At 46.7% G+C, this 57,671-nt stretch carries 52 protein-coding genes (1 of these 52 running past the window's edge); 27 read left to right on the forward strand and 25 right to left on the reverse strand.

Annotated features, from left to right (window positions below):
• Positions 1-362 precede the first annotated feature (362 nt).
• The 7 genes from GC130_RS16365 (at position 363) to GC130_RS16395 (ending at position 8,554) form a co-directional block, all read left to right on the forward strand.
• Positions 363-1,103 (forward strand): alpha/beta hydrolase, encoded by a 741-nt coding sequence (locus tag GC130_RS16365; RefSeq protein ID WP_151999416.1) that lies wholly within the window; start codon positions 363-365, stop codon positions 1,101-1,103.
• Between the two features lie 383 nt (positions 1,104-1,486).
• Positions 1,487-3,055, forward strand: coding sequence for a M81 family metallopeptidase (locus GC130_RS16370; protein WP_151999417.1), 1,569 nt, complete (start codon positions 1,487-1,489; stop codon positions 3,053-3,055).
• 378 nt (positions 3,056-3,433) lie between these two features.
• Entirely contained in the window at positions 3,434-4,342 is a 909-nt protein-coding gene (locus GC130_RS16375) for a hypothetical protein (protein WP_151999418.1), read from the forward strand.
• A 171-nt stretch (positions 4,343-4,513) separates the two neighbouring features.
• Positions 4,514-5,782: a DUF4249 domain-containing protein gene (locus tag GC130_RS16380; protein ID WP_151999419.1), complete on the forward strand. Its 1,269-nt coding sequence runs from the start codon at positions 4,514-4,516 to the stop codon at positions 5,780-5,782.
• Positions 5,783-5,870: 88 nt separating this feature from the next.
• Positions 5,871-6,548 (forward strand): M15 family metallopeptidase, encoded by a 678-nt coding sequence (locus GC130_RS16385; protein WP_151999420.1) that lies wholly within the window; start codon positions 5,871-5,873, stop codon positions 6,546-6,548.
• Positions 6,549-6,745: 197 nt separating this feature from the next.
• Positions 6,746-7,072 (forward strand): hypothetical protein, encoded by a 327-nt coding sequence (locus GC130_RS16390; RefSeq protein WP_151999421.1) that lies wholly within the window; start codon positions 6,746-6,748, stop codon positions 7,070-7,072.
• A gap of 165 nt (positions 7,073-7,237) precedes the next feature.
• The gene (locus GC130_RS16395; RefSeq protein WP_151999422.1) at positions 7,238-8,554 is read left to right on the forward strand and encodes a hypothetical protein; all 1,317 of its coding nucleotides are present in this window, start codon (positions 7,238-7,240) and stop codon (positions 8,552-8,554) included.
• A 156-nt stretch (positions 8,555-8,710) separates the two neighbouring features.
• Here GC130_RS16395 and GC130_RS16400 read toward each other — a convergent pair whose 3' ends face one another.
• Positions 8,711-9,391: a TVP38/TMEM64 family protein gene (locus GC130_RS16400; RefSeq protein ID WP_151999423.1), complete on the reverse strand. Its 681-nt coding sequence runs from the start codon at positions 9,389-9,391 to the stop codon at positions 8,711-8,713.
• A gap of 70 nt (positions 9,392-9,461) precedes the next feature.
• Between GC130_RS16400 and GC130_RS16405 the strand changes: the two genes are divergently transcribed.
• Positions 9,462-10,601: a cystathionine gamma-synthase gene (locus GC130_RS16405; RefSeq protein WP_151999424.1), complete on the forward strand. Its 1,140-nt coding sequence runs from the start codon at positions 9,462-9,464 to the stop codon at positions 10,599-10,601.
• Between the two features lie 47 nt (positions 10,602-10,648).
• On the opposite strand, the gene GC130_RS16410 is transcribed toward GC130_RS16405, so the two are convergent.
• From GC130_RS16410 to GC130_RS16425, 4 genes are all read right to left on the reverse strand, one after another.
• Positions 10,649-11,221, reverse strand: coding sequence for a Uma2 family endonuclease (locus GC130_RS16410; protein WP_151999425.1), 573 nt, complete (start codon positions 11,219-11,221; stop codon positions 10,649-10,651).
• Positions 11,222-11,296: 75 nt separating this feature from the next.
• The gene (arsC, locus tag GC130_RS16415; RefSeq protein ID WP_151999426.1) at positions 11,297-11,641 is read right to left on the reverse strand and encodes an arsenate reductase (glutaredoxin); all 345 of its coding nucleotides are present in this window, start codon (positions 11,639-11,641) and stop codon (positions 11,297-11,299) included.
• Positions 11,642-11,648: 7 nt separating this feature from the next.
• Positions 11,649-12,185 carry an ATP-dependent protease subunit HslV gene (gene hslV, locus GC130_RS16420; protein ID WP_151999427.1) on the reverse strand — a complete coding sequence of 179 codons (537 nt, stop codon included), beginning with the start codon at positions 12,183-12,185 and terminating at the stop codon, positions 11,649-11,651.
• Between the two features lie 125 nt (positions 12,186-12,310).
• Positions 12,311-13,966 carry a pyruvate dehydrogenase complex dihydrolipoamide acetyltransferase gene (locus GC130_RS16425; protein WP_151999428.1) on the reverse strand — a complete coding sequence of 552 codons (1,656 nt, stop codon included), beginning with the start codon at positions 13,964-13,966 and terminating at the stop codon, positions 12,311-12,313.
• 266 nt (positions 13,967-14,232) lie between these two features.
• Here GC130_RS16425 and GC130_RS16430 point away from each other — a divergent pair, with 266 nt between their 5' ends.
• The 6 genes from GC130_RS16430 to GC130_RS16455 all read left to right on the forward strand — a co-directional run bounded on the left by GC130_RS16430 (position 14,233) and on the right by GC130_RS16455 (position 21,449).
• Positions 14,233-15,228, forward strand: coding sequence for a YheT family hydrolase (locus GC130_RS16430; protein WP_151999429.1), 996 nt, complete (start codon positions 14,233-14,235; stop codon positions 15,226-15,228).
• A gap of 71 nt (positions 15,229-15,299) precedes the next feature.
• Positions 15,300-15,998, forward strand: a complete 699-nt coding sequence (locus GC130_RS16435) for an SOS response-associated peptidase (RefSeq protein ID WP_151999430.1) — start codon at positions 15,300-15,302, stop codon at positions 15,996-15,998.
• 110 nt (positions 15,999-16,108) lie between these two features.
• Positions 16,109-18,157: an OmpA family protein gene (locus tag GC130_RS16440; protein WP_151999431.1), complete on the forward strand. Its 2,049-nt coding sequence runs from the start codon at positions 16,109-16,111 to the stop codon at positions 18,155-18,157.
• A gap of 52 nt (positions 18,158-18,209) precedes the next feature.
• Positions 18,210-19,217: a 3-oxoacyl-ACP synthase III family protein gene (locus tag GC130_RS16445; RefSeq protein WP_151999432.1), complete on the forward strand. Its 1,008-nt coding sequence runs from the start codon at positions 18,210-18,212 to the stop codon at positions 19,215-19,217.
• Positions 19,211-19,816, forward strand: coding sequence for a hypothetical protein (locus GC130_RS16450; RefSeq protein WP_151999433.1), 606 nt, complete (start codon positions 19,211-19,213; stop codon positions 19,814-19,816). Before GC130_RS16445 ends, GC130_RS16450 begins: the two co-directional genes overlap by 7 nt.
• A gap of 145 nt (positions 19,817-19,961) precedes the next feature.
• Entirely contained in the window at positions 19,962-21,449 is a 1,488-nt protein-coding gene (locus GC130_RS16455; RefSeq protein WP_193217884.1) for a toxin-antitoxin system YwqK family antitoxin, read from the forward strand.
• Here the strand turns inward: GC130_RS16455 and GC130_RS16460 are convergent.
• The 4 genes from GC130_RS16460 to GC130_RS16475 all read right to left on the reverse strand — a co-directional run bounded on the left by GC130_RS16460 (position 21,430) and on the right by GC130_RS16475 (position 28,675).
• Positions 21,430-22,560 (reverse strand): DUF4249 domain-containing protein, encoded by a 1,131-nt coding sequence (locus GC130_RS16460; RefSeq protein WP_151999435.1) that lies wholly within the window; start codon positions 22,558-22,560, stop codon positions 21,430-21,432. The two genes, GC130_RS16455 and GC130_RS16460, sit on opposite strands and share 20 nt — an antisense overlap.
• Positions 22,560-24,965, reverse strand: a complete 2,406-nt coding sequence (locus tag GC130_RS16465) for a TonB-dependent receptor (protein ID WP_151999436.1) — start codon at positions 24,963-24,965, stop codon at positions 22,560-22,562. Before GC130_RS16465 ends, GC130_RS16460 begins: the two co-directional genes overlap by 1 nt.
• A 198-nt stretch (positions 24,966-25,163) precedes the next feature.
• Entirely contained in the window at positions 25,164-26,255 is a 1,092-nt protein-coding gene (locus GC130_RS16470) for a DUF4249 domain-containing protein (RefSeq protein WP_151999437.1), read from the reverse strand.
• A 5-nt stretch (positions 26,256-26,260) separates the two neighbouring features.
• On the reverse strand, positions 26,261-28,675 hold the full coding sequence (locus GC130_RS16475; RefSeq protein ID WP_151999438.1) for a TonB-dependent receptor: 2,415 nt from the start codon (positions 28,673-28,675) through the stop codon (positions 26,261-26,263).
• Positions 28,676-28,870: 195 nt separating this feature from the next.
• Here GC130_RS16475 and GC130_RS16480 point away from each other — a divergent pair, with 195 nt between their 5' ends.
• The gene (locus tag GC130_RS16480; RefSeq protein WP_151999439.1) at positions 28,871-29,044 is read left to right on the forward strand and encodes a Lacal_2735 family protein; all 174 of its coding nucleotides are present in this window, start codon (positions 28,871-28,873) and stop codon (positions 29,042-29,044) included.
• A 1-nt stretch (position 29,045) separates the two neighbouring features.
• On the opposite strand, the gene GC130_RS16485 is transcribed toward GC130_RS16480, so the two are convergent.
• The 3 genes from GC130_RS16485 to GC130_RS16495 form a co-directional block, all read right to left on the reverse strand.
• Positions 29,046-30,113, reverse strand: a complete 1,068-nt coding sequence (locus GC130_RS16485) for a DUF6340 family protein (RefSeq protein ID WP_151999440.1) — start codon at positions 30,111-30,113, stop codon at positions 29,046-29,048.
• 66 nt (positions 30,114-30,179) lie between these two features.
• Positions 30,180-30,959, reverse strand: coding sequence for an alpha/beta fold hydrolase (locus tag GC130_RS16490; RefSeq protein WP_151999441.1), 780 nt, complete (start codon positions 30,957-30,959; stop codon positions 30,180-30,182).
• Between the two features lie 99 nt (positions 30,960-31,058).
• A complete protein-coding gene (locus GC130_RS16495) occupies positions 31,059-33,218 on the reverse strand; it encodes a glutamine synthetase III (protein ID WP_151999442.1) in 2,160 nt (719 codons plus the stop codon).
• A 172-nt stretch (positions 33,219-33,390) separates the two neighbouring features.
• Here GC130_RS16495 and GC130_RS16500 point away from each other — a divergent pair, with 172 nt between their 5' ends.
• The gene (locus GC130_RS16500; RefSeq protein WP_151999443.1) at positions 33,391-34,107 is read left to right on the forward strand and encodes a 16S rRNA (uracil(1498)-N(3))-methyltransferase; all 717 of its coding nucleotides are present in this window, start codon (positions 33,391-33,393) and stop codon (positions 34,105-34,107) included.
• 59 nt (positions 34,108-34,166) lie between these two features.
• On the opposite strand, the gene GC130_RS16505 is transcribed toward GC130_RS16500, so the two are convergent.
• From GC130_RS16505 to GC130_RS16520, 4 genes are all read right to left on the reverse strand, one after another.
• A complete protein-coding gene (locus GC130_RS16505; protein WP_151999444.1) occupies positions 34,167-35,219 on the reverse strand; it encodes an outer membrane beta-barrel protein in 1,053 nt (350 codons plus the stop codon).
• A 108-nt stretch (positions 35,220-35,327) separates the two neighbouring features.
• Entirely contained in the window at positions 35,328-36,614 is a 1,287-nt protein-coding gene (locus tag GC130_RS16510) for an ammonium transporter (protein ID WP_151999547.1), read from the reverse strand.
• A gap of 739 nt (positions 36,615-37,353) precedes the next feature.
• Entirely contained in the window at positions 37,354-38,364 is a 1,011-nt protein-coding gene (locus tag GC130_RS16515) for a glutamine synthetase beta-grasp domain-containing protein (RefSeq protein WP_151999445.1), read from the reverse strand.
• Positions 38,365-38,710: 346 nt separating this feature from the next.
• Positions 38,711-40,423 (reverse strand): hypothetical protein, encoded by a 1,713-nt coding sequence (locus GC130_RS16520; protein WP_151999446.1) that lies wholly within the window; start codon positions 40,421-40,423, stop codon positions 38,711-38,713.
• 246 nt (positions 40,424-40,669) lie between these two features.
• Here GC130_RS16520 and GC130_RS16525 point away from each other — a divergent pair, with 246 nt between their 5' ends.
• Entirely contained in the window at positions 40,670-41,449 is a 780-nt protein-coding gene (locus GC130_RS16525) for an NIPSNAP family protein (RefSeq protein ID WP_151999447.1), read from the forward strand.
• Positions 41,450-41,489: 40 nt separating this feature from the next.
• On the opposite strand, the gene GC130_RS16530 is transcribed toward GC130_RS16525, so the two are convergent.
• The gene (locus tag GC130_RS16530; protein ID WP_151999448.1) at positions 41,490-42,296 is read right to left on the reverse strand and encodes a lipopolysaccharide assembly protein LapB; all 807 of its coding nucleotides are present in this window, start codon (positions 42,294-42,296) and stop codon (positions 41,490-41,492) included.
• A gap of 64 nt (positions 42,297-42,360) precedes the next feature.
• Here GC130_RS16530 and GC130_RS16535 point away from each other — a divergent pair, with 64 nt between their 5' ends.
• The 3 genes from GC130_RS16535 to GC130_RS16545 are packed head-to-tail and all read left to right on the forward strand — an operon-like array spanning position 42,361 to position 43,834.
• Positions 42,361-42,849, forward strand: a complete 489-nt coding sequence (locus tag GC130_RS16535) for a cupin domain-containing protein (RefSeq protein ID WP_151999449.1) — start codon at positions 42,361-42,363, stop codon at positions 42,847-42,849.
• Between the two features lie 47 nt (positions 42,850-42,896).
• The gene (locus GC130_RS16540) at positions 42,897-43,334 is read left to right on the forward strand and encodes a MarR family winged helix-turn-helix transcriptional regulator (RefSeq protein ID WP_151999450.1); all 438 of its coding nucleotides are present in this window, start codon (positions 42,897-42,899) and stop codon (positions 43,332-43,334) included.
• Complete coding sequence (locus tag GC130_RS16545) at positions 43,331-43,834, forward strand: GNAT family N-acetyltransferase (protein WP_151999451.1); 504 nt, start codon at positions 43,331-43,333, stop codon at positions 43,832-43,834. Before GC130_RS16540 ends, GC130_RS16545 begins: the two co-directional genes overlap by 4 nt.
• Before the next feature lie 5 nt (positions 43,835-43,839).
• On the opposite strand, the gene GC130_RS16550 is transcribed toward GC130_RS16545, so the two are convergent.
• From GC130_RS16550 to GC130_RS16565, 4 genes are all read right to left on the reverse strand, one after another.
• Positions 43,840-44,859, reverse strand: a complete 1,020-nt coding sequence (locus GC130_RS16550; protein ID WP_151999452.1) for a DUF3500 domain-containing protein — start codon at positions 44,857-44,859, stop codon at positions 43,840-43,842.
• Positions 44,860-44,930: 71 nt separating this feature from the next.
• Entirely contained in the window at positions 44,931-45,353 is a 423-nt protein-coding gene (locus GC130_RS16555) for a PIN domain-containing protein (protein ID WP_151999453.1), read from the reverse strand.
• Positions 45,350-45,610 (reverse strand): DUF6364 family protein, encoded by a 261-nt coding sequence (locus tag GC130_RS16560; RefSeq protein WP_151999454.1) that lies wholly within the window; start codon positions 45,608-45,610, stop codon positions 45,350-45,352. The genes GC130_RS16555 and GC130_RS16560 overlap by 4 nt, the downstream gene beginning before the upstream one ends.
• Before the next feature lie 74 nt (positions 45,611-45,684).
• Complete coding sequence (locus GC130_RS16565; RefSeq protein WP_151999455.1) at positions 45,685-47,988, reverse strand: Tex family protein; 2,304 nt, start codon at positions 47,986-47,988, stop codon at positions 45,685-45,687.
• 175 nt (positions 47,989-48,163) lie between these two features.
• Between GC130_RS16565 and GC130_RS16570 the strand changes: the two genes are divergently transcribed.
• Positions 48,164-48,739, forward strand: coding sequence for a TlpA disulfide reductase family protein (locus GC130_RS16570; RefSeq protein WP_151999456.1), 576 nt, complete (start codon positions 48,164-48,166; stop codon positions 48,737-48,739).
• Here GC130_RS16570 and GC130_RS16575 read toward each other — a convergent pair.
• Complete coding sequence (locus GC130_RS16575) at positions 48,734-49,870, reverse strand: glycerate kinase (protein ID WP_151999457.1); 1,137 nt, start codon at positions 49,868-49,870, stop codon at positions 48,734-48,736. The two genes, GC130_RS16570 and GC130_RS16575, sit on opposite strands and share 6 nt — an antisense overlap.
• The gene (locus GC130_RS16580) at positions 49,871-50,392 is read right to left on the reverse strand and encodes a histidine phosphatase family protein (RefSeq protein WP_151999458.1); all 522 of its coding nucleotides are present in this window, start codon (positions 50,390-50,392) and stop codon (positions 49,871-49,873) included. It lies immediately after the preceding gene.
• 151 nt (positions 50,393-50,543) lie between these two features.
• Between GC130_RS16580 and topA the strand changes: the two genes are divergently transcribed.
• Together topA and GC130_RS16590 are read left to right on the forward strand one after the other, a co-directional pair.
• Positions 50,544-52,862: a type I DNA topoisomerase gene (gene topA, locus GC130_RS16585; RefSeq protein WP_151999459.1), complete on the forward strand. Its 2,319-nt coding sequence runs from the start codon at positions 50,544-50,546 to the stop codon at positions 52,860-52,862.
• An 11-nt stretch (positions 52,863-52,873) separates the two neighbouring features.
• Positions 52,874-53,869: a 2-hydroxyacid dehydrogenase gene (locus GC130_RS16590; RefSeq protein WP_151999460.1), complete on the forward strand. Its 996-nt coding sequence runs from the start codon at positions 52,874-52,876 to the stop codon at positions 53,867-53,869.
• Between the two features lie 29 nt (positions 53,870-53,898).
• On the opposite strand, the gene GC130_RS16595 is transcribed toward GC130_RS16590, so the two are convergent.
• On the reverse strand, positions 53,899-54,306 hold the full coding sequence (locus tag GC130_RS16595) for a DUF4174 domain-containing protein (protein ID WP_193217885.1): 408 nt from the start codon (positions 54,304-54,306) through the stop codon (positions 53,899-53,901).
• Between the two features lie 57 nt (positions 54,307-54,363).
• Positions 54,364-54,741 carry a RidA family protein gene (locus GC130_RS16600; RefSeq protein WP_151999462.1) on the reverse strand — a complete coding sequence of 126 codons (378 nt, stop codon included), beginning with the start codon at positions 54,739-54,741 and terminating at the stop codon, positions 54,364-54,366.
• Between the two features lie 82 nt (positions 54,742-54,823).
• Here GC130_RS16600 and GC130_RS16605 point away from each other — a divergent pair, with 82 nt between their 5' ends.
• The 4 genes in view from GC130_RS16605 to GC130_RS16620 are tightly spaced (at most 31 nt apart) and all read left to right on the forward strand, a layout consistent with a single transcriptional unit that may run on beyond the window.
• Complete coding sequence (locus tag GC130_RS16605) at positions 54,824-55,411, forward strand: hypothetical protein (protein WP_151999463.1); 588 nt, start codon at positions 54,824-54,826, stop codon at positions 55,409-55,411.
• A 31-nt stretch (positions 55,412-55,442) separates the two neighbouring features.
• The gene (locus tag GC130_RS16610) at positions 55,443-55,811 is read left to right on the forward strand and encodes a carboxypeptidase regulatory-like domain-containing protein (protein WP_151999464.1); all 369 of its coding nucleotides are present in this window, start codon (positions 55,443-55,445) and stop codon (positions 55,809-55,811) included.
• 5 nt (positions 55,812-55,816) lie between these two features.
• The gene (locus tag GC130_RS16615; protein WP_151999465.1) at positions 55,817-56,374 is read left to right on the forward strand and encodes an NUDIX hydrolase; all 558 of its coding nucleotides are present in this window, start codon (positions 55,817-55,819) and stop codon (positions 56,372-56,374) included.
• Positions 56,375-56,389: 15 nt separating this feature from the next.
• Positions 56,390-57,671, forward strand: partial view of a FlgD immunoglobulin-like domain containing protein gene (locus GC130_RS16620; RefSeq protein ID WP_151999466.1) — the beginning only. Its footprint extends 1,550 nt past the window's final position; 1,282 of the gene's 2,832 nt are visible here — the first part of the coding sequence; it begins with the start codon at positions 56,390-56,392; its stop codon lies off the right edge, out of view.

Below are 57,671 nucleotides of genomic sequence, written 5' to 3' on the forward strand. Positions count from 1 at the left end.
GCAGTTTTTTCATGAAAACCATCCCACTCCAGGGGGTGATTTCTTTGTCAGTAAAGGCCAGTTTTAAGTCCATCTGCCATGTAAGTTAAAATGACACGGAAAATCGTGCAATTGTGGTCGAAAAAAAAACAACTCATAGCATTGATAATCAGTGATTTAAAACCTAAAAACCCTAATGGCGGCCATTAGAAATTAAGCCCTAATGACAATTCTGGGATAAATGCTGTCATAAGTGAACGGGTTGTTCGGCTTTTTAACACTTGTGTGGCCAACTTCCCTCATGGGCAAGATGCCGTTGTTTGTAATTAAGCAGCTCCTGGAAAGACTAATAAGAAAAGCTTAGCCTCTCAAAGGCCCCATGAATGAAAAATCTTAGTAAACGCTCCATTTTCCGCATTGTTTGGTTTAGCCTGGTAGCTATCTTCCTCACCTGGAACTGGTCGACTTTCCAGTCACGAAACCTCCCAGATGGCACCTTAGAAACCAGCCCTGCTATCAACGTTATCAACAGGAACGATGAGATCGTTTTCACACCAACCCATTCGGCCAAGCAGCTGGAAGTGATTTTTTTTCAGGGAGGCCTGACTGATCCTACAGCCTACGGGCCTTTGTGCAGAAAGCTGGCCGAGGGTGGGTTCACAGTTCACCTCATCAAAATGTCGTTTCGGCTGGCACAGTACGACTACCAGAAAATTTCAACCATGTTTGACCTGGCATCAGGCAAATATGTAATCGGCGGACACTCACAAGGAGGCAAAATGGCTGCGCAGTTTGTTTACGAAAACCCTCAGCTCATGACTGGCCTTTTTCTGATGGGCACCTCTCACCCAAGAGACATCGACCTTTCGCCAAGAGCAATACCCACCATGAAATTTTATGCAGAAAATGACGGCCTGGCAAGTGTAGCCGAAGTGATGGAAAATAAGAACAAGCTTCCTGCCAACGCTGAGCTGATCCTGATCGCCGGTGGCAATCATTCGCAATTCGGTCACCTTGGCCAACTGCTTGGCGATGATGCTGCCACCATTTCAAGGAATAAGCAACAGGGCATTCTAACAGAAAACCTGCTGCGGTTTTTGGATGAGTTGGACAGTGGTGGCTGATGGCTTATCACTGAACGGCCTTCTATGACCATACATGAAACTTTGCCCTAACCGTGCTGGAGATTTCAGGCAAAGGCTTTCCAACAAGAGACCCCCAAAGCGCTTACTCAGCAGTGATTTGGTATTAGCGCATCCAGTCTCATCGGGACGCCATATTGGTACCACCACAATCCTACACAACCCAACCGACGAGTCCCGCAGGGACGGCATATCGGTACCAGAAGACATGGAAAAAGCCACAATTCCCGCAGGACACCACGCAATGGCGCCGACGAATCTATTTTTACAAGAAATGACCACACCTCACAATCCCTCTTTGCTTTAAAAGCAAGCCGGCTTACTTTTGACTAGATTCACTTGAACAAAGAACCGAACCCACCGCCATGAAAAGAATTAGCCTTTGTCTCCTCGCAGCCTCCCTCCTCGCCTCCTCCTGCTCCCAGCAAAACAAATCGGACGACACTAAGCCCCTTCCCCGTATCGCCATCGCAGGTCTTGCCATTGAGTCGAGCACCTTCTCCCCTGCACTTACCGACGAAGAAATGTTTCGGGCAAGGGTAGGCAACGACGTTTTTTCTTTCTACTCATTTCTCAATCCGGACTCGCTTTACAGAAAAAGAGCCAACTGGATTCCTACCCTCAGGGCCCACGCCATTCCCGGCGGCGCCGTGACGAGGGAAGCCTACGAATCGTTGGTGGGCAAAACGCTGACCATGCTGAAAGACAGCCTGCCTTACGACGGCCTTTTCTTCGATATCCACGGTGCCATGAGTGTGGTGGGCCTCGACGATCCCGAGGGAGATTTCATCACCAGAGTGCGGGAAGTGGTCGGCTATGAAACAATCATCTCCACGTCGATGGACCTCCATGGCAACGTATCAAAAACGCTGGCCCAAAACGGCGACGTCATCACCTGCTACCGCATGGCACCTCATGAAGATTCGAGGGAATCGGACAAACGGGCGGTGGAAAACCTGCTGGAGAGGATTGAAAGCGGCAAAGGCAAGCCAGCTTATAAAGCATGGATTCCGGTGCCAATTTTGCTGCCAGGCGAAAAAACCAGCACCAGGGTTGATCCCGGCAAAAGCTTGTATGCCAAAGTAGCTCCGGCGGCTGATCAGGAGGGCATTGTGGATGCAGCCATCTGGATTGGCTACGCCTGGGCCGACGAGCCCCGCAACCACGCCGTGGTGATGGTGACCGGCGACGACAAAGCCAAGGTCACCAGCACCGCTGAGTCATTAGCTAATGCCTTCTGGGAGGTAAGAAATGAGTTTGAGTTCATCGCCCCTACAGCGACACTAGAAGAAAGCCTCGACATGGCCATTGTCAGCGACAAACATCCCTTCATGATCAGCGATATGGGCGACAACCCCACAGCAGGTGGCGCAGGTGACGTGACATGGACGCTGGCCCAAATACTCGCCCGGCCAGAGTTCAAGTCAGCAGATGGCCCTTCTTTGATCTACGCCTCCATTCCCGGGCCTGAGTTCGTGGAGAAGGCAGTTGCGGCTGGTGTTGGCGGCAAGGTATCCGGCACCGCAGGGGCAGCGGTTGACGCTCGTTTTTCACCCCCTATTCAGCTCACCGGAACAGTAACCGCCATTGAAACGGGAGACGCCAGTGCGGAGACAGAAGTAGTGGTGAAAATTGGCAGCGTGAGCGTGATAGTGACTAAAAAGCGGAAGCCCTACCACAGGGAAAGCGACTTTACCAACCTGGGGCTCAATCCCCGTGAATCAGACATTGTAGTGGTGAAAATCGGCTATCTGGTGCCGGAGCTTTACGATATGCGGGCCGACTGGATCATGGCGACGACCCCAGGAGGCGTCGATCAGGACCTCGAAAGGCTGGAGTTCAAAAGAATCAACAGGCCAATGTTCCCATTCGATAAGGACATGGAAGCTCCGGATTTGAGTGCACAGCTGATACCGCTGTCGGGGAGTAAGTAATTGAATCAAGGCCGGGGGAGATTGCCGGGAAAGCTGTTGCAGGCTCAAAACGTTTCCCAGAAGAGATGATAGAGCCGAATTATGCCGCCAAAGTAAAGTTGCCTCCATCAACAAGTGCCTCCCGGTTAAAATCTCGCCGAAATCTTGTCATTAAATCACCGTCTTCTGTTCATTCCGGGAGTTTTTTCGGATATTCACGTAAATCATCATTTCTAGTCTGAGCTAAAGATTGCAACCCCTGAGTTCTTGCTTGCTTGGCCAAGCTATTATTACCTTGATGTCTCATTTTTTATCCTTGCGAAACTGCAGCGAGACTTTGATGGGCAGGTTGTGATACAATGCTAGTAGTAGATTAAACTTTCTCTCAAACATTAGACAATGATTTTTTCTCGTTTCACAACAACAATTTTTGTATTGGCCCTTTTTTCATGCAGCCCCAAAACGCACTTCACCGGCTATGTAGAAAAGTCAAAATCAACGGTGCTGTATCCTTTTGAAGCGATCTACGCTGAGGGTGCCTATTCCCTTGCCGGCAACGAGCCCCTTAAAACTTATGATTTCCTCGACTGGGATGATACAGTGCAGCTTAAAGGCGGCACCTTGCTGCTTGCCCACTACTCTGGTAGCTTCTTCGAGTTCCAGGGCGACACGACCATCAACATCGAGCCATTCAATTTAAAAGCAGGTTACGAAAAGCCCGGTTACCACTTTGACAACCATGACGGTGTTTCTGGCGACAGCAGGCCCACACTCCGGCATTTGTTTGAAACAGATCAGCACCACGAAATATACGACGCCAACATACCCTACCTTCAATTTTCGCATCCACAGCCCTTTAATCTAAAAGTCGGCCCAGTGCAGGAAGTGTGCTTGAGGTGGTGGACCCGAAATCCGAACAGCCAGTCGAATGAATACCAGCTCAGTATTTTGAATGAGAATAGCGAGTTGCTTGGCACCAAAATAGTAAAGGGCAATACCTACAAATTGAACGTCAGGCAGTACGCCAAAAGCGGTGAGTCTAATCGTTTTCAATTAACCGTTCGTGAAATGGGTGAAGGGCTTAAGTCGGCGAACAGCATGACGATCATCATCGACAAACCCAACCGGGCGCTGGTTGATGTTTGCGACATAAAAACCGCCATTACCGCATTGGAAACCGCCTATCATCTCGAGTACCAGGGAGACACGTATGGTGCGCTTAGCATGCATGAGCTCGCAGCAAGCCTTTCTGATCAAGCCATCTACAACGAACTGTTGGTAAATTTCAAGAAGAGATATGGGCTTTAATTTTCAGCCGCAGCTACTCGCAACCTGAACCCGGAAATGTAAAACCGCCAGTATGATTCAGTTGAGCTTTCCCTCCCTGCCGGAAAGCTTTGGCTTTTTCCAGAGAAAACTCAGGCATGCCAAACCTTATAATTCACTCGTCAACTACAGCAATTTCCAACAACCATACTGATGGTTTTAGCTTTCAAAGGTGTTATATTGTCCAATCCATTGACTATATTTTTGAAAGCAAAAAAGACATATAAATTAACCTTTGGCATTGTTCTCCGCAAAAGCATTATTTCTATCTCTATTCTATTTCCTGTTATAATAAGCTGTACAGATCCATTTAACCCATCCGTCGATGCAGAAACAGCAGACCTTTTTGTGGTAGATGGTTTTGTCAGTGCTACAGACTCCACCGCCATTGTCACTCTTTCACATTCCAGGCCATTGACCTCCCGTGGCGTTTTCATCCCAGAAAAAAACGCCCGGGTGATGATTGAATCCTCCGAGGGAGAAAGTTTCTCCCTGCAGGAACTGGATTCGGGTAAATATGCGTTGCAAAACATACCCGTTAACAAAACAGCTTCCTACACCCTGCGAGTGCAGACTGCATCCGGTGCAACCTATACCTCCGAACCTGTCACTGTGAGAAGCACTCCTCCCATCGACAGTCTGACTTACGGTCTCTCGAATGACAAGCTGGGGCTAAGTATAAGGCTGAACACTCACGATGACACGGGGAATTCCCGGTACTATAGCTGGGAGTATTCAGAAACCTACGAGTATCGCTCTTATTTCAATTCTGGTTTTACCTTTGAAAACAATCAACCTGAGCAAAGAACTGCTGAAGAGGCAGTCAATATATGCTACCTCACGGTTCCGTCCACCAGAATACTACTGGGCACATCAGCGGCACTTGCCGAAGACGTTATTCAGGGAGAAGAGCTTACTATCATACCAAAATACTCCCCAAAGATATCCGTTCGCTATAGCATATTGATCAAGCAACGAGTACTTAGTGCAAAGGAATATGACTATCTATATCAACTTAGGCAGGTAACCGAGAGGCTAGGGACATTCTTCGATCCTCTGCCAGGTGAGGTGATTGGCAACATAAGCCGGGACGGTGGAAGCTCGGAAATGATCCTCGGAAATTTCAGCGCAGCAGAAGTATATGAAGAACGCTTTTTCATAAACAAGGGTGAATTGCCTCTCGACCTTCAGGCATCCCCAATTACCAAAGGATGTCAATTGGAGTTTACATGCGATATCAGAATACCAAGAACAACCCTCCAGCCTCCCTGCGTCTTTCTCGAAGACATTAGCGACAACGCCATGATAATAGAGGCAGCTTATGATTTAATGGGCAAGCCCTACGCTTATAGCTTTGCACGTGATTATTGTGGAGATTGCAGAACGCAAGGCGGCATCACCACCAGGCCAGATTTTTGGTAAGCACCTCAATGCTCCGCTCTTAATGTTTAAATGAGCTCATGTGAAATTGACCCCCTCAAATCTCGTCTGATCTGTTAACTTTAATACCATGAAAAGACTTTTGCTCCTCCTTCTTTGCGGCTTACTGGTTCAAACTGCTTTCGCCCAGGAAGCCGACCTCTCCCACCCTTCTCCCAAAAACCCTCCGAAAGAAAAAGGCGACTTCAAAAAGACTGATCTCGTGGAGCTTGTTTCGCTGGATCCCAGTATCAAACTCGACATCCGATACGCCACCGACAACAACCTCGTCGGCCGACCGGTTTACACCCAGGCCAGGGCCTTTCTCCAACGACCAGCGGCGGAGGCACTGGCTAAAATCAATGCTTCCTTGAAGGAAAAAGGGTTAGGACTGATGGTATTCGATGGCTACCGTCCCTGGAGTGTGACGAAAATATTCTGGGACATCACACCAGTGGAAGACCGCATCTTTGTAGCCGACCCCAATCAGGGCTCCCGACACAACCGGGGCTGCGCTGTTGACCTGACCCTGTACGACCTTGCCACAGGCCAGGAATTAGAAATGACAGGAGTGTATGATGAAATGACCGAGCGTTCTTACCCCGACTATGCCGGTGGCACCGAAAAGCAGCGCCAAATGAGAGACCTCCTCCGCTCCGCTATGGAAGCAGAAGGCTTTACAGTGTATGAGTACGAGTGGTGGCATTTCGATTTCAACGACTGGCGCAGCTATCGGATCACCAATGTGCCCTTTGAAAAGCTAAAGTAACCTTAGCGGCCGGGATATTGGCGGCCCTGAAATTACCGCTGGCACATACTGTGGCCGGACCTACCATTGATATTTGCTCCTCGTAACATATTCCGTTAATCCATTGTACTTTTTAGCATCGAACGGCTACTTTTACATTGTTCTTTCCGTGCTACCAAAGTGGCACTGAGCAAACGGATGCAATAACTACCAATCAATTGTTAAAGAAACATTTCCTCATCGTGGTTTCTTTGTTCCTGCTGGTATCAACTACGGAATTTCTGTGGATGGAAAGCTTGTATGGAAAAGATGATTTGTTCGGGGTAGAGTCTGAGCTGGGCAATCAGCTGGAGGAAAAGTCAAGCCTTTCGTTGCTCAAACTTAAGCTCTTCGACATGGGCGGGGCCAATATTGGCAATGCACCGCAGCCATTCAATTTTGATATTCCCTTTTTTGTGCCGTCAGAACACCCTGCAAAATCCGTCGAGGTCGCTCCCGATCAAAGGCTTTACCTTCTCTACTGCCAGCTAAGGCATCACTGCTAATCCTCAAGGCCTCTTTGAATAGCATCGGATGCACCTGCCCGTGAGGCAACGCATCTCCGAAGTATTCTTCTACCCCACTACTCACTGTGCGGGTATCGGCAGGCCAGCCGCATCCACAAGTACCATTTCTTATTATTCATTGACTAGCAATTATCATTCAGGAATATGAAAATCCTCAAAGTTTATAGCAGCACACTACTCATCGTTTTAGGTACTTTAAGTTTATCAGCACAAAATCAGCCCGTGTTCTCCAACAACCAGTTGAAGTTCAACATGAATGAAGATGGGAGTCATTACATCCAAATGACTGGCCTGCTGCAAACCTGGTTCAGGGGTACGCAAATGAACCCTGGCACAACCATCAGCGGCTATTCAAAGGATAGCTACACTGACTTAAGCATCAGAAGGCTTCGCTTTCAAACTTACGGACAGCTCACCGACAGGGTGTTTTTCTACGCACAGTTTGGGCAGAACAATTTTAACTTTCACTCCAATAAATATGACGGAGCATTTTTCCACGATGCCATTGGTGAGTTTGCCCTCATCAAACAAAAGCTAAGCATTGGTGGCGGATTGACCGGATGGAGTGGTCTGGCCCGCTATGCCTCTCCGAGTGTGGCCTCCATTTTGACTTTAGACGCTCCCCTCTACCAGCAGGCTACCAACGGCGTCAATGACCAGTTTCTACGCAAGCTTAGTCTGTACGCCAAGGGACAGCTGGGAAAACTAGATTATCGTATAGCCTTGTCGCAGCCCATGACAGTTACCGGGGCTACCTCAGCACCCACAGGCACTCAGTTTACTTTTTCAAACGAGCCACCAAAAAAACAACTACAAGGTTATGTCAAGTACATGTTTCTCGATAGCGAAAGTAACCTAACACCTTACTCGGCAGGCTCCTACCTGGGCAGAAAAAGCGTATTCAACATAGGTGCGGGTGTTATTTTCCAGAAAGATGCCATGTGGGCCCTCAATGGTGCCGGCGCAACAGTTCACAGCAATATGGCACTATATGGCCTCGACGCTTACTACGACAAACCAATATCTGAAACAGCCGCCATCACAGCTTATGCAGCCCTTACCAACTATGACTTTGGAAGCGGCTACATCAGAAACATAGGCGTAAACAATCCGGCCACGGGCTTAAACGCCCCCAACCCTGGCGGCGCAGGCAACGCCTTTCCGATGGTTGGCACCGGCAACACAGTGTACGCTCAACTGGGATACCTGTTTGGTCAGAATATGATCACAGAAGGTGGGCAGCTGCAGCCGTTTGCCGCAGTGCAACTGTCTGGCTACGACCACACAGCCGACAAACTGACCATGTTTGAATTAGGCGGCAATTACTTTATCCATGGTTCGCACAGCAACAAAATAAGTGCTGTATATCAAAACAGACCAGTATTTGTTGCACAAGGTGGAGAAAACATAAAAGACGGTAGCAAAGGCATGTTTGTCTTACAATATCAGGTGAGCTTTTAGCATGGCTTCCTCAATGAGAGTTGGAACAATTTAGGTTAGGTTGGTACAATAAAGAACCATAGGTTGGTTACTTGATTGTCTTATTTTTCAGTTTACAGTTTACAGTTTGATGAGCGGCGGGCCTTTGGTCCGCCGTTGATTTTTCATACTGGCCAGCTAGAGGCCGTCCTTGCTTTGGGAGCGATTTATTGACCGCTTAAAAACCCAGCCCAAGCCAACAAAGCTCACCACAAGTAATCCAATCCATAGCAGCGAGAACAGGCTCCCAGTGGCCAAAGCCTCCATTTGCATGCCTATGGCCACAGCCATCACTGTACGGGGAAGCATACCAATCAACCCGCCCACCAAAAAAGGCTTTATCCGTATACCCGTATAGCCAAGTACTACGTTCATGATAGCAAATGGAAGCACTGGCGAAATGCGACACATAATCACCAGCATAAGGTCGTTCTTTTTTAAGCCGTCCAGCACGGCGGTTGAGCGTGGATAAGCATCAAAAACAGCCTGAACAGCTTTTGCCCCGATTAACTGCGACGTGGCATAACCAAGTAAAGACGCCAGCATATAAGCAGGCACGAGCAACCACAAACTTTCGAAGCCCAAAAAGTAGCCGCTAAGTGCTGCCACAAACGTGGTGGGAGTAAAAGCAAAGGCCATGGTAAAAACAGTCAGCAAAAAGAACCAAGCCCACTCCAACTGCGTTAGGCCAGTGAGCCATTCAGCATGCTGCCAGCTTTGATAACCTGAGATGGTGCTAAAAATAAGTGGCATGGCCGCCATCCAAAGAATAAGCACCAGGGATGCGGGACTGCGGCGAATGATTTCTCGTACAAGCATTTGAAAGAAGCTGACTAAACCTAACTTTGCGGCACAAGTAACCACATAATACCCAAATAATTCATTTTATATGCAATTCGGAACCAAAGCTATTCACGCCGGCGCAGAGCCAGACCCCTCCACAGGAGCCATTATGACTCCCATCTATCAAACCTCCACTTACGTGCAGGAAGCACCGGGCAAAAACAAAGGGTATGAGTACGCCCGCTCTCAGAACCCAACCCGTGAGGCGTTGGAGACAGCCCTTGCAGCGCTGGAAAATGGCAAATTTGGTCTGTGCTTCAGCAGTGGAGTTGCCGCCACCGACGCCGTTATCAAGCTGCTGGCCCCCGGCGATGAGGTGATAGCTGCCAGCGATATGTATGGCGGCACCTACAGGCTGTTTACCAAGGTCTTTGAAAAATTTGGGATCAAGTTTCACTTTGTTGACATGCAGGATGCTGCCAATATCAGCAAATACATCAATGCCAACACAAAGATGATTTGGTTAGAAACGCCTACCAATCCACTGATGAACATCGTGGACATTCAGGCAGTGGCCAACCTGGCCAAAGGTAAAAACATCATTGTGTGCGTGGACAATACCTTTGCTTCTCCGTACCTCCAAAACCCGCTTGACATGGGAGCCGATATTGTGATGCACTCTGCCACCAAATACCTCGGAGGCCATAGCGACGTGATCCACGGCTGTCTGGTCATGAACGACAAAGACCTGAAAGACAAGCTCTACTTTATACAAAAGAGCTGTGGTGCGGTTCCCGGCCCTCAGGATTGCTTCCTGGTGCTGCGTGGCATCAAAACACTGCACGTACGCATGGAACGCCACAGCGAAAACGGTGAGAAGATTGCACATTTCCTGAAGAACCACCCAAAAGTGGGGAAAGTATACTGGCCGGGTTTTGAAGACCACCCTGGTCACGCCATTGCCAAAAAACAAATGCGCAGCTTTGGAGGGATGATCTCCTTTACCTTAAAAGACGAAACAATAGCGGCAGCTAACAAAGTGCTGAGCTCCACTAAACTTTTCTCGCTAGCAGAAAGCCTGGGTGGTGTAGAATCGCTGATCAATCACCCGGCCAGCATGACACATGCGTCTATTCCCCGTGAAGAAAGAATCAAGAATGGACTAAGCGACTCGTTGATCAGGCTGAGTGTGGGCATTGAGGGTGCAGATGATCTGATCGAAGATTTGAGGAAGGCAATTGGATAAAAAATAGAGAACTCTCGATAGTTGATAGTCAACTATCGAGAGTTATTTTAGCTCCAGATATCTTTGAGATTAAACTTAAGTTGCGGGATCACACGACTGGAAACAATGCCGTTTTGCGAAAGAAATAAAGAAGGTTTATCGACGGAACCCAAAGCCTCCGAAAACACTTCCAACGTTTGATTAGCCGGGTCGACGATCCAGTATTCCTTCACTCCCATTTTTAGGTAAGCCTTCTTCTTGGTATACCTGTCAACATAGCTATTTGAAGGAGAAATTATTTCAACAATCAAATCTGGCGCCTTTTCGACACCCTTTTTTGTGACAGCACTAGCGTTTGATTTTGCTATATAGATCAGATCCGGTTGAAAAACATTCCTATCATCCACATACAAATCGATGGGTGAAAAAAAGACCTCTCCTGTGCTGGCTGCAAAGCTATCCAATACCTTGAACAACCTGCGAACGACACGTTGATGTTCGGGTGTTGGGGCGGGACTCTTAAATAATTCTCCATCAATTAACTGGCAAGGCGTAGCGCTTTCACCCAGTAGCTGATAGTCACTGGCAGTCCACTCTTTAGTCCTGTTGATCACTAAACCTTCCATAATGGTGTTTCTCAAACAACTATAAATATATCATTTACAATGAGTCAATAAAAACCAGCGAAGCAGCGGGCCTTCTAACCCAGAAAACACCTAATTCAATATCTTCTCCATCTCTTCCTGTCCCCTGCCTATCACGGCCACGCCATCTCTTACGATGATCGGGCGTTCGATAAGGATAGGGTCGTTGACCATGGCTGAAATCCATTGAGCACTTGTCAGCGTCTTGCCTTCATACTTCTCTTTGAACACAGGCTCCTTTTTACGCACCAGGTCTTCAGCTTTAATCCCAAGTTTCTCGATCAGGCCCCGCAACTCAACTTTGGTTGGGCAATTCTGGAGGTATTCCACAATCCTTACCTCTCCTCCTCTTTCGTGTAATATTTTCAGCGCCTCCCGACTGGCGCCACATCTTGGGTTGTGATATATGGTATGCATGTGTCTTTTATAATTTCTCTACTATCAAATTGTGGTTGGTGTAAATGCAAATGTCAGCAGCAATATTGAGCGCCTCTCTCACTATCTCTTCGGCTGTCAATTGTGGTGCGTGCTTCTTGAGAGCAATAGCAGCCGCCTGAGCGTACATGCTACCCGAGCCTATGGCTGCCACTCCGTTTTCCGGCTCCAGCACGTCGCCAGTGCCTGACACAACAAGGATTTCCTCTTTGCTGGCAGTGATCAGCATAGCCTCCAGTTTCCTGAGGTACCTGTCAGTTCGCCAGTCTTTAGCCAGCTCAATAGCACCCCGCTTCATATTGCCTCCATAAGCATTCAGCTTCTCCTCAAACCTATCGAGCAACGAAAAGGCATCGGCAGTGGAGCCCGCAAAGCCGGTTACCACTTTGCCGTCAAGCAATTTTCTGATCTTCTTAACATTGTTTTTAGCAACGGTGTTGCCCATGGTGGCTTGCCCGTCGGCTCCGATAGCAATTTCCCCGTTATGCTGAACCGCCAGGACGGTCGTTGATCTGATTTTTTCCATTGTGTGTATGATAAAGAGAAACCGCTTTTTAGGTGTGTTTAGTTTCCCTGATTGGTACAATAACCAAAAAAGCCAGCAAGTATGATACCCGCTGGCTTCGATGTGTCAAAAAGACAGTGTTTTATTTAAACCAGCAGTTTGATCGGATCTTCCAGGAACTTCTTCAATGTCTGCAGGAAGGCAGCACCCATGGCGCCGTCCACCGACCTGTGGTCACAGGTAAGGGTCACCTTCATGAGGTTGCCAGGCACAAGCTGACCGTTTTTCACAATAGCTGTTTCCTTAATGCCACCTACTGCCAATATGCAAGAGGCAGGTGCATTCAGGATAGCTGTGAACTCATCCACACCAAACATACCAAGGTTGGAAATACTGAAGGTAGCTCCCTCCCAATCGGTTGGCTGAAGCTTTTTGTTCTTTGCTTTCTGTGCAAAATCTTTGACCTCGGCAGAAATATGAGAAAGAGACTTATTGTCAGCAAAACGAACTACAGGCATTAGAAGCCCATCGGACACTGCCATAGCCACGGCAATGTGAATGTGCTTGTTCATTCTGATCTTATCGCCTCTCCATGACACGTTAACGTCAGGGTGTTGCCTCAGCGCAGCAGCTGTTGCCTTGATAACCATATCGTTGAAGGAAATCTTTACAGGCGAAATGTCATTCAGGCTTCCTCTCGCTTCAATGGCCTTGTCCATGTTAATTTCCATGGTCACATAGAAGTGGGGTGCGGTAAACTTGCTGTCAGACACGCCTTTGGCAATGACTTTACGCATTTGCGTCACGGGCACGTCTTCGAAGCTTTCTTCACCCACTATAGAGGGCAATACCACTTTGGGAGCCTCCTTGCCTGGTGCAGCAGCGGGTGCTGATGGTTGCGCCGAAGGACTGAAGCTTTCCACGTCTTTTCTCACAATTCTGCCGCCATCGCCCGAGCCAGCAATCTGACGAATATCGTATCCTTTATCCTCAGCCATTTTTTTGGCCAGAGGAGAAATTTTTATTCTTCCATTGTCAGACGAATGATCTGCCGTGGCCGCCTGGCTTGGAGCCGCTGGTGCACTTGCAGTACTTGAAGGAGCACTTGCTGCCTGGGGAGCACTTTCCTCAGCCGGAGCCGAACCAGCGCCCGCTTCATGTGCTTTCAGCAAAGTTTTGTAGTCAGCACCTTTTTCTCCAATAATAGCAATAACACCATCCACTGGCACAGAACTACCAGCTTCTACGCCGATATAAAGCAAGGTACCATCTTCATAAGACTCCAATTCCATGGTAGCCTTGTCAGTTTCCACTTCGGCAATAATGTCTCCAGCCTTTACAGTATCTCCTACTTTGCTCAACCATGAGGCAATGACTCCCTCCGTCATGGTGTCACTCATTTTTGGCATTGTTACCACCGTTGCCTTAATGCCTGAAGTATCAATTTTTTCTGCGGGTGCGCTGGCAACTGGTGCCGGGGTGGCACTCTCTGCGGCCTTTTCAGCAGCGCCGTTGCCTGCTCCTCCACTCTTCACATCTTTCAGCAACCCGTCAATATTCTCTCCCTTTTTGCCTATGATGGCAATGATTCCGTCTACAGGGGCGGCTTCTTTCTCCTTTACACCAATATAAAGGAGAGTGCCATCCTCATACGATTCCAGCTCCATTGTTGCCTTGTCGGTTTCTACTTCGGCGAGTATATCACCAGATTTCACTGTATCCCCCACTTTCTTCAGCCATGAAGCGATAACACCCTCTTCCATGGTGTCACTCATTTTTGGCATTCTGATTACTTCAGCCATTCGTTGTCCTTATTTATATCAAAAATAGCGTTATTGAAATTTTAATCACAACTATGCATTATCATGTTGCGACTCGTAAATTTATAAAATTGAGGCTTAGCCATGAACATATTAAATGATATTCGTTGGAAAATGTTTTGGTCGGCTAGCGAATCTACCTCAACATCAATTTACAAACGTGTGCATAGGTTCCCATCTTCCACGATATTAGCAATAACAGCAGCAGTATTCATGATATTTTTGAAAATTTATTGATCCGCCCAGCAATGTCGGTATTTCAGCAGCCCAGCTACAAAGGTTCCCTTCTTTCAATAAATAAACACTTCGAAACGATTTACCCTGCCCTTTTCAGAAAAGTATCCAATCCCCCTGCCGTGCGAAGGGAAAGGCTGGAAATGAAAGACGGTGACTTTCTTGACATTGATTATGCCATACAGCACACAGCAAATCGCAACCACAGGGTAGTAATTATCACTCACGGGTTAGAAGGCGACAGCAGCAGGCCCTATATTAAAGGGATGACCAAGGCCTTTTATGCCCACGGCTGGGACGTAATGGCATGGAACCTACGAGGCTGTAGCGGTGAGCTCAACAGGCTACCGAGGTTCTACAATAGCGGGGCAACCGGGGATCTGGATGCAGTGGTGGCCGAAGCCGTCAGCAGAGGCTACGCCGAAATTTCACTCGTAGGCTTCAGCCTTGGAGGCAACATGACCGTGAAGTTTCTGGGGGAGTCCTACGCTGACCAATATCCGATTGCATCGTCCGTGGCGTTTTCCGTGCCTCTTGACCTGGAGAGTTGCTCCATTGAAATAGATAAATGGCACAACTACCTCTACACCCGAAGATTCCTGAATACGTTGATTAAGAAAGTGGTTCGAAAAGCCGAAATTTTTCCCAAATCGTTCAACATTGAGGGCGTCCGAAAAATAAAAAGCATCTTTCAATTCGATGAAATAATTACCGGCCCCCTGCATGGCTACAAAGGCGCTATTGACTACTACACACGGTGCAGCTCAGCCCCGTTTGTGCCAAAAGTAAGCACACCTTTGCTCGTGGTCAATGCGTTAAACGACACTTTTCTTTCCGACAAGTGCTACGAGGAAAGCACCTTCAGCGCCAACCCAAACACTTTGTTGCTGAAACCCCGGTATGGCGGGCATTGCGGTTTTGCAGAGTTTCAAAACGGCAGCACTTACTGGTCGGAGCAGGTGGCTACTGATTTTTGCCTGCACCCCGAGCGGTGGCTTCAGGGCAAGTAAATGGCTCACAGTCAGCGTTACGGTCGTATTTTTACGGCAAATTAGATAGCTTTGGGAAAACCAATCATCGAATGAGTTCACGCTATACATTGAGTAAGCCACCGGAAGAAGTTGCCAGACGATTTAAAGCCGATGTGACGGACTCATATGAGCCGAGGTTTAACATAGCGCCGACGCAGCTCGCACCGGTTATTACCAGCGACTCACCGAAGGGATTTTCGTTTTTTTATTGGGGTCTCATTTCCAAATGGGCCAACAACAAAAGCATCAGTGAGAGGCTTTACATTACAAGAGCAGAGCAAATTCCCGAGAAAGCAAGCGCAAAAACCGCTCTGATGGAGCGCCGGTGTTTGATACCAGCTGATGGGTTTTACGATTGGAAAAAAGTGAGCAAGAAAGGGCAGGTACCCTACTACTTTTTTGAAAAGCAGCATCAACCTTTTGCAATGGCAGGTCTTTGGGAGGAATTTGAAGACGATGAAGGTGAGCAAATGCATTCGTTTACAGTGATCACCTGTGCTGCCAATCAGCTGGTAACGGAAGCCAGTGACCGGATGCCTGTCATGATTGAAAAGTCTCGTGAAAGCACCTGGCTGAACAAAGCTACGCCATTCCAGGAGCTGGTGAGCATGTTAACTCCCTTTCCGGCACTGCAAATGCAACGCCATCCTGTGTCATCAAGAGTTAATAATATAAAGTATGATGCACCTGATTTGATCTTACCGGCGGCGCCTTCGGATCAGTTCGGCAACTATACACTCTTTGACTAATTAACGATTTATCATTATCCTGAGACAATTTGTATCTTGAACAAGTTCGTATTCATAGCGTTTTGAAGAAGTATCAACCAACCCGATTTCTACTGTATTTGTATACCAGCATGAAAAATTCGATCTATTTACGCTTTACTTCACTAGCCCTCCTTGCAGTGGGTGTCCTGCTTCCTAATGCAGGTTCCTCACAGGGCAAGCACAGCACGTATGTGCGAGCGGAGGATTCCTTTTATGACGAGGAGTTGGAGACCGCCTTTCTGTTATTCAACGAATACCTGGCCGGATCACCCGACGACAGAAAGGCTCAATACTATGCCGAAATTTGCTCACTACTCACCTACTACCCCGCCAAACCACTGGATAAATTTCTTCAGTTCGAAGCGACCCTGGGTACCAGCGATAAATTTTTCTATTACTGGGCGGGAAGAATCTATGCAGCACGGTACGACTATGGTGCGGCCATAGAAGCCTGGCAGAAATTCCTCGACCTGAAGGCCTACAAAAGCAAAGTGATTACCGACGAAGCAAAGGCGTTTATTGACGATGCTATTGTTAAAAAATCCTTTATTGAGCTTCCGTCCACCTATTCAGTGCACCATTTGCCGGCACCTATAAATACGCTCAATTCTGAAGAGAACCCTATCTTGTTTGACAACGAAAGTAAGCTGATGCTTGCGAGCATAGGCAACGATGAGAGTGTCCGCCGAAGAAAGCAAAGGTCAACTATTTACTTTTTTGAGCGGCAGGGGAAAAACAAATGGTCGCCACCAGTAAGCTACCCGGCTTTCAAAGAAATGAAAGGCAACATCGTCAACCTTCAGCTTTTCGACAACGAAACCAAGCTTCTGCTCTACTACGAAGACAAGAAGGGTGACCTGTATCAATCGGAAAAAGTGAATGGTGTTTGGCAAAAGCCCAAGCCTTTAGATCAGATAGACCGAACAGGGATGCAGGTCAGCGGCTTTTTTACTTCCAATGGAGAGGTGCTTGTTTATACGGCAGAATCAAAAAAGCCCGACAAAGACATCGACCTTTATATGGTGACGAGGCAGGATGAAGGCCAATGGTCAGCCCCCACTGAGCTACAGGAGCTCAACTCTCCGTTTGACGAAGACAGCCCTTACATCACACCAGACGGTTCCACCATCTACTTTAGCTCTAGAGGCCACTCAAGTGTTGGCGGCTTCGACATATTCAAATCGGTACGAAACCCTACCACCGGCAGGTGGGGAACTCCGGAGAACATGGGCTATCCCATTAACACACCTGGTGATGAAATTTTCTTCAAGTTCAACAAAGACGGGAAAACTGGTTTCTTTAGTTCGGATAGGGCCGGCACAGTTGGCTTTCTCGATGCTTACCTGTTCGTAGAAGAAATCAAAATTCCGATGAAGGGCAGGGTAATCGCCAGCTCTACAAAGCAGCCTCTGGCAGGGGTGCTGGTGAAAGTAACGCCCGACAACCAGTACCTCAACACACTTTCTGCTGAAAGCAATCAGGATGGGGAGTTTGAGGTCTTGCTTACATCTGGATTTGACCAGGCATTCGACCTGACCTACATGGGGCTGCATGTTAAAACAGAAAGTATTTCAGTGGATCAGACAAGCCCCACGGACACGGTCAACAAAGTTTTTGACGTCGACTTAACCGAAACAATCCTTGCTCAGCAAACGCATCAACAGGGATTCCAGCAAGGCAAATCAACCATTCCAACCAAAACGACTACAAAAGTTGCCAGTGCAAGCGCCGAAACCACAGCTCCCGTTTCGGAATACACAGAGCTGAGTGACCTGGGAAAGAAATTCAGCAAAGGCAACAAGGCCATTTTGAGCAATATATACTTTGAGCCGGGATCCGATTATATCAGCTCTGCTTATACGCCCGAGCTTTTCGCACTGTTCAAGGTGATGAGCGAAAACCCTGAACTGAGAATTGAGATTGGCGGACACACCGACGCTTTGGAGGAAAAGACCAGCTCACAGAATTTATCGAAACTCAGGGCAAGGGCAGTGGGCAGTTACCTGATGCAAAGAAGAATATCGGAGGATAGAATTAAGGAAGTAGGCTATGGAGCCACGCAACCCCTGGCATCGAATGACAATGAAAAAGAAGGACGTGAGCTAAACCGCCGCATCGAAGTCCTTGTTATTGAATAGAACTTAAATTGTTTCGTTTATTATTCTTGTATAAATAAAACTCAACACCCAAATGAGAGCAAGCAAGATAGCAGGCATTGGCCACTATGTGCCCGACAATGTAGTGACCAACAAAGACCTTGAAAAGCTAATAGAAACCACTGATGAATGGATTCAGGAAAGAACCGGCATTAAAGAGCGCCGGTTTGTAGACCCAAAGTCGGATGAAGCCCCATCAACCATGGGTACCAAGGCTGCCCGGATTGCCATCAAAAACGCCGGTATCACGCCCGACGACATTGACTTCATCATTTTTGCTACCCTCAGCCCCGACTACTACTTCCCAGGCCCGGGCGTGATGGTGCAGGAGCAGCTTGGCATCAAAGAAATTGGTGCGCTGGATGTCCGAAATCAGTGTTCAGGGTTTGTTTACGCCGTATCGATTGCAGATCAATTTATTAAAACAGGAATGTACAACAACATCCTGGTAATAGGCTCCGAGCTCCATAGCAGCGGCCTCGACATGACCACCAGAGGGCGTGGTGTCTCAGTTATTTTCGGCGACGGCGCAGGTGCAGTGGTGATGCAGGCAGCCGACAAGCCCGGTCAGGGCATCCTGTCCACTCACCTTCATTCCGAAGGCAAACATGCGAAGGAGCTGGCGCTAATAGGCCCAAGTACCAAGCACTGGGTGGACAAGCTAATCGTCGAAAACGACCCCGAAGACATTAGCTACTACCCCTACATGAATGGCAACTTTGTGTTCAAGCACGCTGTAACTCGCTTTGAAGAGGTGATCAATGAAGCCCTGGATAAGAATGGCTTTAAGAGCACAGACATCAACCTTTTGATCCCGCACCAGGCCAACCTGCGCATCAGCCAATTCATTCAAAAGAAAATGGGCCTGTCCAACGATCAGGTATTCAACAACATCATGAAATATGGTAATACTACAGCTGCGTCCATTCCCATTGCGATGAGTGAAGCGTGGCAGGAAGGAAAAATAAAGGAAGGCGACTTAGTGTGCCTCGCTGCTTTTGGTAGCGGGTTTACCTGGGCATCTGCACTCATCAGATGGTAGAAGACGGGTTCTCTAAGGAAGAAATTGAGTTAATGGGCGACGGTGAACTACTGCTGCTCAAGCGCAAGGTGATTTCGAAGATGGCTGACCGATTCTCCAGGATTGAGGGTATATTCAGGCAAATAATGCGCAGTGAAAATGATCTTCATTTACCACCAGACACCTTACTAAAAGCAGGAAAGGTATCCAGAGGAGAAAACTATAAAGGCCTCCCCTATATCGTGCTGGACTACCCAAGGCTTATGACCCGCCACGACGTGCTCAATATCCGACTGTTATTCTGGTGGGGGCATTACTTTACCTTGTCGCTTCATTTGGGAGGCGAGTTTTGGAAGGAGAGAAAGGCAAATATTTTAAGGAACATTGGGGCACTTACTCTGGAAAATATTCGTTTCCAAATCGATGGTTCACCCTGGGAAAACGACATTTTCTCTGATAATTTTCACGAGTTAAACTCCTCAGACAGCGTGCAAACACTTTCAATTGAAAAATCCACCTTTTTGCGGCTCAGCCACTATTTACCTCTCAATGAGACACAAAATCTCGATGAATTCGCTACCAAAGGTTTTAAAAAATTTATGTCTATTTTAAAGGATTGAATAATCTAGCATTGTTTTTGAATGCCAAAGTAATCGGACAATAATCAAACCCCGGATGAATAAGCCCGCTAGCTATTTGTTTACATACTCTCTAAGCATTTTTTGTCTATCCAGCTTTTTGCTTCCCGGATTAAAGGCCCAAACGATGTCTTTTCCGGATACAATTGCTACGTACAAAGGCGAATTACAGAATGGTAAAAAAGAAGGTCTATGGCTTTTTTACAGGAGCAACAACCAACTGCTGGCGGAAGGTTTTTACAAAAACGATAAGAAGGACAGCCTTTGGTTTTTCTACAACGCAGATGGCCGTCGCAACCAAATGGAGAGCTACAAAGGTGGCATTCTCAACGGCATTTATGCCAGTATCTATTCAAATGGAGAAATCAAAGAAAGAGGCCGGTATAAAGATAGCCTGAGAACTGGTGAATGGGAAGGGTTCTACCGATTTGGGCTGAAGCTTTACGAGGGCAAATACAATGAGGGCAAAAGAGAAGGTCTTTGGAAAGAGTACTATGAAACAGGTAACCTGAAGTCGGCAGTGTTTTATGAGAATGATAAACTGGATGGTGAGGCTGAATTTTACGACGAATACGGCCAATTACAGTCCAAAGTAAACTATAAGGAAAACACGCTTCACGGCCCTGTCACCGAGTTCTATCCCGACGGCAGCGTGGCACTTGAGGGACTCTTCAAGATAGGAAAGAAAGACAGTGTTTGGATAGAATATGATCCTTTCAAATTGGTTTTAGCGAAGGAGAAATATAAAAACGGCTCACTGGACGGAAAACAATCGTACTACTATCCAAGCGGAAAACTGGAGAAGACCGAGGAATATGAGTTAGGCACAGCAACTGGCAACTGGCATCAATATTATGAGAATGGTCAGCTCAAACTGAACGTCAACTATAAGAACGGGCTAAAAGAAGGCATATATCAGGAGTTTTTCGCCCGGGGCAAAAAGAGCGTTGAAGGCAAATATGCCTATGACCTGAAGACCGGTACCTGGACAAGCTTCTTTGAAAATAGCAACCTCTATTCTATTGGCGATTATCTGCGTGATCAGAAAACTGGCTTGTGGAAATACTTTTACGAGGCTGGCCCAATCGAAACAGAAGGCAAGTACAAAAATGGTATGAGAGACGGGCAGTGGGTCAGCTACTATATTACGGGAGAAATATCTGCTATTGGTAGTTACAGGCTTGATCTGGAAGATGGTATCTGGGGTAGGTTTTACCAGAATGAACAACTGATACAGGATGAGAACTGGGACAACGGCCGACTGCTGGCTGTCAGTGAATACTTTACCCCAAAAGGCGAAGTTCTGCCAGGCGGCACCCTAAAAGACGGCTACGGGTCAAGGATAACCTACTATGACGACGGCACCCTTAAGCTGGAAAGCTATTACAAAAACGGCTTCACTGCTGACATTTGGAAGTACTATCACCCTAATGGAAAGCTGGCTTCTGAGGGGCAGTTGCTCAACTCCCAAAAACAAGGCGCATGGAAATACTACTATGACAACGGAGCAGTGGAGTCAGAGGGAAAATACCTCAATGATGAGCGCACAGGCCTCTGGAAGTTTTACAACCGTAAGGGTAGAATAACAGACCAGATCAATTATTCGAAAGAATAACTGGATAATAGGTTGGGGCATCGTCCCAATGGGCCGGCGTAACTCCCGTTCTCACACCTGTTACTTCTTCACATTCCAGACAGCCAAATCTCATATCAAGAACGATATCCGGAACTAGTTTTCTATATGGGTGGTCTGAAATGCCGCTTCTACTGAAATAAGCAGATTTGGTTTTCAACCCGGAAGCACCAAAAAAACCTAAAACTCGCTCATCTGGATCACTGACATTGTGTAAGTTTCCCCTTATTGTTATCGGAGGTTTGTCAAACACTCCACCTGAATTGGTCGTCAGTTGCTTCACTTTCTGCCAGTATTCATGGGCGGCCTTGCTTAAAGAATATTGTTCGGCCTCGACGAAGTACGGCAATCGATTATCATAAGGGAAAGTTAGTAGAGGCACTCTTGCAATCGTATTTCCATCAAACAGCTTATCTGATCGAATGTTGATACGGCCAGGGCAATTATGGATATCAAAGCATTTCTGGCAACAATAAGTCCCATAAGTTATGTAGCCTGCATCTGGCTTCCCAACCGTATATATCCTGCAGAAGTCAAGCCGTTCATAATTGTTCCACCGCCACAGATAGTAGTTCTCTTCATCTTTCGGATCTTTGGTCTCGACGAAAACATCGAACTCACCCTGCAAAAACTCGCCGGAAATATCCCGGTACTCAGCGTATATGGTGTCGATGGGTGGAACGGCTGGCAGCAGCTCCGGCACAGACTCATAAACCTTACCATCCGATAGCTCTATTCGTACCGAATAACTCCGTCCTACTTCTCCTCGTATGCCATCAGCTTTCGTCTCATAAGTGCCTCCCTTCGTATAGCTCAGCTGCTCTTCACTACCCAGATCGTCTTTGATGTAGACCTTTGCATCGTAGATAGTGAAATCACTCTTGGCGTTGCCCGAGGTGTAGGTGGTGCTGTAGCTAAGTTTTACTCTATAAGGCCCGGGCTGGTCAGTAATAAGTCCCTCTACCGTCAACTTTGGTGTCTCGTCGGTGAGCTCGGGGTCAAACGGGGTGATGCAAGTGGTGAGAACGAAGAGGCACAGAGCTAATACCCTGGTCGACTTACTTCTATCTAATATCCAATCGCCTGCCCTCATCAAAAGGTGAAATTATAAGTAATTGAAGGGAAGACAGAGCCAAAAATAGACAGCTTGTAAACGTCGGCATGAGCGTAGTAAAGCTGATTGTTAGGCTTAAAGAAAACCGAATACGCATTTTTCCTTGCGTAAACATTGTAAATGGAAAACACCCAGCTCCCCTTCCACTTTGCTTGCCTGCTTGGTTTATCGTCTATTGTCATAGCCAAGTCCAGCCTGTGATAATCGGGAATACGGAACTGGTTACGGTTTTCATAATAAGGTACATACGCTCCATGGTAGTAGTACTTATCCAGCGGATAGGTCGTCGGTCGGCCCGAACTATAGGTGAAATTCGCTGAAAAGCTCACCCTGGTGCTTTGCTTAAATATCGCCGATAAATTCAATATGTGTGGCTTATTGAAGTTGGCTGGATAGTAGTTTCCATTACTGATTTGCTCTTCCTCAAACTCGGTCTTTGTTCTTATTCTTGCCTGTGAATAAGTATAGCTTAGCCAACCGGTCAGCCTTCCCATATTTTTCTTTGCCTGAACCTCTACGCCATAGGCAAATCCATTCCCGTGAATAATGGCAGTTTCCAAGGCTGGGTTCAACAGCAGGTCGGCTCCGTCTTTGTAGTCGCTCAAATTCTGTGTGTATTTGTAAAAAGCCTCACCTGATAGCTCATACATATTGTCTCTGAGGTTCTTGAAATAGCCGACTGACACCTGATCGGCAATGATGGGTTTTGAGTAGGTGTTGCTCAGTTGCCACCTGTCGATGGGCATCGAAGCAGTGGTATTGGAAATAATCTGCAAATATTGCCGCATTCTATTGTAGCCAAACTTGATCGACGCAGTGGGATTAAGGCTGTACTTTAATGACAACCGGGGCTCTGCCCCACCATAGCTGTTGATCTTTTCTCTCTTTGAATAGTGCGTGGTGTCCACCATCGACTCATGCGTAAGAGGCACACCTTGCTGATAAGAATAGACATCCCGGTCACCCGTGTTCTGAAAATAGGAATACCTGAGCCCAGCCATCACTGTCAGCTTTGCGTTGACGATCAGCTCATCACTTGCAAAGCCAGCCAGTTCCAGGCCATGCTCATTTTGCAGCAGATGCGCATTGATGTTTGATTCGCTGCTGGTAGGTTGCAAGTGACCAGGCTCGAGAATGTACTGTGTCCCAGCTGCGCCGAACATAATGGTATGACTACCTTTCAGCCAGCTAAAGTTGGCCTTTGCTTTTCGATACTTTATCGCCGAAGGCAATTCAAAGCCCACCGCCGGAACGAGGCTGGAAATAGAGGCATTATAATCACTATAAACCGCCACAACGTTAGCGATGAGGTCGGGAGAAAAAGCGTGATCCCACCTAACGGTGGCATTGGTTGTTTCCCAGTCGTATTGAGACGAAGTGGCGTTCACTTCTAATGCGGAAAGGGAATCCGAAGCAAGCTTGAACTTATCCACCGACCGGTAGAGCGACAACTGTAGCTTACTGTCCTCATTGGTTTGATACAGTACTTTTGCAGTGATGTCATAAAAATTAGCCCTGGTGTCCCGAATCGACTTGTTGGGAGCTAATTTGAGCAGATAGTCGGGAAATGATGCCCTACCCCCAACCAAAAGGCTTAGCTTTTTACTGAGCGGCCCTTCCACCAGGAGCCGGTTGGCAATCAACCCAACGCCACCTTGCACTTTCATTTGCTCAGTCTCTGGCGTTCTTATTTTTATATCAAGCACAGAAGAAGCTCTTCCCCCATGTTGAGCAGGTATCGCCCCTCTGTAGAAGGAAATGTCTCTTACCACATCAGGATTGAAAACAGAAAAGAGCCCCATTAAATGAGAGCTGTTGAACACCGGCGCATCGTCGAGTAATATCAGGTTTTGGTCAACATTCCCTCCTCTCACGTTAATACCTGTCGTTCCCTCCCCTACCGTCGTAACACCCGGCAACATTAGCAGGCTCTTCATCACATCCACTTCACCCATGAAGGTCGGCATCTTCTCAATGGCTTTCATGGACATCTTACTCACGCCAAGCTCCACACTCGAAATATTGTGATCTTCTGCCTGGCCACTTACGCTCACTTCCTGAAGTAGTTGAGACGACTCATCCAGGTCAATGCTGATGGTCATAGCACGATAAACAGGCACATTGCGCCTCTTGCTTTCAAACCCAACAGAGGAAAACTCCAAAGCATGCACGCCCTGGGGCAGGAACATGATAAAATACCCTATTGAGTCTGTTACTACACCAGTGGAAAGGTTAGTCACGTAGACGTTTACTCCTTCAAGGGGGGCGCCTGAAACGCTATTTTTGACAGTACCGCTAAAGGGGAAGTTTTGGGCAACTGATAGAAAGGACGTCAACACCGACAATAAGACACAAGCCAAAAGCGCCTTCGGGAGGTTTCTCATTTTTATTGCATAAAATAGTAGATCCCTATTCAAAAATAAATAACAACTCTATTTCAAAACCCCCTATAATTTGAGAATAAAGAAGTCGGTCAGGAGTTATTGCTCTGTTTGAAGATAGTAATTATCTGCAATGAATAAGTAAAAAAATAACTCAAATCGAATACCACAGCTCTGCAATAGCTGATGAGCTCAATCGCTTTAGTACGTCGGCGCATCGTCCCATTCCGACGGCTTTCTTTCCGTTCTGTAGATGGACTCCTCGCACTCCTGGCAGCCCCGTGTGTCGATATTATATAGGGGTGTTGAGCTATAAGGGAACGAAGGAATATTGTCTCGCCTGAAGTACACCGCCTTCACCTTGACAGAAGACGCTCCAAAATACCCCAGCACCTGCTCATCCGGATCGTTCACGTTGAAAAGATTTCCATTGACAGTCACAGGTGGTTTGTCGAAAACACCGCCGGCATTATTGATCAGGTCGCTGGCTGTTTTCCAAAACTTATAGGCAGATTCCGTCAATGAATATTGCTCAGCCTGCAAATAGTAAGGCTCCCGACTGTCATACTCGAACGACATCAAAGGCACTCTGCTGATCCTGCCGCCATTCACCAGGGCATCCGATCCAATATTGACACATCCTGCGCAAGCTTCTATTTCGAAACACTCACTACAGCAGTACCTCGCATACCAGGTAGGTGGCGATGGAAAATTTTGAACATACGTGAGACAGTAGTCAAGCTTGTTGTAATGCTTCCACTTCCACAGGTAATAGTTCTCCTCTTCTACGGGGTCGTTGGCATCCAGGTAAACATCAAATTCACCCTGCACAAATTCGCCCGTCACATCCCTGTACTCGGCGTATAGTGTGTCTATTTCAGGCGCATAGGGCATCAGCTCGGGGTATGATTGATAGGCTTTGCCGTTGGAAAGCTCAACTCTAAGCGTGTAGAATCTACCCGCAACTCCTTGTATACCATACGCCGCAGTCACATAGGTACCTGCGTTGCCACTATAAACCAACTCCTCCTCGTTGCCTTCGCTGTCACTGATAAAAACCTTAGCGTCTCTTATCGTGTTCTCACTTTTTTTATCACCACTGGTGTACGAAGTACTGTAACTCAGCTTGATCACATAAGGCCCTGCCAGGTCTGTCACCGTTCCTTCCACGCTCAGCTTTGGGCTTTCGTTGGTCAAATCTGGACTAAATGGTGTGATGCAAGAACCCAGTAAAGTCAAGGAAAATATGTAAGCAGCTTGCAGAATACGCTTTATAGTCATTTGGTTCTTCATGGCTATCAAAAGGAGAAATTATACGTGATGGAAGGGAAAATGGTGCCAAAAATGGAGAGCTTGTAGGCGTTCGCCTGATTCACAGAGGCCTGATTATTGGGCTTAAAAAAGACTGAATAGGCATTCTTACGGGCGTAAACATTGTAAATAGAGAATGTCCAGCTGCCCTTCCACTTCGTTTGCTTGGCAGGGTCAGGCCCAACCGTCATCGCCAGGTCGAGTCTGTGATAGTCAGGTATTTTGTACTGATTCCTGCTCACATAGTTGGGGATGAAAAGTCCGTAGACATAGTATTTGTCGTCCGGATATGTAACCGGCCGACCTGTGCTATAAGTGAAGTTGGCAGAAAAATTCACCCTGGCACTCTCCTTCCAGGTAGCAGACATATTCAAAATGTGAGGTTTGTTGAAATTGGTGGGGTAGTACTCCCCTCCACTTATTTCTTCTTCCTCAAATTCACCTTTCACCTGCTGACGTGCCTGCGAATAAGTATAGCTTAGCCAGCCAGTAAGACGGCCTAAGTTTTTCTTCGTCTGAAATTCAACTCCATAAGCATAGCCGCTGCCGTGAAGGATGGCAGTTTCAAGCGCCTGATTGAGCAGCAACTCGGCCCCGTCCTTGTAGTCACTTACATTTTGAGTTGTTTTGTAAAACACCTCAGTTGATATCTCGTACTCATTGCTGTTAATATTCTTGAAATAGCCTACCGACAATTGATCAGCAATGATTGGTTGAGAATAAGTGTTGCTTAGCTGCCACCTATCGATAGGCAATGCCGCCGTTGTGTTCGATACCAACTGCAAATACTGTCGCATTTTGTTGTAGCCAAGCTTTATCGAACTGCTTGGGTTCAGGCTGTATTTAAAAGAAAACCTGGGCTCTGCCCCATGGTAGCTAGCCACCTTTTCACCTCTGCTGAAAAAAGTCGTATCTGTAATTGTTTTGAGTGAAAATGGCTGGGTTGGGTCGTAAGAGTACACGTTTCTCTCACCCATGTTTTGGAAGTACGAATACCTAAGCCCAAGCATCAAAGTAATTTTGTCATTAAACACGATTTCATCACTTACGAAGCCCGCCAGCTCCAGTCCGTTTTCCTGCTGTAGCAGCAACTCATTGACACTCGACTGGTCGCTGTTAGGGTCAAGATGACCCGGGTCAATTATGTACTTGGTGGCAGCCGCTCCAAACATCACCGAATGTCCGCCGGAGCTAAACCAACTAAAGTCTGATTTGAGCTTGCGGTACTTTACAGCCGAGGTAAGGTCGAATCCGTTGGTAGGTTCGGGGCTCGATATGATCGCATTGTAGTCGCTGTACACCCCAACGATATTGGCAATGAAGTTGTCCGTAAAGGCATGGTCCCAGCGAACGGTGGCGTTGGCTGTTTCCCATGCAAATTGAGAAGACGAAGCGTTTATTTCCACGGCCGACAGGGAATCGGACGCCAGCTTGAATCCGTCGTGGGCCCTGTAGAACGACACCTGTAGTTTGTTGTTGTTATTCAGCTTGTACAACAGCTTGCCCGTAACATCATAAAAATTGGCCCTGGTGTCCTGAATAGATTTGTTGGGTGAGATTTTGAGCAGGTAATCAGAAAATGAAGCTCTTCCACCTATCAGGAAGCTGAGCTTTTCGTTCTTGCCAATAGGCCCCTCCAGCATCAAACGGTTGGAAATAAGTCCTACGCCACCTGCCAACTTGAGCCTTTCCGTTTCCGGATTTCTTATTTTGATATCAAGCACCGACGACACCCGGCTTCCGTACTGCGCAGGAATGGCCCCACGGTAAAAAGTAACGTCTCGCACCATGTCCGGATTAAAAACAGAAAACAAGCCCATCAGGTGGGAGCTATTGAAGACCGGCGCATCATCCAGCAAAATCAGGTTTTGGTCAATATTACCCCCTCGCACATTCAGCCCTGTGGTGCCTTCACCCACCGAACTCACTCCGGGCAACATCAGCAAGCTCTTCATTACATCCACTTCTCCCATGAACGATGGCATTTTTTCGATGGTCTTCATCGACATTTTGCTTACTCCTATTTCTGAGCTGGAAATATTGTGATCCTCGGCCTGTCCGCTTACACTCACCTCTTGCAAAAGCTGCGACGACTCCTCCAGGTTCATGTTAATAATAACTGCCCTGTTGAGTGCAATATTCCTTTTCTTCGATTCGAAGCCCACATAGGTGAATTCCACCGAGTGAACCCCCTGAGGAAGAAACATGGCAAAGTAACCTGTGGAGTCTGTCATGACCCCGGTAGACAAGTTGGTTATGTACACATTGGCCCCTTCAATGGGTTCCCCTGTGACACTGTTTTTAACGTAGCCTTTTAATTGAAAATTCTGTGCCGAGACGTCTGAAAAAGCACAAAAGAGCAGAATAAAAAGAGCCGTGAGAGCCCTTAAAAAGTATCTCATTTAGTTTTCGATGTAGTAAAATCCTGAGGTAAAAATCTAATAACAGCTAAAGGTGTCGAGACCCCGAAAGTAGCGATTAATTTTTTCTCAAAAAAAATGTAGTTACCATTCCTTGGTGACAATATTTTAGCAAAACACCATCACCAAAAACATTATACCGATCATCCTGTTATATGATTTGTAAATCACAAAAGTATGGCATTCGGATTCTTTAGAAAGAAAAGTGAAAAAGAAAAACTGATCGAAAAGCACAGAAAGCTGCTTGAAGAGTCGTTTAAACTCAGCAGTATAAACCGCCGAAAATCGGACGAAAAAGTTGCTGAGGCCGAAGCTCTGATGCGTAAAATAGAAAACTTGCCCGAAAAGTAGATCAGTCCCTGACCCCCTGCTGCTGCAACAGCTGATCGTTGTATATCCTCTGGTTCAGGGTACTATTGTATCCACGGCCCTTCTTGTTCTCGTATTTAGTGTAAGACCTTGACGCCCATTCTTTGGCGCTATCAAAATCTCCCAGCACTTCGTAGGCCACGGCAATATTATAGGCCAGCTTGCCTCCTTCTTTTCGCTTAATACTCTGGCTAAGCCTCCCTCTCCAGGTGTCAATGGCGTTTTGCCATTGTCCCACCTGCGCCTCTCTCGCACCTTGCCTTACTTCAGGTGTCTTCTTCGACTTAGCGTAATAAAACCGACTCAATTGCACCGGCATCGGTGCAATTTTGTAGGCATAGGTAGAACCAGCCGTGCGACTAACCTGCCTGGTGGCTTCCGTCTTTTGAATTAACTGCGACATGGCGTCTTTGACATTGGCACCAGTAGCACTCCAATTATTGGAAGGATTAAAGAGCTGCTGATCTGCAATGGTCTTTTCAAGGGGATCGTAAAGTCGAAAACCAATCTTTGCATTGCCCACGCCCTCGGCATAATACTCGACTACCTTCTCCATTACTTTTTTTCCGTCTTTCTCAACCTCTCGTTCCACATCACGTTTCCCGTTGGTAACGATGAAGTCGGTATCAAAAATTTCAACGGCGATCACAGCATCTGCACCATAGCTCCGACAAAGACGTTCGATCACTCCCCATGAAATCGGATCGGGAAATGCGCCTGTCATGCTGTTGCCCTTCAGCGTTTCGCTGGCTCGTTTCAACTGGAACCTGGGACTCGCCATAAGCTGCTGCTGAAAGGCATTCATCGCTTCTTGAAGGCCCGCCCTATCCTCGCCTGGCATTTCACCTGTGAGTATTCCCTCCACTATCCCAAGCCCTTTCTTTTCAAACTCAGTCCTGTCGACCAATAAAATTGTGTTGACATGAGACGGAAAGGTAATCTCCGCAGGCCTCAACGTATTGATATATACCGATTTGGTACAAGAGCTGGCAGCCAGGCCTATAGGCAACAGAACCGCTAAAAGCCTCAGGGTGTGATTAGTTAGTCTCATAATATTCAAGTCTAAAGAAACGCTTATCAATAAAGATACCAAAAATACTACATTCCCAAATTGACGCTAAGGCAAAGCATTCAGGTAATTGATACCTTTGACTATTTCCTGTGGATGCGACCAGGGGATAAAGTGATTGACCCCTCTTAGCAGTTGAATGTGAATGAGGCTATCGGGCATAAATTTTCCGGGGTAATAGGCATTTCCCATTGGCACAAGCGTGTCCTGATCACCCTGAAGCATATAAACAGGCGTGTGTAAACTCCTCCAGCCATCTGTCATCATCTCCAGCTCTTCCTTAAGGTCGATAATTTCATCATTGGATACCGCCAGACTTATGGGCGTGAAAGTGCGAATAACGAAGTTGCGCAGCAGCGGCCTGAACCACTCATCAGGTTCCAGCGCCGGGTCAATCGAAGGAGCCACAAACAACAACCCCCTTACATTGTCAGGGTAATCCATCGCCATTTGGGCAATGACCGGGCCACCCAGTGAATGGCCAACCAGAATAGCCTTCTTGTCAGGGTATCTCTTCAGTATCTGATACAAAAACTGGCTTTGCTTTTTTAAGGAGGGCTCAGCTCTGCCAAAATTAGAGTGCCCAAACCCCGGCCTGTCGGGCGCAATAATGTGAAAGTTGGCAATAAGAACCGAATCCTTCAGAAAGTCGGCAAAGGCACTCCAGGAACCGGGAGAGCCATGAACAAACATTACCAATGGCTTCGTTTTGTCGCCTGCTTCAGCGTAGTTAACTGTTCTGTCGTCGAAAGAGAACGACACCAGTTCAGGCTTTTGAGAACCTTCGTAATAGTCATCCATTGACTTGGAAGACATACGAAATTCCATACACCCGCCAATAAAATGGGAGACAAGGGCACAGACAACAATCACAAAAAATACCTTCAGAAGAGTTTTCAAAACCACATGGTGTATGAGGCTCCTAACCTATTTCAGAAACAAAAGTTCCCTGTATTTAACGAGTGGCCAGTCCTCGTCATCAACAAACAACTCAAGCTTATCAACCGAGTACCTGATCTTATCAAAATATTTGTGCCTGATGTCATCACAATAGGCAATAGCCCGCTTCCTTGAATCCTCAACCTTATTGATCTTCTTCCTTTCTTCAATCATCTCATTCACATTTTTACGCAGAGCAGAAATGTGTTGGCTGATTTCTTCTATATAGCTGATGATCTCTTTGTTATCCACCCCAAGCTCCTTCAAGCCTTTTGCATTCTGAATGAGCTTATTCTGATAAGCAATGGCCGTTGGAATGATATGGTTCAGAGCCAGGTCTCCCATAACCCTAGAGTCAATCTGGGCCTTTTTGATATAGTTCTCAATCATGATTTCATGACGGGCTTTCACCTCCTTTTCATTCAATATTTTATTGGAGCTGAATAGCTGAGTGGACTTGTCAGAAAGGTAAAAATCCAATGCCCTGGGTGTGTCTCTCACATTGGAAAGACCTCGCTTTTCAGCCTCTTTCACCCAGCTATCTGAATAACCATCGCCCTCAAACCTAATCGATTTCGATTCCTTGATATATTTTCGGAGGATCTCGATAATCGCCAGCCTGCGGTCTTTACCCTTGTTGGTCAGCTTGGTTACTTCCGAATAGAACTTGTTGAGCTGGTCGGCCACAATGAGGTTAAGCACCATCATAGGGTTCGACACATTCGACTCGCTGCCTACTGCCCTGAACTCAAACTTATTGCCGGTGAAAGCAAATGGCGAGGTTCTGTTTCTGTCGGTATTGTCCATGATGATTTCAGGTATCTGATCGATCCCGAGTTTCATATAAAGATTATCACCCTTTTCAATTTTCACATTCCCGTTTTTCTCCAGCTCGTCCAGCACATTACTCAGTGTTTGCCCAATGAAAACTGAAATAATGGCTGGGGGCGCCTCATTAGCCCCTAACCGAAAGTCGTTACCAAATGAAGCAATGCTGGCCCTGAGCAAATCAGCATGCTCGTACACCGCTTTGATGGACACCACGAAGAAGGTCAGAAAAAGCAGGTTCTCCCTGGCACTGCTGGTGGGCTGAAGCAGGTTCACGCCAGTGTCGGTCATGAGCGACCAGTTGTTGTGCTTGCCGTTTCCGTTCACACCGGCGAAGGGCTTTTCGTGCAGCAACACTTTTAGGTCGTGCTTGAAAGCCACCCTGTCCATGATGTCCCTCAACAGCTGGTTGTGGTCGGTAGCCACGTTAGCCTCCTCGAACATCGGAGCTGCCTCAAACTGAGAAGGAGCCACCTCGTTGTGCCTGGTGCGAATGGGGATGCCTAACTTGTGAGCCTCTACCTCAAACTCTTTCATGAACTCCTGCACCCTTGTGGGGATGGTGCCAAAGTAATGGTCGTCCAGCTGCTGACCACGAGCCGGATTGTGCCCAAACACTGTTCGGCCACACATCACCAGGTCGGGGCGAGCATTGTACAGCGCTCTGTCCACGACGAAATACTCCTGCTCCCAGCCAAGTGTGGGCGTTACGTTAGCCACTGCCCTGTCGAACAACCGGCAAACTTTGGTGGAGGCTCTGTCAATGGCTTCAATGGCTTTCAGCAGCGGTGCCTTATAGTCAAGTGCCTCCCCGGTAAACGATACAAATATCGTAGGTATGCACAGCGTAGTGTCCCAAATAAAAATGGGGGAGCTAGGATCCCAGGCAGTGTAGCCTCTTGCCTCAAACGTGCTTCTTATCCCCCCACTTGGAAAGGAGGATGCGTCTGGCTCCTGCTGAACAAGGGCGCTTCCTTTGAATTCTTCTATACCTTTGGTGGAATCGAAAAAAGTATCATGTTTTTCGGCAGTGGCGCCCGTTAATGGTTGAAACCAGTGGGTGTAGTGTGTCACGCCCCTGTTCATGGCCCAGGTTTTTACGGCCGCAGCCACTGCGTCAGCCGTTTCTTTATCTACCCGCTTTCCATGCCCTACATGCACTACTTTCTCAAAAATCTCCGGCGCAAGAGCACTTCGCATTTGAGGTCTTCCAAAAGCATTCTGGCCGAAGTAATCGGATATCTTTAACGAAGGAAGCTTGAACTCTACCTTCTTTCTCATGCTAAGGGCCTCCAGTGCCTTAAACCTCAGTCTTGCCATTTTTAAGTGATATTTTAGTATTAAAAAAACCTGTACGAGCGCCCATTTCTGCCAACTTCGAAATTAATCATTTTTTGATCCTGATAAACGTTTTAGTCAAATTACACCGGCCGCACTGAATTCTTTGATGCTTAATTGCAGGCAATGTATTTTGCATTCCCAAGATAACGCTATGCACATTTTCTATCACCCTCAAAAATCCTCAGTGAATGATGTCGTTACACTCGATAAGGAAGAGTCGCAACACTGCCTGAAAGTACTAAGGCACAAAAAAAGTGACCAGGTTTATTTCACCAACGGAATGGGTGAACGTTATTTATGCAGAATTGTGGGTGACCAACCAGGAGCGGCTCAGCTGGAGGTGCTCAGTATTGAAAGCTTTACGAGGCCCTTTCACATTCACATTGCCATAGCACCAACCAAACAGCCCGACAGAATTGAATGGTTTCTGGAAAAAGTGTGCGAGTTGGGCGTGGACGAAATCACCTTCCTAGAATGCGAACATTCAGTACGAACCAAACTGAAGCTGGAGAGAGCAGAGAAAATCACCATCAGCGCTTTGAAGCAATCCAAGAACTTCATCAAAGCAAAACTGAATGGTTTGGTTAAACTGGATGAATTGATACAAACATCGCAAGAGGGCAGGCAAAACTTTGTAGCTATTGCCAACCAGCCCATAGAAAACTATCTGATAGCAAAAGTGAAGAAGCATACCTCCTACCTGATACTGATCGGCCCCGAGGGAGATTTCTCAGCGGCCGAAATAGACCAGGCTATTTCCAGGGGATTTTTGCCCGTAAGCCTGGGAGAGTCGGTACTGAGAACTGAAACAGCCGGCATTGTGGCATGTCACTTATTGCATGTTGCCAACCAAATACCAACGCCTTAAAACGATGAAAGCCCGCTTTCACGGGCTTTCTTTTATTCTTCAATTATCTCGCTTGCAGCTTAGAACGTAAATACTGCTGCCAACACAAAGCTGGAAAGAGAGTTAGCATACTTTACGTCCAACGGATCAGAAAAGTCGGTAATAACAGCATCATCCTCTGAGAAAGAGTCAATCCTGAATTCAGGAATAAATGTAAGTGGCCCAACGCTGTAGTTCGCTGAAAGCGTGGCCGCAAAAACACTCTCATCAGTTGTAAGCACGCCTACGCCCTTGTCTCCAAAGTATTCACCTCTAACGCCCAATTTAAGTGCATCAGAAGCAGCTACCTGAAAATAACCAGCAGCTCCGTAGAAATTGTCGGAGGCAGAAGTTGCGTTAACGCCAATATATACAGCGTCAGACACGTCCATTCCTGCGGTTAAGTCTATTTGGAAAAAGCCGTCCGTAAATACGGTATTCAAATAAGCACTACCAGCGTCGAATGAGTAACCCAGTTGGCCACCACCATAATAGGTGTTGTCAGGGTTAAAATCCGTTGCGTCAGTTGGGTTCATGATAGCTGCTGCCAGGCTAAATCCGCCACCTAAATCAAAGTCGGCCTTTAATCCAGTATGAGAGAAGGGGCCGTACGAAAACATGTAAGAAGTGGAATAGTTAAAGTTAGCAGTAGGAGAGATTACCTCGTAACCCAGAAATGTATTGAAGTTTCCCAAAGTCAACGTTACCTTTTCTCCAACATTCCAATATACATAAAGTTGGTTAACAATGTTTAAGGCTGCGGGTGAGCCAAAAACTGCATCAGCACCACGGGGTCCAAAAACCAAATCCGCTACCATGCCTACCTTTTCGCCTTCATATGCTCCTATCAAATTCACCATGCCCAAAGAAAAGCCTGGCAGGTTAGCGAACGATGTACCTGGCGCAGTTGCACCACCATTTGTCCTATCATTGGTAGAATTCAAGTTAGCTCTGTAATAAGTATCTACTGATCCCGACAATGAAAACGGAGAAGTCTCCTCTTCTTCCTCTTGCGCAAAAGCACTCACTGACAACGATAGTGTAAATATTGTAGCGAATGCGCCACGGAATAGTAATTTTGTAAAAGTGTTCATAAGCTTTAATCTGTTTTTTTAAAGTTTTTGGATAAGGCCTCTCTTGCTCGTTAGGTTGCCGCCGCAAGCAAGGAGGCCTCTTTTTTTATTGTGAGTTTTGATTGATTATCAATCAGGATAGATGATAGTATAGCCTCTGATACCATGCTCATGGCTATCAAGACCAGACTTCTCATGCTCTTCAGACACTCTGATACCGAATGTTTTCTTAAGAATGAAGAAGATGAGGAAAGCAGCAGTAAATGCGGCCAGACCGCAGATAACTACTCCTTTAAGCTGAATCCAGAACGTGTGCTCAGGGTTGGTAGAGAACAGCCCCACTGCAAGGGTACCCCAGATACCGCAAACAAGGTGAACAGAAACAGCTCCCACTACGTCGTCCAGTTTCAGCTTATCAAGAAGTACGACTGAGTACACTACAGCGATACCGGCCACAAGACCTACAAAAAGCGCCCAGCCTGGGTTAATCACATCAGCACCGGCTGTGATACCTACAAGGCCAGCCAGGATACCATTCAGCATCATACCGATGTCAAGTCTCTTGAACAAAAGGTAACCACCGATGAAACCACCGATACCACCGGTACAAGCAGCCAATGAAGTAGTAACTAATACGAAGGAAACTAACCCGGGATCAGCAGACAGCACAGAACCACCGTTGAAACCAAACCAGCCCAACCACAGCATGAATACACCTATTACTGCAAGGGGCACACTAGCACCTGGCTTGTCAACTACTTTGCCGTCAACATATTTTCCAATACGGGGTCCGAGAAGGATAATACCCGCCAACGCACCCCATCCACCTACTGAGTGAACAAGCGTAGAACCAGCAAAATCATAGAAGCCCATTTCGTTAAGCGCACCGCCACCCCATTTCCATGAGCCGATTAGTGGATAAACCAAACCAACATAGATTACAGTGAAAACCAGGTAAGTTGAAATCTTAATGCGTTCTGCAACTGCTCCAGATACTATAGTTGCAGCTGTAGCAGCAAACATGGCCTGAAACAGGAAGTCAGTCCAGTAAGTATAACCGCCACTTGCATAGTCAACGCTGACATCAGCATCTCCTGGAGCGAACCAGAACATTGACCAACCGGCGCTGTCAAAGTCAAACCAGCCCGGCGTTTCAAAACCAGGATACATAAGAAAGAATCCACACACTGCATAAGTAAGAATGCCTATAATAGGTGTGATCGTGTTTTTGAATAGGATATTGACAGTATTTTTTGCCTGAGAAAACCCAGTTTCCACACCGGCAAAGCCAAGGTGCATAATAAATACCAGTGCTGTAGCCAGCATCATCCAGATGTTGTTGGCTGTCAATAGTACATCAGCAATTTGCGTGCTGTAATCCACAACTTCAGCTGCGGTTTCGGAGGCTACCACCATGGTGGCCTCGGCTACTTCGGCCACAGCACTGTCGACTGCCAGAGAGTCCTGAGCTGAGCTAACGTAAGCAAGAACGGGTGTAAAGACTTTCATCATACTACTACTTGTTAGTGTTAGGTTTAAATGTATTTGAATGAATAATTTTCAATAGTTACTAACTAGTGATTAAATTTTGATCCAATTTTATATCATTTATTGCAAATCAATCATTTTCACGTTCACTTTTTACCCTATACACTTGTCATTTTTACATTCGTTAAAATAATTGCTATTAATATCACCCATATCGACTCCAATTTTAACATATTCATAACAGTAGAGGTTTCGTATTATGATATATTCAAAAAGTGTATGTGTTTTAAATTTTTCATATTATGTGGGGCGGTTCATTGATAATTTATCAAAATACTACTCAATGGAAACGATGCCTAAAAACGATCTGGCAATAGCCGTCGCTTCAAATAATTATTTTGCCCAGAAAGTAGTATATCTAACTTTAGTTTCGACCTCCCGGAGAATTGCCGAATATTAGGTGGTCAATACCCTCCAATTCAAAATTTCAGCAATCGGGGTAAAACACCTGAGCATCGATTGATAGAATCAATGCTGTCGCATCCTGGGATTGATGGTAAAAAAAGGCACCATTGTGATAATGGTGTCAATTATGAAGAGATGAAAAAAAAGCCTCCTGAATTGAATTCAGGAGGCCATTATGCAAAAAGAAACAAGTCTGAAAACCTTATTTCACAGTTTTCACAGTTTTGATGATCCTTGCAGCTACTTTGTAGGGATCAGCATTCGACGCAGGTCTTCTGTCTTCCAGGTAGCCGCTCCATCCGTGATTTGCGGTGTAAACCGGAATACGAATAGAAGCACCCCTATCCGATACGCCATAAGAGAAATCGTGAATAGAAGCGGTCTCGTGCTTACCAGTCAAACGCTGATCATTGTAAGCTCCATAGACAGCAATATGCTCTTTTACCACACCTCTGAAGGCCTCACAAACTTTTTCAACCTTTTCTCTGGAACCAGCGGTTCTGAGATAGGTGTTGGAGAAGTTAGCGTGCATGCCTGAACCATTCCAGTCAAGCTGACCAAGCGGCTTAGGGTGATACTCGATATACAAGCCATACTTTTCAGAGAGTCTTTCCATCAGGTATCTTGCTACCCACACTTCATCGCCAGCCTGTGTGGCTCCTTTGGCGAAAATCTGCCATTCCCACTGCCCTGTGGCTACTTCACCATTGGTTCCTTCCACGTTGAGACCTGCAGCCAAACACAAATCAAGGTGCTCGTCCTTAAACTCTCTTCCAAAGACGTTCTTACCACCTACACCACAATAGTAAGGTCCCTGTGGAGCAGGGTAGCCTCCAGCGGGGAATCCAACTGGCTTGCCAGTTTCAGGATCCATAAGGAAATACTCTTGCTCAAATCCGAACCAGAAATCGTCATCAGAATCATCAATCGTTGCTCTGCCGTTTGTGACATGAGCGGTTCCATCGGCATTGAGAACTTCGGTCATCACAAGGTATCCATTTTCGATGGCAGGATCAGGACAAACGAAGACAGGTTTTAATAAACAATCTGAGGAGCCGCCGAGAGCTTGCTCTGTTGAACTTCCGTCAAATGACCACATGGGGGCGTCCTCAAGCTTACCGCTAAAACCATCAACGATTTTAGTCTTACTTCTTAAACTTTGAGTAGGCTTGTATCCATCCAGCCAAATGTACTCTAGTTTGGATTTTGACATAATAGTTAAGTTTAATTTTGAACCAGTTACTAAGTGATTTGCAAAAAAACCTTTGATTTAAGGTGATTATCAAAGGCAATGTTACGGCAAAATTGAAATTTTTACAAAAATTGGTTAAATATTGTATATATGGCAAAATATACGTCGTTCGGCTACGGAATTGTTAAATTTAAAGTAATTCAATCGTGTGCAATTTCAAAATCAGAATTATCGTATCCAAGACCTCTGTCAAGCCTACTGTAAGAAGGGAATTAGTGGGTATTACCAGAATAATATTCGGAGTTGCTAAAGTACAAAAAGCCTTGCGCTGGCAGGCTTAAAAGTGTCAATAAAACACAAGTGACAGCTACTTCCTTACTTTACCGGTTCTGTCTATGACAATATAGGCAAGATCGGCAGTTGGGTCTCCTGCAGGTTTTTCGAGGTAAATGATCGTCTCCATCACCATTTTGTTAAAGGAGACTGATACCGGAGGATGATCGAGATCGAGAGAGGCCTTCCAAAGCGCTTTCCCTACATTGTCGACGGTGGTGATGAAAAGGTGTGTTTTCTCCTTCAGTGGGTAGTGAATAAAAAAAGTCCTGAATCCGTCTGCGGTTGGGGCATGCCCGGCGTTTTTAGGTTTAAAGAAAAAGTCTTTGTTTGGTGTCGGCAATTTTTCGTTCAACATCCATTCCACTGTGTAAGCCGGTGTTGCCTTTGCCACTACAAAGTTCAAGTCTTTACCGACGAGCTTCAGCCCGTTTACATAAAGCCCCGCACTATCTGCAATGTGTATTGTGCTAAATCCAGTTGTTATGGCAACGCTGTCCTTGATTGTCAGTGCAATTGAGTCAGCATTTTCAGCAATCAACCAACTCTTTCTCTTTTTCAAGTCCTCTGCTCTCTTGCTCCACAAGCTCAGTTCTGTATCAACAAAGCTCTCCCTTTCATTGGCATAGCTCAGCAGTTGGTCGGGAGAAACATATCGACTCGTAAAAAAAACAGGGTTCCGCTGAAAACCTCCCTCAGCCTTTTGCTTGTCAATGGCAATGAACCCTTTCATTTTATCCAGCCTTCCAATAAGGTTTGAAACAGCAATATACAGGTCGTCGACTTTAGCGCTGTCGGGCATTACACTTGGCTGTTTTTCAATCAGGTAGTTTAATTCTTCTACTTTGAAACTGACCACCTTCTCAGTCAGGGTATTTGCGCCAAAGCCTCTGACTTTGGCTAAAATCGTCGGGTCAAATTCGAAAGGCCCGCTAACGCCAGATGGGTTTTGAACAAAGGCCTGCTTTTTTGCCACCAGGTCACGATCATAAGCAATTAGCTCTTGCCTGAATGGGCCGATATTAGATTTCTGCTCAGATTTTGTCATCTCTATCCAAGCCTTCAAATCCCAATACTCTATGTTGCCTTCCCTGGTAAGGTCAAGAGAACCTTTGCTGAAATCGGCCAGGTCGTACAGCGTTTTTTCCGTAAGAGTGTGAGCAAGCCCGGGTGATGGTATCTTAGCTAGTGACGCTTCAGCATTTGCCATAGCGCCTTCAAGATTTTTTACAATTCCTTCGAGCTTCACAAACTCCTGCTCAACTTCCTTGTCCATACCCAGGAGAAAGGAAGACTGGTCTGGGAAGTCAATCTTAAAATTTTGCAGTATGTTTTGTGCCTCATCGTACAACTTATTCGCCACCGATGCCTCTTTTAAAAAAGCCCTGACATTACTCCTTCTTTCCTGAAGGGATTTCACCTTGTTTTCTATATCCAGATGAACATCGGACACTTTGATCCCAAACTCACCAGTTCTCAAATCCCTTCTATTGAACTCCTGATAATACTCTTCGTTTTTCTTTAGCTCCTTTTCATCTATCAGCTTCAGTGACTTATTATAATGGAGATCAGCGGCATCGATGTGGATAAACATCTGGGCAGTATCGGTAACGATATTTTCGGACAATGCCTTTCGCTCAAGTATTTTGCCCAGACTGTAATGAGCATTGGCTTCTTCACTATTTTTGGGGTCAGCGATAAACAAATCCAGTTGTTTTTCAGCTTCATCCCATTTAGATGCCTGCATTAAGGGAAAGATATCTTTGTACTTTAATTTCTGAGCCGAAACAGCAAGTGAAAAAAATAAAATAATAGTGGCGGTAGATACACAAGACTTTCTCATTGGTGACGACAATTTACCACTAAGTTAAAAATGTTCTGCCACAAATGTAAAATACGCCACTATTTCGCCAATTCTAGATGAATCCACAACGTGAGTTATTAGATTGCAACTTACAATACCAAAATTCACACTTACTTAAACATCAATAAGATGAAAATTTCAGGCATTGCATTAGTTATCACCTTTCTTGTGGCCTTTTCATCCGCTTCCTTCGCTCAGAAGTCGAAGAGGGAGTTTTACCAGCTAAAAGTATATACCCTTGCTTCTGATGCACAGGAGAAAGTGGTTGACAAGTATTTAAAGGACGCTTTTATCCCGGCGCTTCACAGGGCTAATATCAAGTCGGTTGGCGTATTTAAAACAAAACTAAGCGAGACAGACACTGTTCGTAAGGTCTATGTGCTGATCCCATTTCCTTCATACGATCAATTCAGCACCCTGGCCAATACGCTTTCGAAGGACGCACAGTACCAAACGGCTGGAAGCGAATATATCAACGCTGCTTACAACCAGCCTCCGTACGTTAGGATTGAGAGCACCCTACTTCAGGCTTTTACAGGAATGGCGTTTATGAAAACACCAAACCTCAACGGCCCGAGAAGCGAGCGTGTGTATGAGCTTAGGAGCTACGAATCGGCTACCGAAAAAATCCACCTAAACAAAGTCGAAATGTTTAATGATGGAGAGGTAGCGCTTTTCGACAGGCTTGGATTCAATGCGGTGTTCTATGGAGAAGTGATTTCTGGTTCCACCATGCCAAACCTCATGTACATGACCACCTTTGAGAACAAAGCAAGCAGAGATGAGCACTGGAAGGCGTTTTCGACTGCTCCGGAGTGGGAAAAGCTAAAGGTGATGCCTAAGTATCAAAACAATGTTTCAAAAAATGATACCAGATTTCTGACACCAACAGAGTATTCTGATTATTGATTGAATTCACTGCATGTTATTCCGATTAGAGGCTAAGCCTCTAATTGGAAGACACTGCACACATTTCTAGAAACACCTTTTTGTAGTGCTTCGGATCCATCTCTGAGGCTATTTTGTAGTCAGTGCAGGCGGCACTGTTGAGCCCAACGCTTGATTTACAATCGGCTCGCCTGACGTACAGGTCGGCCGGAGCATAAGCAAGTGCTTCTGCTGTATCAAAGTCTTCAATAGCTTCGGTGTATCTGCCCGCCCTCATTTGCAAGATTCCTCTATTGAAATAGGCCTGGTTGAAGTCGGGTTTTTGCGAAATCACGTAGTTAATATCTCTTAAGGCCATGTAACCATTGCCGACAGTACCCATCACTATTGCCCGATGATAGAACAGTGTAACATCACTGTCATCATTTTTTATGGCTTTGTTATAGTAGTTCAAAGCACCCCATGGGTCATTGTCTGCCATCATCACACGCCCCATCAGATAATTTGCTTCAAAATTCTCCTCGTCTCTCTGCAACACCCGAAAAAGGTCGGTTTTTGCTCCGTCCAAATAGTCTGTTTTCAACAGGCACCTTGCCCTGGCTATCAAAATCTCATTGGCCTTTTCATTGTATTTCAGCGATTTACCATACCAGGTAATGGCTTCATTGTACCTGCCCAGCTCTTCCAGGCTTCGGGCAATGTTGTAGAGGTGATACCAGTTTTGCGGATCAAGGCTTGATAATTCCTTAAAAATTGCCAAAGATTGTTCAAAATCTTCGTTTTCAAACGCTTCAAAGGCTGCCTCCTCCTTGTCTTCACAAGCAAAAAGGCAGATAGCCAGTAGAAAAAGAAGGCCAGCGTTTCTCATGCTGAAAGATAAACTAATCGTTTAGTTGAAGCAAACGCTTTTATTATTTAATTCCAGAAAGTGAATGAAGAGAAACGCTAATTACTACATAGACCAACTGAACCTCGCCTCACATCCTGAGGGTGGATATTTTAAAGAGACATATAGAAGTGCTGACACTACCACCACCAAAGCTGGTCAAAGGAGCATTTCCACGGCCATTTACTTCCTGCTGGAACCCGGCAACTTTTCTGCATTTCACCGCATAAAGTCAGATGAGGCCTGGCACTTTTACGATGGCGACCCACTTTCTGTATACATTATTGATCAAAGTGGTATGCTTGAAGAGGTTCGCCTTGGACTTGACATTTCAGCAGGCCAAAAGCCTCAGGCAGTCGTTCCGGCCAACTGCTGGTTTGCTTCCAGAGTGGCTGTCGGTGGCAAATTTTCTCTGGTCGGCTGCACTGTCGCTCCAGGTTTTGACTTTCAGGACTTCGAAATGGCTGAAAGGAATAAGTTGATCAAAGAATATCCCCAGCACCAATCAATCATCACTTCCCTTACGAGGAGTTGAGCATTCGATTACTTGACTTTGTCAAGTAATATCATTTTCTTCACCTCATGATTGAAGGTGAAAAAGCAATAGCCGCCGTTCGTGATTTCAACAGGTTTTACACAAGTGTTATCGGGCTGCTCGACAGGCACATACTTGACAGTCCCTATTCGCTGTCGGAGGCCAGGGTCATGTTCGAAATCAGTAGCACGGGAAGCTGCACTGCCAGACATATAAAAGCTGCCACCAAAATGGATGAGGGATATTTAAGCAGAATAATAGATAAGCTGTTGAAACAAGGCCTTTTGAAGAAAACCAGATCAGAAGAGGATGGCAGAGCGTTCTTGTTGTCGCTGTCAGTAGCCGGGCAGCGGGAGTTTGCCAGGCTCGACAAAGCCTCGCATGACGACATAGCGCTGTTACTGAAAAAGCTGAGCCGAAAAGAGATTGACCTTCTTTCTACTCAGCTCCAAAACATCAAATCAATTTTAGCGAAGACTTTATGAAAGCTGCCATCTCTCTTGAAAGTGTGACCATACGAACTGAGCTGAGGCCAGGCGACATAGGGTATGTGATTTACATGCACGGCGACATCTACTCAAAAGAGTATGGTTACAGTTTGGGTTTCGAATCGTACGTGGCTGAAAGCTTTGTGGAGTTCTACAAGCAATATGACACCAGCCTTGATCGGGTGTGGGTGTGCGAACACAATGAAAAGATAGTTGGATTTCTTGCACTCATGCACAGAAACAAAGCCGCCCAGCTCCGTTACTTCATTATGGAAAAGCCCTACCGGGGTATTGGACTGGGAAAGAAGCTAATGGATTTGTACATGAGCGAACTGAGTAGTCTTGGGTACGAGTCGTCTTACCTTCTCACAGTGGATGAGCTTCCGGCAGCTGCCTCGCTGTACAAGCGACATGGCTTTCGCCTGACCGAGGAAAAGTCATTTTCCGATTTCGGCAAACCCCTGATGGAGCAGAAATATGAGCTAGTGTTACATTGATCGTTCTAGTGCTTCACCCTTGCGTAGTGCTCTTTGATTAGATCTCTACCGAAGTCACCATCGAAATCTCGCCAAACGGTATGAATATGATTTCCATTACCCTGTGAGTTATCAAACTCAATGAGGAAAGAAGGCCCTTGTATCCGGTAATAATGAGGGCTACCAGGATGCTCACTACCTGCCCAGGCAAACATCATGAGATTCACGTCTTCTTTCAGCATGCTGCTTTTTCTTGCCCTCCCTTCTTTTTCCGGCATCACTGCCAGGTATTCATCAACGATTGCCCATAGCATCTTTTTCTGCTGATCCGTAAGCTGATCATAGGCAATGCCTGCCCTGTCAAGCGGTTTTACCTGCGCTACAGTCTTAGACACAATATCATTGAAAGTGCTTCCACTAAAAACGGCTTGCTGCTTTTGTGCTCCCTTCAGCGAATTCAATAGAGCAAAAGCAAGGTCTTCTTCCTTGTTAAGCACCCGCAGGCCCTCCTTAGGGCCATTTTTCACCTCACCGGGATTAGAGCCCAAAAACCTTGGAGTGTAAGACACCTCACCATTTACCACTGTGAAGTGAAGAGAGATATGATGGCCGTCAAATTGCCAGGCCCATGGTTCGCTGGCGCCGGGATTGCCGAAGATAGACACGAAATACATTTCAGGATCCCTCCTCGGATTGCCTTCCAGTTCTGCCAGCACGTCTTCAAGACTCATGATCATTTTGACCTTGTTGAAGCCCGCTTCGCTCAACGACATAGTTAATAGTTGCGTCACAAGATCTTTCTGATAGCTGTCCATTTCCTTTAATGGCAAGCCGTTTCTGGCCACCTGATAGGGCGGCACGTAAGACCAATCGAATCTTTTGGCATCGTCGAACGTCATCAGGAGCTTGGCCTTCTGCTGATCGTTCGCCGACTCTAGCAAGAGGCTGGCTATTTCGGCACTAAAACCATGGAACCTGAACGAGCTGGTAAAAATGGCAAAGGCCAGCAGCATAGCTGACAAATAAAACTTAGAGTGCGTTTTCATACCAGAAGTTAGCTATTATCTCGCATAAAAACACTAACAACCAATCGATTAGCCAGGCAGCCTTTACAAGTTCAGGTATTAAAATAGTACTTCTTTAAAAACCCTTCACAATTCACAACATCTATCGTGGAGTAGTAAAAGTCATCTCTGTCTTCAGTCACAATACACCGGCACCCTACTTCCAGAGCAGCATAGTACTGCATGCCGTCTTCAAAATCATGGATACTCTTGTTAGTCAACGCACTATTAACAGCGTTATCGTCGATAACGGCCGTGAGAATATGCTCTTTCAGAATGGTAAGCTTTTTCTTCGCTTGCACTGCTCCACTTTTCTTAGATGAAAAATAGAAAGCGATGGCGAGACTCATCGGCGTGGCATACAACTCAAAACCCTGCTTTCCCGCCAAACTTAACACTCTCGCTGCGTTGGAAAATACTGGATATTCCTTGTTGAGCACCGCAACCAATACATTGGCATCTATCAGGGTTTTCACTTCTTTTTGCGGCTTTCGTAGTACTCCTTTTTTGCCGCTTTTCTTGGCTTTGAAGTTTTGTATTCTGCCTGCCCATCAGCCACCATCATCACCCATTGTGCTACCTCCAGGTCTTCAAGCGACTGATAGTGCCGGGATGTCATTTGCCTGTAAAGGTATTCGGTTAGCCTGGACAGACTGATATTATTCTCCTCGGCGAATGCTTTGGCTGAGGCAATAACACTGGCATCGAAACTCAAAGTGATCTTGGCGTCCATACTTTTATTATTTTATACGACAAAGATAAAAAATCTATACGTATAAAAAATAAGTAAGTTTCGACGCTACTCAATCATCCCCCAAATTTCCCCCTCAGCTTAGCCAACTGTGCCTGCAAATCTCCGTCTGGCTCATCTGATTGCTGTGGTTTTTGAGGCTGAAAGCTTCTTCGCTCCTGCCTCCTTGGCTCTGGTCGCTCGTCTTTTTTATCACTTGCCTTTCTGGGAGCAGGGCCTGTGGCAAATGGATCGGCTTTCATCGACAGGGCAATCCGTTTTCTGGCGAGGTCAACTTCTACCACTGTCACCATTACCTTCTGCTGTAGCTTAACCGCCTCCGACGGATCGCTAATAAATTTATCGGCCAGGTGACTGATGTGAACCAGGCCGTCCTGATGCACTCCAATGTCCACAAAAGCACCAAACTTGGTCACATTGGTGACGATGCCCGGAAGCTTCATGCCCATTTTAAGGTCGGCCATCTCATTCACTCCATCAGTAAAAGAGAATACCTCGAACGACTCCCTTGGGTCACGACCTGGTTTGGCTAATTCCTCAATAATATCTGTCAAAGTAGGGAGCCCCACCTCCTCAGATACATACTTTTTCAAATCCAATTTCCGTCGAAGCTCAGTGCTCGTCATCAAATCCGTAACGCCACAACCAAGGTCTTTGGCCATTTGCTCCACCAAATTATACCGTTCCGGGTGAACGGCACTGGTATCCAGCACGTTCTTGCCGTCCCTGATGCGGAGGAAGCCAGCGGCCTGCTCATAAGCCTTGTCTCCCAGGCGGGGTACTTTCTTCAATGACTCCCTGTCTTTGAAAGGCCCATTGGCATTCCTGAACTCAACTATGTTTTGTGCCAGTTGCGGGCCCAGCCCCGACACGTAGGTAAGCAGCTGCTTGCTTGCCGTGTTAAGCTCCACGCCAACAGCGTTCACACAGCTCATCACCACGTCGTCCAGCGATTTCTTTAGCTCTGTTTGATCCACGTCGTGCTGGTACTGGCCAACTCCTATCGATTTAGCATCAATCTTCACCAGCTCAGCCAATGGATCCATGAGTCTGCGACCTATGGACACGGCACCACGAACTGTCACGTCCTGGTCAGGGAATTCTTCCCTGGCTACATCCGATGCAGAATAGATAGAGGCGCCACTTTCGTTCACCATGGCCACCAGCACATGCGATGGCAATCCGATAGATTTGATAAACTGCTCGGTTTCTCTGCTCGCTGTTCCGTTTCCTATGGCTACGGCTTGAATTTTATACTTCTCTACCATATAGGCCACTGTCGCAGCAGCCTTCTGCACCGCCTTCTGAGGTTCATTCGGGTAAATGGCCTCAAAGTCCAGCAACTTACCCTGACTGTCCAAGGCAGCTACTTTGCAACCCGTTCTGAATCCCGGGTCGACAGCGAGAATGCTCTTTTGCCCTAGTGGGGCAGCCATCAGCAGTTGCTTCAGGTTTTCAGCAAACACGTTAATGGCCTCCACATCAGCCTTGTCTTTTGACCCCAGCCGTGCTTCAGTTTCCATGCTTGGCTTCAACAAGCGCTTATATGAATCATGCACAGCCTCTTTTACCTGCTCAGCCACCGGATTGCTGCCCTTCACAAACTGTCTTTCAAGCAACAAAGTCGCTTCCTCTTCCGGTGGATACATATCCAGCATAAGGATCATCTCTTTTTCGCCTCTTCTCATAGCAAGCAGGCGGTGAGAGGGTACCTTGTCAAGGGGCTCAGACCACTCAAAGTAGTCTTTGTATTTCTGTCCTTCTTCCTCTTTGCCTTTCATCACTTTGGAGTAGACAACCCCACTGCGATTAAACAGCTCTCTCATCTTCTTTCGGGCATCCGGATCCTCATTCACTATTTCCGCAATAATGTCACGTGCTCCCTGCAAAGCCTCCTCAGCCGATGCCACACCTTTTTCCTCATCCAGGTATTTTTCGGCTTCCCCAGCCAATTCACCAGCTTGTCTTTCAAAGATCCAAAGCGCTAGCGGCTCCAGTCCCTTTTCTCTGGCAATGGTAGCCCTGGTACGGCGCTTGGGCTTATAGGGCAAATAAATATCTTCCAGCGATGACATGGTTTCGGCTGCATCAATTTGCGCTTTCAGCTCATCAGTCAGCTTGCCCTGCTCCTCAATCGACTTGAGGATGGCCTCTCTTCTTTTGTCGAGGTCACGCAGTTGCCCAATTCGGTCACGTATTTTCGCAATAAAAACTTCGTCGAGGCTTCCTGTCCTCTCTTTACGGTACCTGGAAATAAAGGGAACGGTTCCGCCTTCGTCGAGAAGCTCAGCGGTAGCTACGACCTGTTTTGGGGAAATGCTTAATTCAGCTGCGATTTTGAGGTAATGTGCCTGGCTCATGTCTTCCTTGACTTCTGATTAGGGTCTGTTAAATACGTGTTTTGCTCAAAGTGATTTTCGAAATTACTCGAAACAGGGCTCGAAAATAAAGGCTTTCGGAATCAAATGAAGACTTTTTTTGTATTGATTGCTGCGGAGACTAAAAACCTGCTGACTCCTAATGAATTAAGACAACATGGATAAGAAAAAGAAAAGGGAATTTATTGAATGGGCTGTTATTCTGGGAGTTATGGCAACGCTTTATTTCACTGGCTTGCATACGGAAGTCATCGGCACATTGCAAAGAGGTATTCTGGCTACTGGCGTCATGTCGCCGAGCGAGCCCGAAAGTACGCTGTCACTCACAGAATCGGATTATCGATTTCAGCTTGAAGACCTGGAAGGGAAAGTTTCTTCTTTTAGCGACCTAAAAGGCAAAACCGTTTTCATCAATCTTTGGGCAACCTGGTGCCCTCCCTGCATAGCAGAAATGCCGGAAATCCAGGATCTTTACGACAAAGTCGGGAGCGACAAAGTGGCGTTCGTTATGATTTCGCTGGACGACGAGCGAGAAAAGGCGATTAAATTTATTCAGAAGAAGGAGTATACTTTCCCGGTTTATACTTTGGTAAGCGGGCTGCCAGCTGTTTTTCATTCCCAGTCGATACCCACCACTTTTGTGATAGCGCCCGATGGCCATGTGAAAGTGCAGCAGTTTGGCATGGCTAGCTACGACACTGAGGACTTTAGAAACTTGCTATTGAGCTTATAGCTGCTGCAAAGCCAGCACGTTTCCAAGGTTGAAGGCCGTTCTTTCTATATTAATAAGCGTGTTGGCCATTGCAGTCTCCAGGCTCTCCGGCTGATTCCCTACAGGCAGTAGCGCCAAAAATCTTCTGAGCTCGCTATCGGGAATTTCCCGTGGAATACGTCCCGCCAGGCCAACTACAGGTTTGCGATGCTTCTCTGCCATTTCCAACAGCACAAACGGCCCTTTGCCCTCCGCTGTCTGCTCATCAAGGCTGCCTTCGGCCGTGATCACCACATCAGTTTCCTTGATCGCCTTGTCCATTTCCAAAAGCTCCAGTATAAACTCCGCCCCCGGCTTCAGCTCAGCATCCATCCAGCCGACCAGCCCCGCCGAAATACCACCGGCAGCGCCCCCTCCTTTCACACCTGTGACATCTACCCCCCTATGCTGCCTGATAAGGTTGGCCCAATGAGCCAGTCCATCATCCAGTTGAGCTACCTGCTCCGGCGATGCCCCCTTTTGCGGCCCGTATACCGCTGCAGCTCCCAGAGGGCCTGTCAACGGGTTACTAACATCGCACAGCACAGTTATATGCAACCCTGTCAAACTTTTTGGCTCAACAACCTGAGCTATGTGTTTTAACGCTCCGCCCGACCCGGCGAGCTCTTTTCCGTTACTGTTAAGAAATTTATAACCAAGGGCGGTGAGTATACCCATCCCACCATCGGTGGTTGCACTGCCACCAATACACAATATAATATGTGTAGCCCCAAGGTCGATTGCCTCCTTCATCAGCTCCCCCGTACCAACGCTACTTGCTTTCATGGCATTTTTTTCTGTCCCGGAGAGTAAGCGAAGGCCCGAGGCATCGGCCATTTCAATGATAGCCAGCTTTTTGTCGGCTATGTACCCAAAAGGTGCCATCAACTTCCGTCCCAACGGATCCGATACTTCTTTCTTGAAAATCTCCCCTTGTAGCGCATCAACGAGGATAGGCAGGGTGCCGTCGCCACCATCGGCTATTGGCTTGCAAACTATTCTGGACTGACATTTACTTTTTTGAAGTCCTTTCTTGATGGCCTCAGCGATATCGAAGGCTGTAGCAGCGCTTTTGAACGCATTGGGAGCAACAAGTATTTTGAGTGCCGGCATTTAATTATCCGGCCTGTGTTCGTCTTCTTCAATTTGACCCGGAGTAATATACTGGATCAGCTTGCCAGTGTTCTGCGACACCTCTTTCCATGAATCCATGGGAAAATGAATTTCAACAAGACTACCCGGTTCCATGTTTCCCACAGTTTCGCCTGTCAGCAGCTCTGCCATATAACTAACGGTGGGGTTGTGTCCAACAAAAAGCACACTTTGGCAATTTACATCCAGCTCATTCACAATTCTTAAAAAAATTCTCACCGAGGCGTCGTACAGTTCCTGGTCTTCCTGAATTTCCTCCGCCGGATACTTGATTTGTTCGGCAATAGTTTGCGCAGTTTGAAAGGCACGAATAGCCGAACTGGTAACCATTAGGTTGGGGACTAAATCATGCCGTTTTATGTACATACCGGTATGAACTGCCTCTCTTTGGCCTGACCTGGTGAGATACCTTTCGATGTCTTTTGACCCATGGTCGGCCTCTCCTGCTTCGGCATGTCGGACAATCAATAATTTCTTAACCATTCTCTTATAACGTGGTTAAATAAAAGTCAGTATGGCAGGGGAAATATAGCAAAACGAACCTACCAATATCCCCGTCATTTGATTTTTTTGTTTTTTTTTAAAGATATTTGACCGCCTCACCAATTTGGTAGAAAGGAAAAAACCCAGAGAAATGTCGAAAAACCTTGTAATAGTCGAGTCGCCTGCAAAGGCAAAAACAATTGAAGGATACTTAGGGAAGGACTATTCAGTTACGTCGAGTTACGGCCACGTTCGTGACCTGCCCAAGGGAGACAAAGCGATTGATATCAAGAACGGTTTCAAGCCGACTTACGAAATAACGGCCGACAAGAAAGATGTCATCAAGCAGCTGAAAAAGTTATCGAAGGAAGCTGAGATGATTTACCTGGCTAGTGACGATGACCGTGAAGGAGAAGCCATTTCGTGGCACTTAAAGGAGGCGCTGGATCTGAACGAAAAGAACACAAGGCGGATCGTTTTCAGGGAAATTACCAAGAAGGCGATTGACAATGCCATACAGAATCCAAGAGGTATTGACATTGACCTCGTGAATGCCCAGCAGGCCCGCAGAATACTTGACCGCCTGGTAGGTTTCGAGCTTTCGCCCATTCTCTGGAAAAAAATCAAAACTGGCCTCTCAGCTGGCCGGGTGCAATCTGTGGCCGTCCGACTTGTGGTAGAGAGAGAAAGAGAAGTTGAGCATTTCAATTCTGAGTCTTCTTTCAAAATTACGGCCAATTTCCTGCTTGCTGGCGGCAAAGTGCTAAAGGCAGAGCTTGGTAAAAAATTCAAGACTGAAGCCGAAGCTCAAGCGTTTCTTGAAAAATGTAACGGCGCAGAATTCTCTATCAAGAACCTGGAGAAAAAGCCTACCAAGAGATCTCCCGCCCCTCCGTTTACTACGTCAACACTTCAGCAAGAGGCCAGCCGTAAGTTGAGTTTCTCGGTGAGTCAGACCATGACCATTGCTCAGCGACTTTATGAATCGGGTAAAATCTCGTATATGAGAACTGACTCGCTCAACCTGTCAGAGGAAGCCGTTAGCGGAGCCACCAACGAGATCAAGTCTTCGTATGGCAATGATTTTGTTCAAAACAGAAAGTATAAAACCAAGTCAGAAAGTGCTCAGGAAGCTCACGAAGCCATCAGGCCTACCGACTTCTCAGCACACACCGCCGGTGCCGAAAGAAATGAACAGCGGCTTTACGACCTGATCTGGAAACGAGCGATCGCCTCTCAAATGGCGGATGCGCAAATAGAAAAAACAATCGCTTCCATTGCCATCTCCACTACAGATGAGGTATTGACTGCCACCGGAGAAGTGATCCAATTTGAAGGTTTCCTTAAAGTATACATCGAGTCGACCGACGACGAGGAGGATGAAGAAGAAGCTAAAGGAATGCTGCCGCCATTGAAGGTCGGTGAAAAGCTGACTTTGAGGGAAATAACTGGCAAAGAATCGTTTACACGCCCGCCTACCAGGTACACTGAAGCAAGCCTGGTAAAACAGCTGGAGGAAATGGGCATAGGCCGTCCGTCGACCTACGCACCAACCATTTCCACCATCCAAAAAAGAGAATACGTTATTAAGGAGTCTCGTGACGGCAAGGAGAGGAAATACCGGGAGCTGACGCTGGCCAACGGCAAAATCACGGCCAAAACAGGTACTGAAAACTATGGTGCCGAAAAAATGAAGCTCTTCCCTACCAACCTGGCCATGGTGGTCAACGACTTTTTGGTGCTCCATTTCCCGAACGTGATCGACTTCACTTTTACTGCCCGGGTAGAAAAAGAGTTTGACGACATAGCGTCTGGCAAAGTGGAATGGCAAACTATGATTGACTCCTTTTACGGTAAGTTTCACCCAAGGGTAGAAAGCACCGAAAAGGTTGACCGGTCGGAAGTAGGTGCCAGCAAAGAGCTGGGCACTGACCCGGCCAGCGGCAAGAAGGTGACTGTAAGGCTCGGGCGTTTTGGCCCTCTGGCACAAATAGGTGAGGCAACAGAAGACGAGAAGCCCAAATACGCCAGCCTGAAAAAGGGGCAGCTGATGGAGAATATAACATTGGAAGATGCCCTTGAGCTGTTTAAGCTCCCCAGGGAAATCGGGATGTTTGAAGAGGAACCAATGGTGGCTGCTATCGGCAGGTTTGGCCCGTATATCCGTCACAAAAGTCAATTCTATTCGCTTACCAAAGATTTTGACCCAATGACGGTCACTGAGGAAGAGGCTGTATTGATCATCAGGGCTAAGAGAGAATTGGAGGCCAACAGGCTCATTAAGAAATTCACTGAAAACGAAGAAGTTCAGGTGCTAAACGGTCGTTTTGGCCCTTACATCAAGTTTGGCAAACAGAACGTGAAGATCCCTAAAGGTAAAGAACCCAAAGAGCTTACCTACGCCGAATGTGTGGAGTTGGCCGAAGCGGCGCCTGCCAAAAAGGGGGGATTTAAGAGAAAGCCCAAATAGCGTAAACGAACATGAAAATCGTATTCTTTAGCACCAAATCGTACGACAAAGAATACTTCGAAAAAGCCAACAAGGAGTTTGACTTCATATTCATAGAAGCATCTCTGGATCCCATCACGGCAGTGGTCATTCCAGAGGGAGCAGTTGTTTGCTGTTTTGTGAACGACACGATCAATGAGCAAGTCATTGAGGTGTTGAAAAGTAAGAAGGTTCTGCTGATAGCTCTCAGGTGTGCCGGGTTCAACCAGGTAAACCTGGAAGCCGCTGCCAAAGCCGGCATCAAGGTGGTGAGGGTACCCGCCTATTCTCCTCACGCCGTGGCCGAGCATGCGGTCGCATTATTGCTTGCCCTGAACAGAAAAACGCATAAAGCATACAATAGAGTGAGAGAGGGCAATTTCTCGCTGGAGCGTATGACCGGGTTCGATGTTTTCGGCAAAACCGTTGGAGTGATTGGCACCGGTAAAATTGGGGCCACCTTTGCCAGTATCATGCTGGGGTTTGGCTGCCGGGTCATTGCCTGCGATCCCTTCCCAAACACGGAACTGACTGAGAAGGGCATTGCGTACTACCCATTGAATGAGCTACTGGCTCAGTCTGATATCCTCTCGCTTCACTGCCCGCTGACACCTGAAACACACCACTTGATAGATGAGAAAGCACTGGACCAGATCAAACCGGGAGCCTTTTTAATTAACACCAGCCGGGGAGCACTCATCGACACACCTGCTACTATCGATGCATTGAAAAGTCGTCGGCTTGGCGCCCTGGGCATCGATGTTTACGAGCAGGAGGAGCACCTCTTCTTTCAGGACTTCTCCGATGTCATCATCGACGACGACGTTATCTCCCGCCTGATGACCTTTCCCAACGTGCTGATTACAGCGCATCAGGCTTTTCTCACAAGTGAGGCGCTGGAGCAAATAGCCCAGACAACTCTGCAAAACATAAGATGCTTCAACGAGGGGCAGCCGCTGGTCAATGAAGTGACTTTGCATAAAAACTAGCGTCCAACACAGCGGAGCTCTGATCTCAATTACTGATTTTTTTTCATTTCCGATCTCCGCATGGGCATTGAGTCGATCAGATCGAAAATTGCAGCCTGCGAAACTGATGTGTGCTCCTTTAGTTTTACCCCACCATCTTTTCCTATCAAAACAACTAAAAAGTCCTCATTAGCCGGATTAAACCTCTGCTGCAAGACAGCGGCATCTCTGGTGTTAATTAATTTTCCTCCAATTGACCCTTTTGACCCGTCGGCAATGGTTCCTGACACAAGGTCACGATCATCAAACTCCTTTCCATCCTTTTTCAACACCGCCAGTTGCTGAGCGGCAACGGCAGCGTTTTTTTCGGAATGAAAGACAAGAATGACCCTGTTTTTCCAGGCAAACTGCTCAAGCGGGTCGCCGGACTTCTCTCCCCCTAAGCCAATTGCCAACATTAAAGCGAATGCTATGTATCCCATCAATAAATAACCAGACGCTATTGTTTTTTGTTATCAACCAGCTTCTGCCACACATTCAATCTCCACCAACGCATCCAGGGGTAGCCTGCTCACCTCCACTGTGCTCCTGGCAGGCTGATGCTCTCCAAACACTTCTGCATACACTGCATTCATGGCAGGAAAGTCCCGGAAGTTTTTAAGAAATACTGTCGTTTTCACCACGTCGGCCAATGACAAACCCTCTGCTTTCAGCACCGCCGACAAATTCATCAGTGCCTGCCGGGTCTGCGGCCCTATCTCCCCTTCAACCATTTTGTTGGTGTCGGGCACAATGGGTGTTTGCCCCGAACAGAATATGAGGCCTCCGGATCTGATCGCCTGCGAATAAGGGCCTATGGCCTTGGGTGCCTCGTCTGAATGTATTTTCTTCATGTTTGCTCAATAATTTAGACCAATCTATAAAAATCTATTCTTGTTTTAACTAATCCACCCTGCATCTCGTTATCTTTCGGAAATGGCATTCTTCGATCAGTTATATCAGAAATTATTCAATAGCCGGGGCAGTGAAACTTCGATCATCCTTCATGAGGTGATTGTAAGAAATGAAAAATACCTGCAAGGCTATGAGCAATGGAAGTTGGATGGCCGTGCCACCAAAATGATTTCGGACTACAGCCGCTCCTACCATTTCAAAAAATCAGGAATTCAAAGTGAACCCAATGTGCACGTGTTTGCCTCCTCGGCGTCAAACGGATTTGCGCTGACATACTCGCCAGATTTCGATAAGCCGGAGTTTCAGTTTCTGTTCGACTACCTGGCGGAAATCAGCAAAACCTTGGGCTACAGGCAGGTAAACAGCGATGTGACGATCACGGAGAAGAACGACACGATTGAAACCAGAGAGAAACACTACCTAAAACCACCTATGGGTACTACTGATCAGCTATCCAAACAACTTTTTGGTAACATTCTTGTGGAGTACATAATGATTGATGATCAGCCGAGCTATATTAAGCTACTGGCTAATATCTACTTCGATAGACAATATGAGCCGGCTGAAGACCATAGAGAATTGATCTCACATTTGTTTTCTATCGACTGATAAACTTAAAACCGTTATAAATCTCAAAACAATGAAAAGAATTGCTCACAGAATTACAGGCTTTAACATTTTAATGATTGCATGCTTCTTGCTGCTCACATCTTCCAGCCAGTTGCTCCCCACCAACCTGAGAATCACTGTATTGAATAGCCTTGGTAATGCAGAAGAGGGTGTTACGGTAACCCTTTATGACACCGAAGACAACTACATAGAAGAAAAGAACCCTGTGCAAGAGTCGCAGTTGACCGATGCAAAAGGACGAGTAACGTTTACCAAACTGCAGCCAAAGCCTTACTTTGTTGTGGCCAGAAAAGGAGACCTTGACAACAATGGTGAAGGTGCTGAAACAGCTCCGCTACAAGAAGGGCGAATGAACAAAGTAAACATTGTGATTCAGTAGACCGGATGTCCCGAAAAGAACTGATCAGCCTTTTGAGCCATTACGAAACGCTCCATTCAAGTGAGGTTCATTACGCTCCAAGGTTTGTATCTCTTCTTCAAAACTTCTTAGGTTGTTTTCGGAGAGATTTGGTTTCAGGCCATATCACCGGCTCTGCCTGGGTAGTTTCTCCATCCCTCGATCAGGTAGTACTGTTGCACCACAAAAAGCTCAACAGATGGCTGCAACCAGGCGGTCATGCCGATGGTGAAGAGGACATATTGAAAGTTGCCACCAAAGAACTCGAAGAAGAAACAGGGCTTAGTACCTATAAATGGATCACCAAAGATATTTTTGATATCGATATTCACCTTATTCCTGAAAGAGGCAACGAGCCGGCTCATTTTCACTACGACATCAGGTTTATCGCCATGGCAGATGCGTTAGCTCCGCTTATTATAAACCATGAAAGCAGAGATGTAAGGTGGGTGCCCTTGTCGTCTGTTACTGAAGAAACAGGTTTTGAAGAATCAATTCTCCGGATGGTTAAAAAAACACTCAAGCTAAAGGCATCGCTAATCTGACACAGTGAAGTTGATATGAACAAAAGGATTCCCCTTATCTCCGCACTGCTACTAGTCTGCGGCGTCCTTTCGATTTACTTTTTAGGAAAGTGTTCAAACGACGGCGACCAGCAGTCGCCTGAAGTGCTGACCACACCATTTACGCCCACCAGCCTGGGAGTCGAAGAAGATCCGGATGCCAGAGCCAACTTTGAACGCATGATGCTGGCGGATCCGTTGTCAGGAGCAATCCCCGCAGGTATTCACAGCAAGGCCCTCAAGTTTACCCGACAGCTCCCCACAAGCAGCGAAATGAAACGGAGTGGTCTTGCGAGAACCAAGGAAAGGGCCTACATCCCACGAGGACCCTACAACGTCGGCGGACGTACCCGGGCGCTGGCCATCGACCGCAGCAATGAAAAGGTAATTCTGGCGGGAGGCGTTTCCGGTGGATTGTGGCGAACTGAAAACGAGGGGATTATATGGAAAAGAATCACGCCAACCGAAATGATCAACAGTGTGAGTTGCCTGGTGCAGGACACACGGGCTGGCCACACCGATACCTGGTACTTCGGCACGGGCGAATATTCCCTTTTCAACTCAGCCAGAGCGAATAATTCCACACCGTACAGAGGCGACGGTATTTTCAAATCGATCGACAAAGGGCTCACCTGGCAACCACTGAGTGCTACTGTATCGGGGGATGTCACCACTTTTGGAAGTCCTTTTCAGTATATCTACAAGCTGGCCATCAATACGGCCAACAGCAATGAAGACGAGCTGTACGCCGCCACCATTGGAGGCATCATCCGCTCTGCCGACGGCGGTGACACCTGGGCAACTGTGCTGGGTGCAGACTTGCTGAGCGAGCCACCCGGTACCGATTTGAATGACAAAACCTTTCCGTTCTTTAGCGACGTGTCAGTTACCAAAAACGGGATTAAGTATGGAGCATTGAGTACCACAAGCAATGCCGACAACAACTGGGCAAAAGCCGGCATTTACAGATCAGAAGATGGACTATCCTGGGTCAACATTACCCCCACAGGGTTTCCAGTGCAATACAGACGAATAGTCATCACACCGTCGCCTTCCAACGAAAGAGTCATCTACTTTTTAGTTGATGCCGCCGCCACTAACCTGTGGAAAGCCACCTACCTGCCTTCTGGCAATAAGTATATTTGGGAGAACCTATCGGCCAACATACCAGACTTTGGTGGCAGAGTGGGTGAGTTTGACACCCAAAACGGCTACAATATGCTACTGGAGGTTCACCCAACTGATGAAAACATCGTGTTCATGGGCGGTACCAATCTGT

It is taken from the genome of Imperialibacter sp. EC-SDR9 (assembly GCF_902498805.1).
In the GTDB taxonomy this organism is placed as follows: Bacteria; Bacteroidota; Bacteroidia; order Cytophagales; family Cyclobacteriaceae; genus Imperialibacter.

Excerpts from the sequence above, each read along its gene's own strand:
- GC130_RS16365 (WP_151999416.1), top strand. The coding sequence starts at position 363 with ATGAAAAATCTTAGTAAACGCTCCATTTTCCGCATTGTTTGGTTTAGC.
- GC130_RS16370 (WP_151999417.1), top strand. The coding sequence starts at position 1,487 with ATGAAAAGAATTAGCCTTTGTCTCCTCGCAGCCTCCCTCCTCGCCTCC.
- GC130_RS16375 (WP_151999418.1), top strand. The coding sequence starts at position 3,434 with ATGATTTTTTCTCGTTTCACAACAACAATTTTTGTATTGGCCCTTTTT.
- GC130_RS16380 (WP_151999419.1), top strand. The coding sequence starts at position 4,514 with ATGGTTTTAGCTTTCAAAGGTGTTATATTGTCCAATCCATTGACTATA.
- GC130_RS16385 (WP_151999420.1), top strand. The coding sequence starts at position 5,871 with ATGAAAAGACTTTTGCTCCTCCTTCTTTGCGGCTTACTGGTTCAAACT.
- GC130_RS16395 (WP_151999422.1), top strand. The coding sequence starts at position 7,238 with ATGAAAATCCTCAAAGTTTATAGCAGCACACTACTCATCGTTTTAGGT.
- GC130_RS16400 (WP_151999423.1), bottom strand. The coding sequence starts at position 9,391 with ATGCTTGTACGAGAAATCATTCGCCGCAGTCCCGCATCCCTGGTGCTT.
- GC130_RS16405 (WP_151999424.1), top strand. The coding sequence starts at position 9,462 with ATGCAATTCGGAACCAAAGCTATTCACGCCGGCGCAGAGCCAGACCCC.
- arsC (WP_151999426.1), bottom strand. The coding sequence starts at position 11,641 with ATGCATACCATATATCACAACCCAAGATGTGGCGCCAGTCGGGAGGCG.
- hslV (WP_151999427.1), bottom strand. The coding sequence starts at position 12,185 with ATGGAAAAAATCAGATCAACGACCGTCCTGGCGGTTCAGCATAACGGG.
- GC130_RS16425 (WP_151999428.1), bottom strand. The coding sequence starts at position 13,966 with ATGGCTGAAGTAATCAGAATGCCAAAAATGAGTGACACCATGGAAGAG.
- GC130_RS16430 (WP_151999429.1), top strand. The coding sequence starts at position 14,233 with ATGTCGGTATTTCAGCAGCCCAGCTACAAAGGTTCCCTTCTTTCAATA.
- GC130_RS16435 (WP_151999430.1), top strand. The coding sequence starts at position 15,300 with ATGAGTTCACGCTATACATTGAGTAAGCCACCGGAAGAAGTTGCCAGA.
- GC130_RS16440 (WP_151999431.1), top strand. The coding sequence starts at position 16,109 with ATGAAAAATTCGATCTATTTACGCTTTACTTCACTAGCCCTCCTTGCA.
- GC130_RS16445 (WP_151999432.1), top strand. The coding sequence starts at position 18,210 with ATGAGAGCAAGCAAGATAGCAGGCATTGGCCACTATGTGCCCGACAAT.
- GC130_RS16450 (WP_151999433.1), top strand. The coding sequence starts at position 19,211 with ATGGTAGAAGACGGGTTCTCTAAGGAAGAAATTGAGTTAATGGGCGAC.
- GC130_RS16455 (WP_193217884.1), top strand. The coding sequence starts at position 19,962 with ATGTCTTTTCCGGATACAATTGCTACGTACAAAGGCGAATTACAGAAT.
- GC130_RS16460 (WP_151999435.1), bottom strand. The coding sequence starts at position 22,560 with ATGAGGGCAGGCGATTGGATATTAGATAGAAGTAAGTCGACCAGGGTA.
- GC130_RS16465 (WP_151999436.1), bottom strand. The coding sequence starts at position 24,965 with ATGAGAAACCTCCCGAAGGCGCTTTTGGCTTGTGTCTTATTGTCGGTG.
- GC130_RS16470 (WP_151999437.1), bottom strand. The coding sequence starts at position 26,255 with ATGAAGAACCAAATGACTATAAAGCGTATTCTGCAAGCTGCTTACATA.
- GC130_RS16475 (WP_151999438.1), bottom strand. The coding sequence starts at position 28,675 with ATGAGATACTTTTTAAGGGCTCTCACGGCTCTTTTTATTCTGCTCTTT.
- GC130_RS16480 (WP_151999439.1), top strand. The coding sequence starts at position 28,871 with ATGGCATTCGGATTCTTTAGAAAGAAAAGTGAAAAAGAAAAACTGATC.
- GC130_RS16485 (WP_151999440.1), bottom strand. The coding sequence starts at position 30,113 with ATGAGACTAACTAATCACACCCTGAGGCTTTTAGCGGTTCTGTTGCCT.
- GC130_RS16490 (WP_151999441.1), bottom strand. The coding sequence starts at position 30,959 with ATGGAATTTCGTATGTCTTCCAAGTCAATGGATGACTATTACGAAGGT.
- GC130_RS16495 (WP_151999442.1), bottom strand. The coding sequence starts at position 33,218 with ATGGCAAGACTGAGGTTTAAGGCACTGGAGGCCCTTAGCATGAGAAAG.
- GC130_RS16500 (WP_151999443.1), top strand. The coding sequence starts at position 33,391 with ATGCACATTTTCTATCACCCTCAAAAATCCTCAGTGAATGATGTCGTT.
- GC130_RS16505 (WP_151999444.1), bottom strand. The coding sequence starts at position 35,219 with ATGAACACTTTTACAAAATTACTATTCCGTGGCGCATTCGCTACAATA.
- GC130_RS16510 (WP_151999547.1), bottom strand. The coding sequence starts at position 36,614 with ATGGTGGTAGCCTCCGAAACCGCAGCTGAAGTTGTGGATTACAGCACG.
- GC130_RS16515 (WP_151999445.1), bottom strand. The coding sequence starts at position 38,364 with ATGTCAAAATCCAAACTAGAGTACATTTGGCTGGATGGATACAAGCCT.
- GC130_RS16520 (WP_151999446.1), bottom strand. The coding sequence starts at position 40,423 with ATGCAGGCATCTAAATGGGATGAAGCTGAAAAACAACTGGATTTGTTT.
- GC130_RS16525 (WP_151999447.1), top strand. The coding sequence starts at position 40,670 with ATGAAAATTTCAGGCATTGCATTAGTTATCACCTTTCTTGTGGCCTTT.
- GC130_RS16530 (WP_151999448.1), bottom strand. The coding sequence starts at position 42,296 with ATGAGAAACGCTGGCCTTCTTTTTCTACTGGCTATCTGCCTTTTTGCT.
- GC130_RS16535 (WP_151999449.1), top strand. The coding sequence starts at position 42,361 with ATGAAGAGAAACGCTAATTACTACATAGACCAACTGAACCTCGCCTCA.
- GC130_RS16540 (WP_151999450.1), top strand. The coding sequence starts at position 42,897 with ATGATTGAAGGTGAAAAAGCAATAGCCGCCGTTCGTGATTTCAACAGG.
- GC130_RS16545 (WP_151999451.1), top strand. The coding sequence starts at position 43,331 with ATGAAAGCTGCCATCTCTCTTGAAAGTGTGACCATACGAACTGAGCTG.
- GC130_RS16550 (WP_151999452.1), bottom strand. The coding sequence starts at position 44,859 with ATGAAAACGCACTCTAAGTTTTATTTGTCAGCTATGCTGCTGGCCTTT.
- GC130_RS16560 (WP_151999454.1), bottom strand. The coding sequence starts at position 45,610 with ATGGACGCCAAGATCACTTTGAGTTTCGATGCCAGTGTTATTGCCTCA.
- GC130_RS16565 (WP_151999455.1), bottom strand. The coding sequence starts at position 47,988 with ATGAGCCAGGCACATTACCTCAAAATCGCAGCTGAATTAAGCATTTCC.
- GC130_RS16570 (WP_151999456.1), top strand. The coding sequence starts at position 48,164 with ATGGATAAGAAAAAGAAAAGGGAATTTATTGAATGGGCTGTTATTCTG.
- GC130_RS16575 (WP_151999457.1), bottom strand. The coding sequence starts at position 49,870 with ATGCCGGCACTCAAAATACTTGTTGCTCCCAATGCGTTCAAAAGCGCT.
- GC130_RS16580 (WP_151999458.1), bottom strand. The coding sequence starts at position 50,392 with ATGGTTAAGAAATTATTGATTGTCCGACATGCCGAAGCAGGAGAGGCC.
- topA (WP_151999459.1), top strand. The coding sequence starts at position 50,544 with ATGTCGAAAAACCTTGTAATAGTCGAGTCGCCTGCAAAGGCAAAAACA.
- GC130_RS16590 (WP_151999460.1), top strand. The coding sequence starts at position 52,874 with ATGAAAATCGTATTCTTTAGCACCAAATCGTACGACAAAGAATACTTC.
- GC130_RS16595 (WP_193217885.1), bottom strand. The coding sequence starts at position 54,306 with ATGTTGGCAATTGGCTTAGGGGGAGAGAAGTCCGGCGACCCGCTTGAG.
- GC130_RS16600 (WP_151999462.1), bottom strand. The coding sequence starts at position 54,741 with ATGAAGAAAATACATTCAGACGAGGCACCCAAGGCCATAGGCCCTTAT.
- GC130_RS16605 (WP_151999463.1), top strand. The coding sequence starts at position 54,824 with ATGGCATTCTTCGATCAGTTATATCAGAAATTATTCAATAGCCGGGGC.
- GC130_RS16610 (WP_151999464.1), top strand. The coding sequence starts at position 55,443 with ATGAAAAGAATTGCTCACAGAATTACAGGCTTTAACATTTTAATGATT.
- GC130_RS16615 (WP_151999465.1), top strand. The coding sequence starts at position 55,817 with ATGTCCCGAAAAGAACTGATCAGCCTTTTGAGCCATTACGAAACGCTC.